This is a genomic window from Azospirillum sp. B21 (assembly GCF_008364825.1).
GTDB lineage: Bacteria > Pseudomonadota > Alphaproteobacteria > Azospirillales > Azospirillaceae > Azospirillum.
Genome location: NZ_VTTO01000012.1, coordinates 56,559 through 114,229 on the forward strand (window position 1 = coordinate 56,559; position 57,671 = coordinate 114,229).

Genomic DNA, 57,671 nt, shown 5'->3' on the forward strand with positions numbered 1-57,671 from the left:
CCTGTCCCGGTTAGATCACCCTGGGCAGCGAGACCTCTGCCCGTAAGCCTGAGTTTGGCAGGTTGATGAGAGTAATTTCACCGCCATGGGCTTTGATGACAGAACGAGCGACGGTCAATCCCAATCCAAAGCCTCCGGTCGCACGGTTGCGCGAGGCTTCGATTCGGTAGAACGGGCCAAAGACTCTCTCAAATTCACCTTCAGGGATGCCTGGTCCCTCGTCTTCTATCCAAATAACCACACGATCTTGGTGCGCCCTCAGCGATACCATGGCCTGACCACCATATTTTACCGCATTGTCGATCAGATTGATCAAAGCGCGCTTCAGCGCAACCGGCCGCCCCTGGAACGTCACATCGGCGGGGCCGTCGTAGCTTACTGGACGTCCGGTGTCCGACAGATCGTTGCAGATCGTTTCAAGCAACGCACCGATGTGCAACACCTTGGCCTCTTCACGCCCCCTGTCATCGCGGAGGAAAGAAAGGGTTGCCGATACCATCTCCTCCATCTCATCCAGCTGAGCCAAAATCCGATCACGTTCCTCTCCCTCCTCAAGGAATTCGGCGCGTAGGCGGATCGTCGTGATCGGCGTGCGCAGGTCGTGAGAAACAGCCGCCAGCATCTGCGTTCGGTCGGTCAGCAGGCTACGAATGCGCTCCTGCATTTCATTGAACGCTTGTGCGGCCTCCCGCACCTCCTCAGGGCCTCGAACCGGCAGCGGCGGTGCGCTGACGTCCACTCCGAGACGCCGGGCCGCCCTGGTCAGTGCCTTGAACTCGGCGGTGCAGACGCGCACCAGGAACACCGACACAGCAAAGATCGCCAGAGCCATGAGGGCGGTCGGCACCAGCAGATGGGAGTCGGCTATGGCTGCAGACCCGAGGGTCGTTACCCGTGCATTGATCCAACTTTCGTCGGGGAGCTGCACTGAGACCTGCATCACATGGTCTGCCCCGTCGTTCTTCGCGCCATAAGCTACGCGCAACCCCTCTTCGTCGAGGTCGGGAACCAACTGCTGCAGCCGGCGTGTCAGCAGGTCCAGCCTCTCATCAGGAGAGCGATCCTGCTGTACCAGTGGAATGGCGCTCCAATGAACGTCAAGGCCCCGCCCGGAGTGAAGATGGGCCGTCTTCTCCCGATCGTCCGGCGGAACCAGAATCACGGTTCGCTTAACCGCAGCGATGCGTTCGGCAGCGATCCGTTCGTCAGCCAAGTCGGCTTGGTCGGACAGCCGTGTCTGGTACCACCACATACTCACCAAGTGCGACAGCGTGAGTGCCACCAGAAGAATGGCGACAGCCCGGCCTGTGATGGTATCCGGCAACATCCGGCGGAATATCGGCCCAAGAGCGCTCATGATCGCTGAACCTCGACGGTGAGGACGTAGCCGGCTCCCCTGACGGTTTTAATCAGAGGATGGGCCGAGACGTCATCCCCCAGCTTGCGCCGCAGGCGACTTACTTGGACGTCGACGCTGCGGTCGTAGGCATGAAGCCGGTTTCGGGCAAGTTCGAGCAGCTTGTCACGGCCAAGAACCTGATTTGGGCGCTCTGCAAAGGTCAATAGCAGGTCATATTCGGCACCGGTGAGGGCGACGATGGCGCCCTCCGGGGACAGCAACTCGCGTCGCGTCAGGTTCAAGGTCCAACCAGCAAAATGTATGGCCTTCGGTGCGGAGACAACATCCACACCCGGTGAGGATGTCCGTCGAAGAACCGCCTTGATCCGCGCAAGCAGCTCGCGGGGATTGAATGGCTTGAGAACATAATCGTCGGCGCCGATTTCCAATCCGGAAATCCTATCGGCGTCATCACTCATGGCTGTGAGCATGATGATTGGCAGGTCACGGTGAACCGAGCCTGGGGCACGAAGCTCACGGCAGAGGGTAAGTCCGTCATCGCCAGGTAGCATCAGGTCGAGAATTATGAGGTCGACGCGGGTACAGCCGATCGTGCGCCGCATCTCCATACCGTCGGCGCACGCCGTCGCCTGGAGCCCGTGACGGAGGAAAAAGCGACTAAGGAGGTCACGGATTTCCTGGTGATCATCGACGATCAGGATATGAGGCGTGGAATTCATAGCAAATCGCGGTCCGGAAGCAGTGGCGGTACAATCTCCCTGGCGCTGACAGATGGCCGACCGGTACGCAGTCTGGCAATCCGGCTTTGCCCGAACCACGTGTGTTGTCCTTGTGTTCAGACAGGGCGACTGGTGGTGCTCGGCCATGGTAACAGATTGTTTTGAGCAATTTCACGTACGGATGACAAGATGCTGAAGCTGGCGCCAGCCCGAAGGAACCGCAGCGACGGCTTTCCGTCGCCGTTGAGAGCAACCACACGTCACTAGTCCAGGTATCGGCACAACCACCATCTCGGGCAGAGATCTTCCTGACGAACGACGATTTGCCGAGACGTCCGATAGTGCCGGTAGAATGGTGGTCCATCCCTGCATGTTTTACAACGGAAGCCCCGGCAGGGCTTGGCTGCCTGGACTTCCGCCGGAAACGGATGACAGCAACAACTTGGCATGCATAACGAGCCCCGGAAGGCAGCGCCGCGCAATGTGCACAGCGCCTGGATAAGCTTCAGGGCGTCTCAGGAGAAAATGTACCAGGATCCTGCATCGCTGACGCCATTTACGAACCCGGGTGCCTCACCAAACATGAAGTCGCTTTGCCGGAGGTCCCCTGCGGCCACCCCGAGGAGAAGGACCGAGCCGTCAGGCCCTGGAGAGTTGTCGACGCTCCAACTAACCAGAGTACCGTCCTCTCGTTCAGCCACGCTCACCTGGTTGGGCATGATGTCTTGGAATGCGATGTGATCGAAAGCCCCCTGCGCGGCGCCGCCAGCCTCAAAATCGGCCACGACATCATTGCCGCTGTCGGCCATCACCATGAACGCGTCAGCTCCGGGGCCACCTACCAGATAGTCGTCGCCCATGCCGCCGTTTAGCATACCGTGACCTGCCCCCTCATCCAGGTAGTCTTTGCCGCTCCCACCAATCAGCTCGTCCATTTCGTTGCCACCGAACAGCGTATCGTTCCCCACACCTCCGTCGAGGCGGTCCATGCCCGAACCACCATCCAGCCGGTCGTTTCCGGCATCTCCGTTCAGGTCGTCATCACCGCCATACCCGATGTACCGATCGTCGCCGTTCCGGCCAAAGATATGATCTGAGGTCTCGCCACCACCGCGATCATCGTCCGTCGGGCGCCCGGCGATCAGCCGGTACGTGGTATCGCCATGGAAATCAAAGGACACGCTGCCGTCCTTCAGAGCTTTATCCGCGGCTCGATCGAACTCACCACCGATCCACGCCCCCTTTCCAGCTTCAGGAAAGGCAGTTGTCACGATGCGCTCGTCGCCAGGGCCATCCGGCCTCCTGGCACCAGGTGGCAAGTCGGGCGCGTCAGCGAACATGAAGTCGTCCTGCGCCAGCTGAGAACGCTGAACGCCCTCCAGCAGAACAGAACCGCCTTCCCAGCGGACAAGGACGCCGCCATCGACGCCCTCGATGGTCAGATCGTCCCATCGCAGATCACGAAGAGCAAGATGATCGAACATTCCGGGGCCGGCGGTGAAATCGCGGATTACATCGTCACCGCTGGTTCGGTCCATGGTGAAAGCGTCGGGGCCGGCACCGCCAATAAGAGTGTCATTGCCCATCCCCCCTGTGACCATGCTGTGTCCTGGCCCTTCGTCAAGAAGGTCGTTTCCGTCTCCCCCGATCAGATTGTCGGCTCCAGCGCCGCCATACAAGCTATCGTCTCCGTGACCGCCGTCCAAGGCATCTGATCCCATACCGCCAAAGAGGACATCATCCCCACGGTCGGCATGCAGGACGTCGTCGCCGGCGCCACCAAGCAATCGGTCGGAGCCCGCCAAGCCCCACAAATAGTCACGATGCTCATCGCCTCTGATCGTGGTCGGTCCGTCCTCTCCGATTGCAATGCGGTACTCGACATCTTGGTCACCGGAAGCAAAGTCGAATGTCAAGCCGCCGCGTTGGAGGTATTTCGCGGCAAGCTCACTGTTTGCAGCAGCGCTGCCATGGCCTTTAGGCGTCCACTCGTCGGGCACGTCGACCTCCTGCGTCTGTGTGTGAACCTGCAAAACATGCGCAGTCTCACTTGATCCCGACGGCGGGAGGACTTGTTACTCTTTGTAACAAAGGAGATGCCCTGTTTCACAATCGGCTTCATGTCAAAAGGAAAATATCTTCTGCTATACAGATGAAGTGCATGCGGCTAACGATATAACAGAAAGGCGGGCTTCGCTTGCTTGAGGCACAAACATAACTGCAGGAGTCGGCAATGCTGCGCAAAAAACCTAATACGTTTGCACGAGTAATCGGCCATGCTTGCTGGCCGATTTGGCATTGCAGGACTTGGAACCTCCCTGACTGTTACAGCGGTAGCCAGGCAACAGCGTCATCCCCTGCTTCGGCAACACATCTGGACAGCTTTGCCGCCGATGTGCCTTTTTCACGCCAGATGGAGCTGCGCGGCGTGTCATTCGGTCGTGGTTCGCTGTAACACTTCGCAACGTGAGTCCGCTTGCTGCCCCCAATCCATGTGACATATGATCGCAGAAATCGGCCTTGGGCTCTACTGTTGGTGGAAGGGAAACGTGGACACCTGCCTCACACGCCTCATAGCGATTGTGCTGGCCAGTCTCCTCCTGATGTGGGGGGCTATCGCCACCCCAGCCGCCGCCAAACAGGCACTGCCCAAGGCTGAATGGACCAGTACCGCCGACGATTGGACGTCTGGTTGCGATGACGCAGCGCTCAACATGGCTCACGGCGACCATCACAACCAGTCCGGACAACCTGGCGGAGACGATGCCGATGATACGGCGCATTCTCAGCGAGGGTGCTGCCTGACGGCCTGCGGAGCCACGGCTATAGAGCCCGTGGCCCCGTTGATGGTCCCGATGGGAGTGACGTCCCTTCGCACATCGACTGTCCTGAACGACCTCCTCCGGGATCGTTCCGTATCTCCCCGGCTACGCCCTCCAAGGTGCCCGGTCTGACTGCGGACCAGCGTCGCTTGCGCGCAAGCGCTCCGGTATGGACCGCATCGCAGCCGGCGACCGAGCCCCGGGCTTGGAGTTGGCGACCACCTCTTCGTTGCTGTCGTCCGGCGCACGCCTAACCGATCGAGCGCTTGCTCCTTCGACATCCACACACTCTGACGCTCGCGCGTGAACTCGGGATTCCCCGAGCAGACCCGTTGTCTTCCCCCGTCTCACTTGTGTCCAGTTTGACCGGCCGCGGCCGCAACCTCGATCACAACTCTCTTCGCCGCTTTGCGAGCGAAAACATAAGGAACTTATAATGCGTCTGCACACCCGTACCCTGAACACCGCCGCCGCCCTGCTGACCGGCGCCACCTTCCTGTCGCTCATTGGCACGGCGTTCGCCGGGGCTGGTGAGCCGGGACATGGCCACACCACCGCGGCAATTGGCGAGCCCGCCAAAGCCTCGGCGGCCAAGCGTACCATTCAGGTCGAGTTGGGCGACAATTACTACAAGCCTGAATCGGTCCAGGTGAAGGCGGGAGAGACGGTCCGCTTTGTCCTCAAGAACAAAGGAGAGTTCTTGCACGAGTTCAACATCGGTACCGCCGACATGCACGCTGCCCATCAGAAGGAAATGGCCATGATGATGGAGCATGGGATGCTGACCGCGACGGGCATCAACAAGAACATGAGCGGCATGGACCACTCCAAGATGGGCATGGCCGAGATGAAGCACGACGATCCCAACAGCGCGCTGGTCGGCCCTGGAGAGACCAAGGAACTGACCTGGAAGTTCACCAAGGACACCGCACTGGAATTCGCCTGCAACATGCCGGGGCATTATGAGTCCGGTATGGTCGGCAAGATCGCTTTCACGCGCTGAGGACGGCCGCATGGACCGCACGTCGAACTTCCTCACACGCCGCGACGCGCTCAAGCTCGCCGCCATGGCCGGCATGGCCGGCGTCGTGACGGCGTATCCAGGTCGTCACTCCTTCGCAGCTGCGGACCAGACGCTCGACCTCGCGGTAGAGCGCACCCGTATCACTGTCGACGGCGTAACAAGCAATGCCATTGCTATCGGCGGCTCGATCCCGGCCCCCACCCTCCGGCTGCGCGAAGGCCAGGAGGTCGTGATCCGTGTGACCAACCGGCTGAATGAGCCGACCTCGATCCACTGGCATGGCCTGTTGCTGCAGGGTGTCATGGACGGCGCTCCCGGCTTCAACGGCTTCGTGCCGATCCGGCCGGGTGAGACCTACACCTACCATTTCAAACTTCGGCAGGCGGGAACTTACTGGTACCACAGCCATTCCGCTGGGCAGGAGCAGGAAGGGATGTACGGCGCCATCGTGATCGAACCGGCGGAACGTGATCCGGTTCGTGCTGATCGCGAATACGTCGTTCTGCTTTCCGATCACACGATCGAATCCCCCAACTCGGTTCTCCGAAATCTCAAGGTCAGCGAAGGATACTACAACAATAAGAAGCGGACACTGGTTGATTTCTTCCGGGATGCTCAGCGCGATGGCTGGAGCACCACGGTGCAGGACCGTCTGGATTGGGCCGAGATGCGGATGGACGCTACGGACCTTGCAGACGTTACCGGCTACCACTTCCTGGTCAATGGCAAAGGCGCCAAGGACAACTGGACTGCCATTTACAAGCCGGGCGAGCGAGTGCGGCTACGGATCATCAATGGTTCCGCCATGACGATCTTTGATGTCCGCATCCCTGGCCTTCCTATGACCGTGGTGGCCGCCGATGGACAGAACGTGGCACCGGTCAAGGTTGACGAATTCCGGTTCGGCGTCGGTGAAACCTACGACGTCATTGTGCTTCCTCAAGGCGACAAACCCTTCACCTTCTTTGCCGAGCCGATCGATCGCACCGGATATGCCCGAGCGACGCTGGCAGTCCGCGATGGGTTGGAGGGCGAGATCCCCGAACGCCGCCCACGTGCCATTCTCACGATGGCCGACATGGGCATGTCCCATGAAGGCATGGATCATGGGGCCATGGCGGGTATGGACCACAGCAAGATGGCCGGCATGGGAGCCGGCGCGATGCCTGGCATGGACCATAGCAACATGCCGGGTATGGATCACAGCAAGATGGCCGGCATGGGAGCCGGCGCGATGCCCGGCATGGATCACAGCAACATGCCGGGTATGGACCACAGCAAGATGGCTGGCATGGGAGCCGGCGCGATGCCCGGCATGGATCACAGCAACATGCCAGGCATGAACAACGGCTCTATGGAGGGCATGGCCAAGGCTGCTGCGTCAAGCAACGACCAGGCGATGGGGTGGGCCGACGCAGGCACTCCGCCGGGCGCAAAAGCCCTTTCCTATGCCGACCTGAAATCGCTGACAAAAGCGAAGGATGTCCGCGAGCCGACCCACGAGATCGAGGTTCGCCTCAGTGGGATGATGTCACGCTACATCTGGACCCTGAATGGAAACAAGTTCGACGAAGGAGAGCCGATCCGGGTCGCTTATGGGGACCGTGTGCGCATCCGCTTCGTGAACGAGACCATGATGGCGCACCCCATGCATTTGCACGGGATGTTCATGGAGCTCGAGAACGGACAGGCGGGCCGGCTGCCCAGAAAGCACGTCGTCCTGGTGCCGCCAGGCAAGACGGTCAGTGTCCAACTGACAGCTGACGAACCGGGTGAATGGCCCTTCCACTGCCACCTGCTCTACCACATGGCCTCCGGCATGATGACGCGGTTCATCGTCGAGCGCCGTTCAGCAAGCCTTTGATCCGGAGCACCAGATGCGACTGATAAAAGCTGGCCAGCATAAGGCCGTGCTCCTCGCCGGCATGCTCACATTGGCAAGCCTCTCCGGCCCTGCCCGCGCGGGTGAGGAGCATGAGGCTCAGCAGTTCCACGAGGAACCTCCTGTCCTGGCGACGCTGCTTGTCGACCAGCTCGAACATCGCTGGAGGGATGGTGAGAACTCTGTCGACTGGGAATTACGCGGCTGGATCGGCGGTGACACACATAAATTCTGGGTGAACGCCCGGGGAAGCAAGCCCGTCGAAGGCGGTGTCGAGAAGGCAGAGTTCCAGTTTCTCTATAGCCGTATGGTTTCCGAGTTCTGGGATGTTCAAGCCGGCATTCGCTATGACGTCCGCCCGCAACCACAGACCACCTATGCTGTGGCTGGCGTCAAGGGAATTGCACCTTACTACTTCGACGTGACTGCTCAGGCATTTCTTAGCGACGAGGGTAATCTGAGCGGCCGGATCGAGGCCGAGTACGATATCCTTATCACGCAAAAGCTGATCCTGCAGCCACTGGCCGAGATCAACCTCTCCGCACAACGCGTGCGCGAGTTGGACCTCGGCCGAGGCATCAGCAACATTGAGCTTGGCCTGCGGCTTCGCTATGAGGTCGTCAAGGAGTTCGCTCCATACGTGGGGGTCAGCTGGGAGCGCAAGCTCGGCGAAACTGCCAATATCGCTCGTCGACACGGGGAAGATCCAAGTGACTTGGCTTTGCTGGCTGGCGTCCGCTTTTGGTTCTAATCCGGAAGGGGTCGATCGCTGAGGTGATCGGCCCCCTCTTCACGGCGGCCTCAACATCGTCAGAATGAGGGTGATCAGGTGACGGCCCACCACCTCATGCCCTCAGCACACCCGATGTCTTGGTACAGAATGAAACATCGACCCACCGATTTCCGGCTCTCGGCCGGATGCGTCCTCCTCCTCGGGCATCAGGGTCAAGCCAGGTCTCACGAGCATGCAACATGTGTTGATTGTTGACGACAATCAGGAGATCCGCGACCTGCTGGGCCGCTTTCTTCGCAAGCAGGGGTACAAGGTCACCACCGCCCGCGATGGTTATGAGTTGCGCGAGTGTATCTGCGGCTCCTCAGTCGATTTGCTCGTGCTCGACCTGATGCTGCCAGGAGATGACGGACTGAAGCTGTGCCGTGAACTGCGTTCGACTTCGGCAATTCCGATCATCATGTTGACCGCAATGGCTGAAGAAACGGACCGGATCGTCGGGTTGGAAATTGGTGCGGACGACTATGTCACCAAGCCGTTCAATCCACGTGAACTGCTCGCTCGCATTCGGGCAGTCTTGCGTCGGACAAACGCTTCTGGGGAGACATTCGACGCCTCGCACAGCGGTGGCCGCATCTTGCGTTTCGCCGGTTGGACTATTGATCTCGTGCGCCGTGAATTGCATTCACCTGACGGGGCGCTGGTTGAACTGACCGGTGGCGAGTATGACTTGCTGGCGGCGTTTGTCGAAAGCCCCCAACGCGTTCTGAGCCGTGATCATCTCCTCGACATCACCCGCAACCGCACAGCATTGGCATTCGATCGCACAATCGACGTCCAGGTCAGCAGATTGCGGCGGAAAATCGATAATGACCCGGAACACAGCATGATCAAAACCGTGCGCGGTGCCGGCTATGTGTTTGTGATTCCGGTGGAACGCCATTGATGAACCTGCGCCTGCTTCCCGATAGCACCGCGGCACGAACCATAGCGGTCATGCTGGTTGGACTGATGCTCTCACACTTTGCCAGTCTGGGCGCCTACCGTATGGATCTCATCGATCAGTTCGACAGTTCCGTCGAACACGAAATGGTCGAGAGAATTGTCGCGGCACGTTCGGCAGTCCAGAAGGCAACCCCGGAGGAACGCGAGCGGGCGGCGCAACTCCTGTCCGGAGCTTGGCTCGACGTGCACTGGAGCAGGGTGCCTCTTGTTTCTGAGGAGAACCTCGTCGACGAGCACCTCGCGTCCTTACGCGACGCACTGCGCCGAGCGATCCCCGATCACCCCGAGCTGCCCTTGAGGCTGGTATCTGCCGAAGAGGCCGAAGGTGCCAAGCACGCAAACCAAGCCATTCATTTCGTGCTCGTTTCAGCTCAATTGCCTGACGGCGACTGGCTGAATCTGAAATGTGTGCTGGTTGAGCCGACGCCTGCCACACCGCACGGTCTGCTCCTCTCCACGGGCTTGATGGCCTTTGCCATTCTCATCCTATCAATCATTCTGATCCGGTATTCGACATCTCCGCTACAAACGATGGCCCGAGCGGCTGAGCGCCTTGGTGTCGATGTTGCTGCGCCACCTCTACCGGAAGTCGGACCAAGCGAGGTACGTCAGGCTGCACGCGCATTCAATGAAATGCAGCGACGTATCGAACGCCTGTTGTCTGATCGAACACAAATGTTCGTTGCTCTTTCCCACGATCTTCGTACTCCGTTGACGGTATTGCGCCTTCGAGCCGAATACATCGAAGACGATGATCAGCATGAAAAGATGCTATCAGACATCGCGGACATGGAAGAGATGATAAATGCGGTTTTGTCGTTCCTGCGTGACGATAACAAGCAGGAAGACACCGCGCTCGCTGACCTGGCAGTTACCCTAGCAACGATATGCGACGCCCTGAATGATGCAGGCGGTGATGCACACTATGTCGGCGTAAGTCATCTCACGGTGAATTGCAGACCGGTAACGCTCAGGCGTGCATTCATGAACCTTATCGACAATGCCATCAAGTACGGCAATGGAGCTCAGGTTTGCGCGAGCGTGACCGCCAGGAATGTCCTGGTGGAGATCATCGACCATGGCCCGGGCATCCCAGAAGCTGAGCTGGATAGAGTATTTCAGCCGTTCTATCGTGTTGAGCGTTCGCGCAGCCGTGAAACAGGAGGATATGGCCTGGGATTGACCATTGCGCGTTCAGCGATCCGTTCACATGGGGGAGATATTGTACTCAGCAATCGCGCAGAGGGTGGATTGCGCGTGACCGTGTTGTTGCCATGGATCGAGTGCTGACCTTGAGCAGTGCAGCGTCTAAAAGGCCAATCAATCCTTCAAAGTATTTTTTGTCTCTGTGCCCAAAACCTGAACAGAAGGCTTCACTGGGGCTTATCGGTAATCAAATGTTCAATTGCCGGTATCAGCGATCGATTGGCTTTAGATTGGAGTTTCGAGCGTTTAATCTGACGCATATCCTGCATGATTAAAGTTGTTCCAGAATTCCTCGGGTGTGTAGAGGTTGCAGATGGAGCCGACAGCCCTCCACAGCTCATCAATAGTGCGGGCGCCGATGCGGCGGAGATGAGCCTTGAGCTTGGCGAAAGCCATCTCGATGGGATTGAGATCGGGGCTGTAGCAACCGTCTTCTTTGACGGAGGCAATGAACCGTGTGTGCTCCCTGTCAAGGCGCGCGCCGAGGCGCGCCCGCCCTTTGGGCGGTTTCGGCCTTGACCGGTTCGCGCCCGCGGTTCGGTGTGCTTGGCATTCGGTCGGCGTCGTCAGGTGGGGTGGGCCTCCCAAGTCTGACCTTTGGCAAGCATGATGTTGAGGTGCACGATCAGTTTGCGCATGCAGGCAGTCAGCGCCTGCCCTCGACGGCTTGCCACGTCATTTCAACTGTAAGTGGGCGTAGACGATTACGCTCTTACTTTGGGTAGCGACGACTTCGGCCGCAATGTAGAGGGCGTGCCGAACGGCGGCACGTCCGCCGGCGATGTGACGCTGGCCGCGCGATTTGCCGCTGTCATAATCGAAGGGAGCAACACCGACCAAGGCGGACATGCGTTCTCCGGTTGTTTTTCCCAACTCCGGCAGCCGGATCGCGGGTGTGGTGGCCACGACCGGCGCGACGCCGGGCGCGGTCTGGAGCGCAGCCACTCGGTCAGCCAGTTCCGGCTGGGCCTCGACCCGGCTGTGGATCTCGGCTTCCAGCGTCGCAATCGCCGCCGTCAGCCCCTCGACGGCCTCTTCCAACACTGCCTGCGCGATCGCCGGCGCGCCGGCCGAAGCGTGACGCAGATCGACGCGCTTGTCGACCAACAGGCGTCGGGCCTTGACCAAGTCCGCCAGTTCCTCACGGGCCGGGTCGCGTGGCGTGGTGGCAGGAGCCACCTGGGAGGCGGTGAACTCAGCAATCAACGCGGCGTCGATCGTGTCGTTCTTGGCTCGCTGACCTTTGGCCCTGGCGAAATAGCGTACGCGAGCCGGATCGAACACGTGTACCGACAGGGCGACAGTCTGTTAGGCATCCCGAACCGGCCGCTCATATCCACCGCTGGCCTCGATTCCGATGCGCTACGACAACCGTCGTACGGTGCTGACGCTAGGCGGCTTAGTCCGGCTTCGGCTGAAGATCCAATGGTGCGAGAACCGGCAGGGCTTGTGTCATCATTGCCCCATCCGCCCCGAGGCGGAAGGGGCGATCGCGCTGCCTTTTCAGGATATTTAACTCCTTTGGCATGCTGAGAAAGGCCTGCATAAGTAATTTTTATTGATCGTTAAGAATCAAGACGAAGCCCAGATAAAAGCAGGGTGTGCCCAACTGTTTGTGTTATTACAGATTCGCGATCCTCTAATCGTAGTCTGTAACCGTAATAAATTGTTACATTTCCGTCCTACTGTAGAAATCAAAGCGTATTAAATATGAACGTAGTGCGCAGGACCAATAGCGGTTCTGCTGTGCCACAAACAAATGCAAGAACCAGACGCGAAGTGGAATCGACCATGATGTTCCGAAAGATGGCAGCGGCCACCATTCTTGCGACACTCGTTCTCGGAACGAATGTCGGCATCGCAGCATCGGTACAAAATACCGCCGATGACTCGTTTTCAACTCAACTTTCTGAGGCGAAGGCTGCATTGCGGGTTAATACTCCGGCTTGGATCGGCCGTAGCGAGCGAATTGTGGCGGAACAACATATTAGGGTTGCTGAATCGCTTTTCAGCCAGGGGCAATCTGCCAAAGCTCAACAGTACTTGAATTTCGCGCGTGGTAAACTTGGGCTCTCCGCAAATGCCCGATGATCAGATAACGTATGAAGAGAATAGCTTGTCTGTTTTCGGTATCGTGTTGATTGGCTCCTTTGAAGCCTGAAAGAAAGCGCCAGAGCTAGCCCGGCTCTGGCGCTTACCGCAATTCTGGCCCTTCCCTGTTTTAAATGGCAGGGGGACAATCGTGTTGCTCGTTAGGCCATCCGCTTAGCTGGATGTATTGTCATAGTTGCAGGACATCACCCTAACCACACTGGACCACGCGTTTCGAAACCCGGGTGAAGGCGGACGCCTCCAGCCGGGAAGTAGGTGGTGGAGACATGATTCGTTATCGTTTCTTCGGGGCAACCTCCCCAGCCGGTCCCGGACCGGCGGAGAGCGTCACCACCCCACTCTCCCGGACAAGCCGCCCCGTACGCTCCAAGACGGCCAAGGCCCGGTTGATGGCCTCGTGCGTCAGTCCGGTATCGGCGGCGATCTCCGTCCATGGCCGGTCGAGCCGCACCATGGGCCGAGCGCCCGACATTTGGAGCCGAAGCCACGCCATAACCCGCTCCGACGCCGACCGGATATTCCGCAATTCCAGCCGGCTGCGCAGGTCGCGGACCTGAGCAGCAAGCCCACGCGCCAGGGCAAGCGCGGCTTGGGGGTTGCCCTCCAGGGCGACGAGCAGGTCCGGCTTGGGGATCACCGTGACCTCGGATGGTACCTCGGTGACACAGTCACAGTGGTAGGCCTCCGCCCATAGGGTGGCCTCGGCAAAGGTCTCGTCGGCGCGGGCAACGTGCAGCGTCACCGATGAACCGCCCTCGAGATGCCGCACGAGGCGCACCCGGCCTCGGTCGACATGGAAGACCGCCACGGTCGCATCCCCTTGCCAGAATAACGCGTCGCCAAGCTTAAGGCGACGACGATGGAGCCGCTGTGGTTCGATGAGCCCGACCCATACGTTTGCTCCCTGCATTCTCAAAGCCGCCTTGCCGCGAAACCACCGCCATATGACTGCAATCATATCGGGGTGCTGGGTGCCCGGCTACCAACCAGGGAGTTCATCCACCAGGAGGATCCCATGCCGATCCGCACCGCAATGACCTTCGCCATCACCCTCGCCCTCGTCACCGCTGTCGGGCTTGGGAGCGCCGCGGCTCAGACCGCCATGCCGATGGACCATGCCGCCCGGCATGCTGACGCACCTGTGTCTCCACCCAGCGCAGTCCCGACTATGGGCGGACACGAAGCCTTCGGCACCATTCAGGAGATCGTCCGCTGGACTTGCCCGGAGAAAGTGGAGAGCCTCCATCTATGGTCTGAGGGACCAGGAGGTTTGGCATGGGTGACGGGCATCGGCGTAAGCTGACGGAAGACTTCAAGCGGGAAGCTGTTCGGCTTATCGCAACGAGCGGCCGGACGGTCGGGGAAGTGGCGGCTGATTTGGGGATCGGCAAATCGACACTGACGCGATGGAGATCGCGGTATCAGGAAGCGGAACTTCTGTCCGGTCCGCATGACGATGTGCAAAAGGAATTGGTCCGTCTGCGTCGTGAGAACGAGATTTTACGCCAGGAGCGTGACTTGTTAAAAAAGGCAGCCGCTTTCTTTGCGAAGGAGACAAGTCGATGAGATTTCAGCTCATCGATGCAGAGAAAGCGGGTGCTCCGGTCTCCCGGCTTTGCCAGCTCTTGGGTGTGAGCGTCAGCGGTTACTATGCGTGGAAGACGCGCAAGGCCAGTGTTCGGCAACGAACCGACCTGGTGCTGTTGGCCCATATCCGCAGCCGGTTCACAGCATCGCGCGAAACGTATGGCAGCCCACGGATGCATGCCGAGTTGAAGGCGGACGGCGTGACGGTCGGTCGCCATCGCGTCGCCCGCCTGATGCGTGACAACCACCTGAAGGCCTATCAAAAGCGCCGGTACAAGCGAACCACAGACAGCCAGCATGGCGGCTTGGTGGCGCCAAACCTGCTCGATCAGGACTTCTCCGCTCCGGCGCCGAACCGAAAATGGGGAACCGACATTTCCTACGTCTGGACCGCTGAAGGCTGGCTTTATCTGGCCATCGTACTGGATCTGCACTCCCGCCGGATCGTGGGATGGGCCACCAGTGACCGGATCACCAAGGAGTTGGCGATCACGGCGTTGAAGCGGGCTATCACCGTTCGGCAGCCACCTCCCGGTCTGATCCATCATTCAGATCGTGGAAGCCAATATTGTTCTGATGATTACCAGAAGGTGTTGCAGGAGAACGGAATGTTGGTTTCGATGAGCGGGCGCGGGAACTGCTACGATAACGCGATGGTGGAGACTGTCTTCAAAACCTTGAAGTCAGAACTGGTATGGCGCACGATCTTTACTTCGCGGCGGCAGGCTGAAATCGCCATTGGCCGCTACATCGACGGCTTCTATAATCCAATCCGGCGACACTCCTCACTCGGCTTCCAAAGCCCCTGTGTCTTTGAGATCGCTGCGTAGGATCAACACACTGGCTCTCCACTTTCTCCGGGCAAGTCCACGCATCCTTGAAGAGGACCCGGCCTCGGATTGGGCCCGGGTGGATATCGAGGCGCTACGCCATCACCTCGTCGACATGAATGAAGTCACGCTCAATGCGAAAGCTGTTGCGACGCTGGTGGACGGCGGAGCCAGCTATACCGTCACCGGTGACGGGCGGACCCTGGAGGCGATCCGCCGGATGGTACCGGCGCATGCTCACGAGATCGATGGTGTGAGCGGCTGGACAGTCAAGGCCGAGCCGGTGGCGACCGGCATCGCGCTGACCGTCACCGCCCTGGACCCCAAGCAGACGGCGCATATCCGGAGGCTTGGGTTCATCGGCATCATGGCCCAGGGCGGCCATCACCAGATGCACCACCTCGCCATGGCGAGGGGTGAGGTTCGCCACTGATGGCAGAACCGCAATCGGTTCAGACCAGAGTGCGGGCGATGGCGTTGATGGCCTTCATGCCGGAGCCGAAGCGGGCGATGGACTCCCGGTGGCTCTCGAGTTCGCCGTATGGCAGGTAGCGCACCTGGAGGTCGGCGACGCGGCTGAAGGCCGGTCGGGTCAATTGGGCACGGACCTCGTCCTCGCGGCCGTTCGGCGCCACCAGGAACATTCCTTCCAGTGCATGTGCCTCGGTGCCGAGTGCCAGATCGAGCATGCGGACGACGCCCGAGTAGATCGAGGTCGAGTGTTCGACTTCGAAGGCGGCGGCAACATGGGCCTTGCCCCGGTCGAGCCAAAGAACGTCGATGAGCCGGATGGCGTCGGCGCCAGGCGCTTTCTCGATCGCCTCCGGCAGCCGCTCAAGGCAGCCCTCACCGAGCTTGCCGCCGTCGTAGGCCCGGCTGCGGTCATTGGCGGCGATCCACACATCGTACCCCAGCGCCTTGCCCAGATCACGCAGCCAGCCCTGGATTTCGGTGTGCGTGCGGTCACCCTCGCGCTCGGCGGCCGCGGCCTTGGAAGCCTTGACGCTCTCCTCACGCAGCTTGGCGAGGTCGGCTTCCCACGCGGAGCGGGCGGCGGCATCGTTGGTGCGCGGCGGCGCTGCGTAGCGTCCGGAGCCGACGTCGAACAGCAGTCCGCCGATGGCCCCAAGATCGTTGGACAAAAGGTCGCGGTATTCGGCGTTCAGCGCCAGGATGCCCTGGCGCATCGCCAGGAACTCATCCCACCGGCCGAGCTTCACCTTTGCGCCGGTCAGAGCGTTGTAGCCGTTGACGATGGCCGTGTTGAACGGCGGCACCAGGGTCGGGTGCAGAAAGTACAGCAGGTTCGCCACCGCCGGCCCAAGTCCCTTGATCTGCCTGGCGTCGATCTGCCGGATGGCGGCGAGGATCTGCGGTTCGGCGTTGCAGCAGACGCAGGCGTCGAGCAGCCGCCCGAAGGCGCGCTGGTTGTCCGGGTTCTCATAGATGTCCGGGATGCGCAGCTTAGGCTTCCACAGGAAAGCGTGGTCGGCTCCCTTGAAGATCTGGCGCTGCTCGGCGATCGAGTGCACCACCGTCTCTAGCGACGAGCCGCGATAGGCGTTGCCGAAGGTGCTGGTCTCGATGTCGGTCACGACCTGTTGGATGCCGCGGCGGATCGACCGGAAGTTCTTCACCCGCTCGTCCCACAGGAACCAAGTCCGGTACGTCGCGCCGGCATCCTCACGCCAGCGTTGGATCAACGCGCGCATCGGGTCGGACAAGGAGGGCTCCTTCTCTCAAGGTGATTGAACCCAGAGTAAAGCAGCGCTCCCTCCATCGCAACTCGGGGGAGACCTCACGACGGGCTCCGAACCGATTGCCGTGCTGACCGCGGCCCTGACCTCCGCCTGCGCGCCGACACAGCAGACCACGGGTCAACCGACGACGACCGGCGTGGCCGCCCAGGAGGGCACGGCCATGCACCAGGGGACGCAGGTACATCAGTGAACCGCATCGGGTTTCCTGGAGGCCCCATCTTCTGAGAGAGTGGGGTCATCATGACGAAACCTGCATCACCCAAATACGCCCCTGAAGTGCGCGAGCGCGCGGTTCGGATGGTGTTCGAGCACGATGGCGAGCATGCCTCGCAGTGGGCGGCGATCAGCTCGATCGCGGCGAAGATCGGCTGCAATCCCGAGACACTGCGGAACTGGGTCCGGCAGGCCGAGCGTGACCAAGGCAAGCGGCCCGGGCCGACGACGGAGGAACAGGAGCGGATCAAGGCGCTGGAACGCGAGGTCCGAGAGTTGCGCCAAGCGAACGAGATCCTACGCAAGGCGTCGGCGTATTTCGCCCAGGCGGAGCTCGACCGCCCGTTCAAGAAATGATCGCCTTCATCGACGCGACGCGATCGACGCGATCGCGTCCCACTGCGTGGTGTCTGAGGCGTGAGGCTGGCCCGCCGGAGCGCTCCCCCATAGCTGGCGCAGGCGGGCCGGCCGTTCGGAAGCGGGCGGTCACCGTGTTCTTCGGCTAAGTTGAGGTTGCTTGACGACCATCAACTGTGACGGAGGCCACGATGACCGAGGATAGGATCGCTCTTCAGGAGCTGATTGGGAAGAGTGCCGATACGGACTTTCTGCGCGAGATGATCAGCATTGCCGCTCAGCGGCTGATGGAACTGGAGGTCGAGGCGTTGACCGGCGCCGGCTATGGCGAGCGCAGTGACGAACGGCAGACCAAACGCAACGGCTATCGGGAGCGAACCTGGGAGACGCGCGCCGGGGCCATCGACCTGCGCATCCCCAAGCTGCGGCGCGGTTCCTACTTTCCGGCCTTCCTGGAACCACGGCGCACAGCAGAGAAGGCGTTGATCGCGGTGATCCAGGAGGCTTATGTGCAGGGCATCTCGACGCGCAACGTCGATGACCTGGTCAAGGCGATGGGCATGACCGGCATCTCGAAAAGCCAGGTCAGCCGCCTGTGCCAGGACATCGACGAGCGCGTGCAGGCGTTCCTGAGCCGGCCGCTGGAGGGTGACTGGCCGTTCGTGTGGCTGGATGCCACTTACGTGAAGGTGCGCCAGGACGGCCGCATCGTGTCGCTGGCCGCCATACTGGCCATCGGCGTCAACAGCGATGGCCGGCGCGAGGTGCTGGGGCTGGGGCTCGGGCTGTCAGAAGCCGAGACCTTCTGGACCGAGTTCCTGCGCTCGCTCACCCGCCGGGGTCTGCGCGGGGTGAAACTGGTGATCGCCGACGCGCATCTCGGGCTGAAGGCCGCCGCTTCCAAGGTGCTGGGGGCGACACTCCAGCGGTGCCGCGTTCACACGATCCGAACACAATCGCCCATTCGGCCCGGCGGCGGGGATGGGTCCCCGTCCGGGTGGCGGGTTGTGTAGCGGAATGACATGGCGGATCTCCAAATGATCGTCGTGGACGATGATGCGCTCGATCACGAGCTGTACGATTGCCTGCTTGTCGGCGAAAGATGCGGTTTCCAAGCGCCCGTGGATGCGTTCGCAGAACGCCGTCAGGTCGGTGAAGATTTCCTGCGCCTTGGTGCGTTGGCGGCGTAGATCGCGCTGCTGCTCAAGTTGATGATCAAGGGCCCTGCGTTGATCGGCCAACTGCTGCCGACGCTCGGTGAGTTCCTCCAGACTGATCACTTCGGCTTGGTAGGCGTCGAGCAGGCGCCGATCGGCTTGGTTCAGCCCGTTCTGGCGCGTCAGGATACGGGCCTCGTCCTTGGCTTCCTGGGCGGCGCTCCGGTCGGCGTCGCCGACAAACTGCTGGAATTGGGCGGCAAGGCGTTCCGGGTTTCCCAGCAGCGTTCGCACGTGATCCCACACCGCTCCATCGAGATCGGCGCCTTTGACGCCAGCACGCGGGCAACGCTGAGCGCGGGCGGTCATCACGCAATCCTTTCCGGCGCAGTAGTAGTAATGACGCTCGATGTTTCCCGCCAAGTGCCGGGTGATGCCGTACATGGCTAAGCCGCAGGCGCTGCAGGTCAGCAGACAACGCAGAAGGTAGTCGTACTTCGTGTTGTTGCGAAACGACAGGGCCGCGTTCCGGGCAAGCTGGGCTTGAGCCCGCTCCCCGGTTTCCTGCTCGATGATGATCGGCACCGCAATTGCTATCCAATCTTCCTTGGGGCGCAAGCGCCGGCAACCCACGCCCCGGTAGCTGGGCTTGCGTGAGCGGGGCTTCTTGGCCGGAACGTATTCGTAGCGGTTCGAGTAGGCAGTGCCGATGTAAACAGGGTCCGACAAGATGTGATGGACGGTCGACGGCGACCATGGCCGCCGTCCGCATCGTGGGAACCACGGTCCGAAGTTTAGGCGCTTGAGGATTTGGCGCAGCGTCATGCGTTCCTCGGTCAACCAGGCGTAGAGCTGGCGAACCGTCTCAACTTCGGTTTCATCGACGATGAGCCGCCCCGCCGACTTCTCCTGCCGGGGCAGATAGCGGTAGCCATACGGCGCATGGACGCCGATGAACTGGCCGGCACGCGCCTTTTGGAGCTTGCCCCGCCGAAATCGCTCGCTCAGCAAGGCCCGCTCATACTCCGCAACCGCTCCTTGGATCTGCAAGAGGAGTTGGTCACCGGGGTCGTCTGAGATCGCATGGTTGAGGAAGGCGACAGCGCAGCCCGCCCGTCGGAATTCCTCCAAGACAAGCACTTGGTAGGCATAGCGCCGGGACAAGCGATCGGGAGCGAGGATGGCGACGACCTCCACCTCGCCATCGCGAACGGCGTCCCGCAAGCCATCCAGGCCCGGGCGGTCAAGCCGGGCGCCGCTGTAGCCTTCGTCACGGAATATGTGACAGTCCCTCAACTCGTGGGCACCGGCGTCCGCCCATGCCCGCAAAGCAGCGAGTTGGCTGTCGATGGTCTGTTGGCGCTCTTGGCGTTCGGTAGAGACGCGGGCGTAGATGGCGGCGCGCATGGTGGCTCTCCTTTGACAGCCGAGGCGGGTTCTGGGGCACCGGCCGGCTGCTCTTCAGGAAGGATACGGGGAGAAACAGCGAGGAGCCGGCGATAGGCATCAGCCAACCGGTCGGGTCCATCCCGAGGCTGGACAAAGACGGAGTGAATCGTCCAGACGGATGGGCCGGCAGACCGGCAGCGGCGCGGCATGGGACAGCACCTCGGTTGTGGTGTTCCTCCAACAGCCTTACCCATTGGTCAAGAGCGTGCACGCCGCGGCTTGGCGAGACTTGGCCAGGCAAACGCCACGGAGACGCTGAAGCGGATTTTGTCGATTGCGTTCGGATCGTGCATTGCATGCGGAACCTGTTGTCCTGCGTGGGCAAGGCGCACCAGACGATGGTCGCCGCCACCATCCGCACCGCATTTGCCCAGGAGACCGCCGAGGCGGCGCACGAGCAGTGGCGCCGGGTTGCCGACAGTCTGCGGCCGCGGTTCTCCAAGCTGGCGGCGCTGATGGACGAGGCGGAGTTCGACGTTCTGGCCTACATGGCCTTTCCCAAGGACCTGCGCACCAAGCTGCACAGCACGAACCCTCTGGAACGCCTGAACGGCGAGATCAAGCGGCGCACCAATGTCGTTGGCATCTTTCCAGGGGAAGGGGCGGTTCGAAGGCTGATCGGCGCTTTGCTGCTGGAGCAGCACGATGAGTGGGCGGTGTGCCGGCGCTACATGACCATGGAAAGCCTGAACGAGCTGTGCCACCCTTCAGCCACTGACCCGCTGTCGATCGCAGCGGAGTAGACCGGCGGCCTCGACCCGCCGAAGAGCACCTACACCCCCTCAGACACCACGCCCAGGGGCACGATCATGGCCGGGAATGGCTTGCCGAAGCTGCCCGGATCGTCCTGGCGTCGAGTGGCGCCAAGACACCGGGCATCGACGGAATGGACAAGCGGCGGATGCAGGCTGAGTTGGCGGAACATCTGGCCAGCCTGCGGACGGACTTGCTGACGGGGAACTACCGCCCGCAGCCGGTCAAGCGCATCTATATCCCCAAAGCCAACGGCAAGAAACGACCACTGGGTATCCCGACCCTGAGAGACCGCATCGTCCAGCGTGCGATGCTGATGGCCATGGAGCCGATTTGGGAAAGCGACTTCCATCGCCTCTCCTACGGCTTCAGACCCGAACGCAGCGTGCATCACGCTGTCCGGACCGTAAAGCTCCAGTTGCAGGATGGTGAGGCCGGAACAAGGGGCCGCTGGGTCGTCGAAGGCGATCTGGCGAGCTACTTCGACACGGTTCACCACCGGCTGCTGGTTCGGTGCGTCCGGCGGCGGATACGGGATGATCGGTTCATGGATCTGCTCTGGCGGCTCCTGAAAGCAGGTCACGTTGATCGTGGCCTGTTCGTGGCGTCGAGCGAAGGGGTTCCGCAAGGCGGCGTCCTGTCGCCGCCACCAGGATATTCACCGAGATCGCTCTGGATGGCATGAGAGGACGAGGCACTGGAAAGCCGGATGAGACCGAAAGACTCACGTCCGGTTTGGAGAGAGGGCGCCGGAAAAGTACCGGATGGCAACTCGCCGACGCCCTACTCTACTGCACGTACGGTTCGGGGAGGGGAAGCGCTTCAGCGCTTCCTACTCCACTATCGAAATGGCAGGGCTTCGTCTACGTGGCCTTCGTCATCGACGCCTTCGCGCGCCGGATCGTGGGCTGGCGGGTGTCCAGCACAGCCCATGCAGGCTTCGTTCTGGATGCGCTCGAACAGGCACTCCACGACCGCCGGCCCGCCAATGGCAGCGGCCTCATCCATCACTCCGACAGGGGATCGCAATACGTTGCGATTCGCTACACCGAGCGTCTCACCGAAGCTGGGGTCGAGCCTTCCGTGGGCAGCGTTGGCGATTCCTACGATAACGCGTTGGCCGAGACCATCAACGGTCTCTACAAGACCGAGGTGATCCGGCGCCGTGGGCCGTGGCGCTCTCTGGAGGCTGTCGAGTTCGCCACCCTGGAGTGGGTCGACTGGTTCAACAACCGACGCCTGCTCGAGCCCATCGGCAACATTCCTCCCGCAGAGGCCGAAGCGCGCTATTATGCCCAAACTGAGGACGTCGCCATGGCGGCGTGACTCAACGCAAATGGCCTCCGACAAACCCGGCGCGGTTCAAGGCGCAGTGACCGCAGGTCATTCCATCGACTTTGAACCTCAGCATGGTGTCCTCCTGGCTAGCGAATACCCCCAGTCTCCGGCTTCCTATCGCTGGAAGGTCAATATCCAACTCACGGCGCTTGAGGGCGACCGAGGGTAAAGGACTTGGAGGTTCAGAGTCTGACCTGGATCGGTACTGCTCGTAACCACCGGTGAGGCGAGCACCGACCCGGAATTGTCCGATCAGGGCTCGGCGGCCGTACCCAGTCAGGCCGCCATCTGGCGGCAGGACTCCGCGCACCTGCGACAGGCCTCGGCGCACCGCTTCATCTGGGCGTCGTCACCGTAACTACTCACGGGGCTGGCTGAGCCTGGGCTTTTGCCCGGGCGCTGCGCGCATTGGGGGTGGTTGGCGATCCGGTGTTGCGTTTGGTGGGCCGGACGTGAGTCAAAGGCGGGATGACGGTTCCGCCGCGCTATCGCCTGAGTGAGGCCGAGAAGGACGCCCTGCTGGCCGAGCAGGCGGCGCTGATCGAGCGCATGGCGGCGCGGATTGCCGAACTGGAAGCGTTGGTCGGCAAGCCGAAGAAGACCTCGGCGAATTCCCACATCCCGCCCTCGCAGGACGGCCCCGGGGGCAAGGCCCGCAAGACGAAGCGGCACCGCAAAGCGCGGCCGTCGCGTCCCGGTGTCGCCCGGCCGCTCGCGTCCGATCCCGATCGTACGGAGCGCTGCTTGGCCGAGAACTGCCCGCATTGCCAAACGGCGCTGTCACCGGCGGCGCAGCGGTGCCGGCACCGCTACGATCACATCGATCTGCCCGAGGTTCGTCCGGTGGTGACGCGGGTCGAGTTGTTCGGCGGCCGCTGTGGGCAGTGCGGGCGGCGCTACCGGGCCGAGCCGCCCGCCGCCATGCTGCCGGGCACGCCGTTCGGGCCCGGCATCCGCTCCCTGCTGGCCTATCTGCACCATAGCCATCATGTCGGCTTCGAGCGCTTAGCGCGGATGCTGAAGGAACTGTTCGGGTTGAGCATCTCCGAGGGTGCCATCGCCAACGCGTTCCACCGCATGGGCCCGGCGTTCGACACGGCCTGCGCGGCGATCAAGGCCAAGCTCCTGACGGCTTCCATCATCGCCTCGGACGAGACCACGACACGGGTGAACGGCGTGACGCAGTGGCAGTGGGTCTTCCATTCCGATGCGGCCGTGTTGCACACCATCGCCCCCAGCCGCGGCCGGGCGGTGGCCGCCGCGGTGCTGGGCGAGCATCGGCCTGAAGTGTGGATCTCGGACCGTTACGCCGGACAGCAGGAACTCGGGCGGGTCCATCAGGTCTGTCTGGCCCACGTGCTGCGCGACGTGCAGTACGCCATCGACTGCGGCGACAGCGTGGTGGCGCCGAAGATCCGCGATCACCTGCGCTGGGCCATTCGGGTTGGCAAACGAAGACCGGACCTGAAGGAGAGCACGCTGGCCGCCTACGCTGCCAAGGCCGAGCGCGGCCTCGACGTTCTGCTCGGTGTCCCCGCCGCCCATCCGGCCGGTCGCGAGCTACAGCGCCAGATCAAGGCGTGGCGTGGCAAGTTCTTCGCCTTCCTCGCCGACCGCCGCGTGCCGCCGACCACGGATGATGTTGAGAAGTGCGAATCGTCGTGCCGACCGATGCGGTCGGCGCATGGCGTCGACCGCATGCTGGCCAGACGCCGGATGACGAAACCGGGGTCAAGGCCGCAGCCGCGCGTCAGCGCGGGGCCGCGGAGCGGCCGCCTTGACGCCGGGGGCGTCATCCGGCACGCCCCGATGGTCGGTCCGTCCAGGCGTCCACCATCCGTTCATAGGCGCGTTCGGCACGCTCGACATACTCCGCCTCGCGCTGCCGGATTTCCTTGATCCAGTAGTCCCGGCTGGGCCCGGCTTTGCCGTATTCCCGCGGGGCGCCGGCCTTCAGGGCAGCCTTGCGCAGCTTCATGGCCGTGAACGCCGGGCGGGCGTAGGCGTAGTCCTTCTCCTCGGTCAGCACATGCCAGATGAGAAACGTCAGTTTGCGGGCGGTGGCCACTGCGGCCGCACCAGCTCCAGCCTTCTTCTGCACTCGGTTGAAGAAGGCCCGCAGCGGCCCCGGCGCCATCTTCGCCGACCACGCGGCCTCAACCAGCATCGCGCGGGCCGCGGCATTGCCCTGTCGCGAGATATGCCCGTGGCGGGCCGGATGGTCGCCGGACTGGTGGGTGGTTGGGGTCAGGCCGAAGTAGCTGCTAAGCTTCTCGGGGGTCGGAAAGCGAGCGATCGTCCCGATCGACGCCAGAACGGTCAGGGCCACCACGGTGCCCACCCCCGGGATGGTCATCAACCGGCGCGCCTGCGGATCGTCCAGCGCCTGCTGGGCGATCCCCTTGTCGAGTTCGGCCAGTTGCGCGCTCACCCGTTCCAGCTCCGCCACCAGCCGGGAGACCAGGGCCTGCTCCTCAGGCGACAGCGGCAGGCCGGCCAGCCAGGTCCGGCCCGCCTTGGTGAACAGGCGGCCTTCGTATTTCGGGATCAAGTTCCCGTGCAGGATGGCATGGATGCGGCTCTTCGTCCGCACCATGTGCTCGACAATTCCCATCCGCTCCGTGACCGTCCGCCGACGGCGGATCGTTTCATCGTCGGGAACCCAAACTTCCGGTAGGAAGCCCGCCGCATGAAGGCGCGCCAGGATCGCCGCGTCGATCTTATCAGTCTTCACGCGGGCAAAGGCGATGGCCCGCACGAGCCGGGGATTGGCCACCGCAACCCGCTTGACGAAGGGCCGCAGGACACGCTCCACGGCCATGCTGTTGCCGGTCGCCTCGATGACCACCTCGTCCGTCTTCTCAAGGGTCCTGGCAAATTTCAGAAAGCGGTCATGGGCGAGATCGACCCTGGTTTCCTTCGTCACTTGGCCGTCCACCAGGAAGGCGACCTGGGCGAAGGAGCGGTGAATATCCATTCCGATAATGCGCATGCTCCCTCCTTACGGTGCTGGTTCGGGAGCTGGCGGGCTTGCACGACATCTACGGATCCGCGCTCGCAGCGCAACCGGGCAAGTCGTAGGGGGCGGCCATGTAACAACGCGAGCTCACAGCTCATGGTCGGGACGGCCTGCCGCCGTTTCATGCTCCCGGCGCCCCTATCCCGGTGGACCATCGATACCGCGACCTCGGTCCGATTGCCAGAACCGGCTGGCGCCGGAAGCAGCATGCCGGTTAACAACGGCAGTGAGCAGGAAATCCGCCCGTCGGTGATCTTCCGCAAAGTCACCAACGGCTTCCGCTCCGACTGGGGGCCAGGCATCCACGCCGGCTATCGCTCCGTGACTGGAACCGCGCGCCGCCAAGGCCAGTCCGCCTGGACCGCCATCCGCGAACTCGTCGGAGGAACCTTCGTCGTCGCTTAACGGCTCAGCTGCTGCCAACCGGGTGAGCAGATACTCGTCACCCCTGTCTTTGCAATCTCGGGCGCAAACCTCGCATATGATCGCGCAGACCCCACAAGTCTTCGCGTGGAAGGACGAATCGCGGATCATGAAATCGGCACTCGTTTGGCAGACCTCGGTACAGTCCAGAAGCAATCTGATATGCGACGCATCGGCGTGGGTTCCGTTGCAAAGTTTGCCGGCGGGCGGAGATCGGGTAAAACCCAGCCCTTTCGACGTTGAGGCGAAACGGTGATGCGCAGCACGAAGAGCCCGTTCAAGGGGCGGCAGTTCACGGCAGCGGTGATCCTTTGGGCGGTGCGCTGGTATCTGCAGTTCCCGATCAGCTATCGCGATCTGGAGGGGATGCTTGCCGACCTGGGTGTACAGGTCGATCACACGACGCTCTATCGCTGGATCCAGGCCTACGCCCCGGAATTGGACAAGCGCAGGGCGCCGGAATGAAGCAGGCGTGCTTCGCCGCCTTCCACGACGGCATCCGGGACCGCTGGGTCGATGCCTTCTTCGTCGCCATCGCCAAGGAGCGGACGGTGGACGAGAAGGGCGCCGCCACGGCGGAGGCCAAGATGCGCTTGGACGAGGCGCTGACGGCAAGAGGGTTGGACCCAGCCTTGGCAACGCCCACCGAGGTGCGACACGTCAAGGTCGCGGTGATGCAAGAGCGCATCCAGGCGGTCGTTGACGCCAGCCCGGAGGAACATGGCAGGCTCGACGGCGTGTGGATCAAGCACCCGTTCCCGACGATGGCCGAGCCGGAGAAGAAGGTCGTGCTGCTCACCGACCTGAACGGCTACGGCGCCGACGCTCTGGACCGCCTGGCCCATCTGTTCAATCGGGCCTCGCTTCACGCCATCGACCGCTTCTTCATGCTGGTCCGGCGCCGCCTGCGGCTTCTGGAGCGCCCGATCTCGCCGACGCGCCGGGCGCGGCGCGTTTGGCACGGCTACGCGCCCTACGATCCGGCGATGGTCGGCAAGTACCTCGACATCTTCCGGGTCTGGTACAACTGGTGCTTCACGGGTGAAGACGGCCTGACCCCGGCGGAGCGCCTGGGCGTTGCCAAGGGCAAGGTCCGAATGGAAGACATCGTCTACTTCGATCCCTACGCCTGATCCGCAGCCCGTCTTACCCAGCCACTCTCATGCTCGCTCTGGCAGAGTTCGTGGAGCGGTGCGCCACGACAATGAAAAGCTGCGCGGGAACAAAAATGATTGGGGTTTTGTTCCCCCCTCATTGGGCAGAATGGGGTAGAGGAAACCGCAATGTCGCACGAGCAAAATCACCATAGGAACATGATGAAAATGGGTTGGGGTCGGTTTGTGGCAATGATCGCAACCTCAACGTTCATCATGTTCTTTTTGATGTACCAGCTTGTTTATTCGCTCGATCACGCGCTTTTCAGCGTAAACCGGCTGGTCTCCTCGCTAGTAATGGGGTGCGTCATGACTATCGTGATGCTGGGCTTCATGTGGTCAATGTACAGGGGGATGGCCATTAAGATCGCCGTACTGGTCGGAGCCGTGCTGGTCGGAGTTGTACTCCTCTACGTGAACCGCAGTCAGGGCCTGATCGGCGATGTCAGCTTCATGAAGTCGATGATCCCGCACCACTCAATCGCCATCAATAACGCAAGCAACGCCAGCATCAGTGACCCCCGCGTGCGCAAGCTCGCAGATAAAATCATCGAATCACAGGTTCGCGAGATCGCTGAGATGAAGCTGCTCATTGACGACATTGGGAACAATGGCAAGCGCGGGAGTCAGCCCCTTCCTGCGCGACCGGCTCAGGTCACGCCCGATATGGAGCAGCAGATACGAGAGGCGGTTCAGTAGCGCCGTCGAGCCCAGCGGACCGTGTCGGTTTCCGACGGAGCACGCCGCTCGTGTTCGGATTTTAAGTAGAAGAGATGATGCCCAGAGTAGTGTTGCAGGCCGCATGGCCTGCAACACCTTTGTGTGCAACGACAATTTCGATGTCCGGCGGACGTCAATTACCTTGTCCTGCTGCATGTGGCTCGGTCAGTCGTAGCGTAAGAGTGTCGCTCGACGTTTTGCGGCTCGAACGGCGGCTCGAACAGCCCGATCGGTTTTGATTAGAGCGGATTGCCGGGCATCTGAATCGGGGATTCCCATGGACGGGCAGTTGTGATTCAAGATTTGGACTGGTTGAAGGAGGGTAAGCGTCGTCTGGCGACTGCGGCGTGAATGGGTTGCCGGCGCCGCTCACCCCTGCTCTGGAATGGTGATGTTCCAAGGCAGGAGATCGGCGATGCGGTTGATCGGGTGATCCGCGATGCAGCCGAGCACATGGCGTAGGTAGGCCTGTGGATCGAGGCTGTTGAGCTTGGCAGATTCCACGATGGTGTAGATCGCCGCGGCGCGCTCCCCGCCAGCATCGGAACCGGCGAACATCCAGTTGCCCTCTGTGCCAACGTCGAGTGAGACAGCCGCCTGCTGAAATGATCGGTAGAGGGCGCTGTTGAGGACCTGATGAGCACACCGACACTCCCCCCCTGTTTCCACCCCTGTGTCCACTCCCGACCCGGAGGTGAGCGAGCGCCCGCAGCGCCGCACCTTCAGCGTCGCCGACAAGCTGCGCGTGCTGGAGGAAATCGACTGGGCCCGCCCGAAGGAGATTGGCGCCATCCTGCGCCGTGAGGGGCTGTATTCCTCGAATGTCACCCGTTGGCGCCGCCAACGCGATGCCGGACAGTTGCGCGGCCTCGCCCCGGCCAAGCCGGGGCCGAAGACCCCGGCAGCCAATCCGCTCAAGACCGATCTGGAGCGCCTGGAGCGGGACAACGCGCGTCTGCGTGATCAGCTCTCCCGCGCCGAGGCGGTCATTGAACTTCAAAAAAAAGTGGCGCAATTGCTGGAGACCTTGCCCGCCTCAGTGGACCGCGGCGAGCGCAAGTGATGTGCATATTTCGGCGGAAAGCACCCAGTAGGAACGGCGGAAAGCGCCCGGGCAGAACGGTGAAAGCGCCCAGCCGTTTCGGTGAATTCGCCCACCCGTAGGGGTGGTGGTGTCGGGGTCCGAACCAGCCTTTGGCATCCCTATGATTCTTCCACGGCACAGGCCAAGGAGGATCGGGATGCCCCGAACGAGGTCGGACATGCGGCGGATCAGAGAAGTCCTTCGTCTGCGGGATGAGTTTGGCGCCAGCCAACGGCAGATTGCCGATGCCTGCCGGCTGCCGCGCAGCACCGTGCGCGATTACCTGGAGCGGTTGCGGGCCTCCGGGCTGCGGTACGCGGATGTGCTGGGCTGGACGGACGTCGAGTTGGAGGAGCGGCTGTTCCCGCCTCCGGTCACGTCGGCGCGCCCGGTACCCGACTGGCGGCACATCAGCCGTGAACTCAGCCGCCGTGGCGTAACGCTGCGGCTGCTGTGGGAGGAATACCTGGAGGTCCATCCCGGCGGCTATCGCTACACCCAATTCGTCCAGCATTTCCGGGCATGGCAGGGTGCCCATGCCGAGCCGCGTCTGCGCCGGGAGCATCGGCCGGGGGCGGCGATCGAGGTCGATTACGCCGGGATGACGCTGAGCGTCGGGCTCGGCGCCGAGGCGCGGCAGGCCCAGGTGTTTGTCGCCTGTCTGCCGTATTCGGGCTACGTCTATGCCGAGGCGACCTGGACCCAGCAGGCGGAGGAGTGGCTGGCCTCCCACGTCCGGCTGTTCGAACATCTGGGCGGCGTGCCGGGCAAGCTGGTGCCGGATAATCTCAAGGTCGGCGTCAGCCACGCCTCCTTCTACGATCCGGCGATCAACCCGGCTTATCACGATCTCGCCCGGCACTACCGCACCGCCGTCCTGCCAGCACGGGTGAGGCGCCCACGCGATAAGCCCAGCGCCGAGAACGGTGTGCAGCAGGTCGAGCGGCGGGTGCTGGCTCCGTTGCGCGATACGCTCTTCGCCACGTTGGACGCCGCCAACGCAGCCTTGCGCGACAAGCTGGCCGCCCTCAACGCCGCTCCCTTGAGCCGCAGGCCACAGGACACGCGCGCCGGCCTGTTCGCCACCGAGGAGAAGCCGACCCTGCGCCCCTTGCCGCCGGAACGTTTTGTGCCCGGCACCTGGGCTCGCCACAAGGTGCCGCCCGACTATCATCTCGCCCTCGACGGCGGCGTCTACTCGGTGCCCCACACGCTGATCGGCAAGATGGTCGACGTGCACAGCACCGCCGGCGTCATCAGCGTCTTCCTGCGCGGCAAGCGGATGGCCTGCCATGTCCGGCGGCAGGATGGCGCCACCGTGACGCTGGACGCCCATCGCCCCGCCAACCACCGGGCCGTCGCCCGCTTCACCCCCGACGCCATCCAGGCCGACTTGGCCGCCATCGGCCCGGCCGCCGCGTTGCTGTTCGCGCGCATCCTGGCCGGCGCCGATCATCCCGAACAGGCGGTGCGGGCCGGGATCGGCCTGATCCGCCTGGCCGCCACCCATGGCACCGACCGGCTGGAGCAAGCCTGCCAGGCGGCCCTGGAGGCCAATGTCGGATCCTACCGCTACGTCCAGCGCTGGTTGGCGGCGCCCCCCGCCACGGCGGCGGACACGGCCGGTGCCGGCGAGCACGCCAATCTGCGCGGCCCTTCCTACTATCACTGATGGAGACACGATGATGAAGCACGTCAACCACGAGCGGTTGCGCCAGTTGCGTCTGTACGGCATGGCCAAGGGGCTGGAGGCGTTGGAGCGTCTGCCCGACCGCGGTCAACTGGCTTTCGACGAGCAGTTGGGCACCTTGATCGAACGCGAGGCGGCGGAGCGGGCCAACACCGCGCTCGCCAGCCGGCTGAAACGCGCCCGGCTGCGCCAGACTGCCTGCCTGGAGGACCTCGACCTGCGCACCCCGCGTGGGCTCGATCGCGGTGTTGTGCGCGAGCTGGCCACCGGGCGTTGGGTGAAGGAGAACCGGCCGGTTCTGATCACCGGCCCGACCGGGATCGGCAAGACCTGGCTGGCCTGTGCACTCGGCAACCAGGCGGCGCGGGAAGGCCACAGCGTACTCTACACCCGGCTGACCCGCCTGCTGGACGATCTGGCCACCGCCCGCCTGGACGGTTCGCTCGCCCGGCTGCTGCGACGGATCGCCCGGCTCGACCTGCTGATCCTGGATGACTGGGCGATGACCGAGCTGACCGCGGCTCAGCGTCTGGACCTGATGGAGGTGATCGACGACCGCCACGACCGGGCCGCAACCATGCTGGCCACCCAAGTTCCCGTGGCCAATTGGCATCGGCTCATCGGCGACCCAACTGTTTCATAATGCCTTCCTCCTGGACGGGGTGGTGCGTCGAACCAGAGTACGGAGTTCCGGAATGCGCTCCTCCTCGAGCATAATCTGCCAGGGCAGGCCCTTGGCGAGCTGATGCCCGGACAGACGGCCACACTTCAGCCACTTCAAGATCGTCTGGGCCGTTACTCCGAGCGCTTTGGCTGCGCCCTGGATTGAGTAGCTGCCATCCGGCCACCGGACCGGATTGGCCTCAGCTCCGTTGATCTTCACCGTCGCGATGCCCCACCGCTTGCGCAGCAGGAAAACGAGCCCATGGTCGAACGTCGTTCCACGGCTCGACAGGAACCCTTCTGCATTCAAGGTCTCGGCGATTTCTCCGTCCATCTTACCCGCGGCGTTCAAAGCGCGCACGCGGCCTTCCAACCCCTCGATCCCGGCATAGCAGTCGTAGGAGTGCACGGTCCGCCGCAGATCATGTTCGCTGACTGCCCCGGTTTGCCACACGAGGCGGATCAATACCCGGCCGGGAACCTGTTTCTGGTCGAGGATGGCTTCCTGGATGATCAAGCGCACGATGCGCTTGCGGTCCGCAGCCGTGGTCGTCTGCGCGTGCCATACGGCCGAGAGGTTCGCCCCGACCGCCAGGATCTCGGTGCGTTCGGCATCGCTCAGGGCCAAGGGTTGCTCCCGGCACCAGTGCTCGTACTCCGTCTCTACCTGCTCGATGGCGCGCAGCCGCTCCTCCCAGGCCCGTTCCAAGGACCGGGCGACCAGCCGGTTTTCCGGTTCGACTGCGTCGTACTGTCGACGAGCACGCTCCGCCTCGTACCGGGACCGTTCACGCCGGAGGGCCCATTGCCGCTCCAATAGACGGGCTTCCTCGTCAAGGGTGCTCAGCGCAGCGATGGCCAGGGCCACCCGGTCGGGCGTGAGCGCTTCCAACACAAGACGTTCGATTTCGGCATCGACCGCCAGGGCGCGGACTTCCTGACACATTGGAGCCCCACTCTGATGTTTGTCGGCGCCGCAGCGATACACCGGATACTCGCCGTGGGGGCCGGAGTATCCCAGACCCATCCGACGCCCACACCGTCCGCACACGGCGATCCCTTGCAGCAGAGCCATGCCCTTACGAGGCACGCCCCGGTGTCCAGCGCTGTAGCGGTTGATGTTGTCCGACAGCCGTTTCTGGTTGGCCATGAACTCCTCCCAACCGATGTAGCCGGGGTGAGCCTCCAACAGGCACACCGGCCATGCGTCCGGCGGCCGCGTCACCGTTCCACTGCGCGGCACTCCGGCCCGACGACGGCCCGGGTCCTGGAAGTGGCGGCCGTAAACGTAGGCGCCGGCGTAAGACGGGTTCTTCAGGATGTTGAGCACCCGGCTGCTGTCTGCTGGCTGCCACACCACCGCGTGCGGTGCGGGGCCCCGCAACGGGCGTACTGGCACCAACAATCCGGCGCGCTGCAGCGCCCGCATAACCGCATGGGCGCTTCCCAGATCACGGAAGAGATGAAACACCAGGTTCAGGCGCGCCTGAACCTCCTCGTCGGGATTGAGGACAATCATGCCGCCGCGGTCCTCGGCCAATCCGGCTGGCAGCGGCTGGCGCAACTCCCCACGTTCCGCCTTCTGGCGTTCACCCTGGTGGAGCCGGATTTTGATCTGGTGCAGTTCCGCCTCGCTCATGATGCCGGACAGGCCCAGCAGCAGCCGGTCGTGGTAGGCGGCCGGGTCGAACAGCCGTTCGCCATCGGCGATCAGCACGCCGAAGAGGCCGCACAGTTCGATGAGCTGGTACCAGTCACGGTTGTTGCGGGCCAAGCGAGAGGCGTCCAGGCTGAGCACGAGGCCGGCATGACCAAGGCCGATCTCGGCGATCAGCTTCTGAAAGCCTTGCCGACCGTCGCTGCTTGCGCCGGAACAGCCGAGATCCTCATCGATGACCTGGACCCGCTCCCGTGGCCAACCGAGATGAAGGGCACGGTCGACCAACCGGTACTGCAGCTCAGTGCTCTCTTGGTGCTGGCGGATCTGCCCGACTGACGACTGCCGCACATAAATGAAGGCCAGCTTGGCACGATGCGCCGTGGTGACCAGATCCTCATGGGGACGCGTCGCGGTCAGCATGATGCACCCTTGGAACGCTGGGAGTATCCGGCCTGTGCATCCGAGCCATCATGCTGGCGTACACCGCGGCGATTGTCCGGCGCGTGTCCGGTGGCAGTGCCGACCACAGCGTCGTGGGTGTCGCCGGTGGCTTCGGCGGCAGATGGGCTTGGGTCCGGGGCGCCGAAGCGATGTGACTCATCGGCGACCTCCTCTCTCGAAACCTTCAACAGCGCCCGCAGGCATTCGGCCAAGGGCAGCAGCGTCCGCACGGTGATGCGTGCATCAACCCGATCGGCCGGCATGCGCTCCACCGCTTCCAAGACCGAGACAAGATCGGTAGCCGCCCGGCGAACGTGTCGGTGTCGCCCGTCGGGGAGAACGACAGTTACCCAGTCCGGACCGCGGGGCGACGGTTCCGCTACGACTTCAAAGCGTTGGCCGTAAAGGGAATGTCGCCGATCCACGATCGTGACCTCAGTCACCAGCCGATCAACAACTGTGGCAACCTGCGATGATTGGGGATGCCACCTACGCCGACGCCATCCTCGACCGCCTCGTGCACCGGGCCTACCGCATCGACCTGCATGGCGACTCCATGCGCCGCACCAAGGCCGATGCCGCCAGCGAAACCCCTGACACCTAAGGCCGGTGCTTGGCAACCAAACCCACAACCTTCATAACGTAAATCCAGGCTTCGGCCCCGGCACCCACCAGCTTGCAATTCGGGTGGGCGGTTTCGCCGAAACGGTGGGCGCTTTCAACCGAAACGCCTGGGCGAATTCGCCGAAATACGCATGATGGATGCCATTGAACAGGCGGCTCCAGGGGTGGATGTTTCTACCGCCTGCCGGGCGCTTGGCGTGCCGCGCGCCAGCTTCTATCGTTATCGCGACCGGCAGCGCCGGGTCGGTCCACCACGCCCTCCCAGTCGTCGGCCCCCTCCACCACGCGCGCTGAGCGGCGGTGAGCGCGATCGCGTGCTTGATCTGCTGCATGGCGACCGCTTCGTCGATGCCGCCCCGGCCCAGGTCTACGCCACCCTGCTCGATGAAGGGCAGTACCTGTGCTCGGTGCGCACCATGTACCGCCTGCTCGCCGCCAACGATGAAGTGCGTGAGCGCCGCCAACAATGCCGGCACCCGACCTACAGCAAGCCCGAACTGCTCGCCACCGGCCCCAACCAGGTGTGGAGCTGGGACATCACCAAGCTGAAGGGCCCGGTCAAGGGCACCTGGTTGTGCCTCTACGTCATCCTCGACATCTACAGCCGCGCCGTGGTGGGCTGGACGGTGGGCTACCGGGAAAGCGCGGCACTGGCCGAGCGGCTGATCCGACAGACGGTGCGCAAGCAGGGCATCCCCCGTGACCGGCTGACGCTGCACGCCGACCGCGGGGCGGCAATGAAGGCCAAGGCTGTGATCGAGCTGCTGGCTGATCTCGGCGTGACACGCAGCCACAGCCGGCCACAGCAATCCAACGACAACCCGTTCTCCGAGGCGCAGTTCAAGACGCTCAAGTACCATCACACCTTCCCGGACCGCTTCGGCTCGATCCAGGATGCCCGGGCGTTCTGCCGCGCCTTCTTCGGCTGGTACAACACCGAACATCGACATTCCGGGCTGGCGCTGATGACCCCGCACCAGGTGCACTATGGCGACACCGCTGCGATCTGCGCCGCGCGTCAGGCGGTGCTCGATGAGGGGCATCGCCGCCATCCCGAGCGTTTCGTCCGCAAGCCGCCTGAAGCGCCGGCACCGCCAGCCGCCGTGTGGATCAACCCGCCGGCCGAGCCAAAGGCGAGCTGATGCTCAGTCCTGTCATCCCGGTGTTCGGCTGGAGATCGGCCATCCCGCCGTCCCGGCCTGCCATCCATCACGCCGGCGTGCGAGGGGGCGGGCAAGGCCCTTCTCGAGGGACCCGCCCTGAGGGGCGGGACGGAAGGGCCTTGCGCGACCTGAGCCCGCCGGCATCCTGCAAGCAGACGGACGCGGCGACCAGCTTGCTGGTGCAGTCAATCACACAAGTGTCCCGAGCTTGAACTCAAATCCCAGCTGTCTCATTCGCGTTGACATGTACCGAGTCGCGCAGTCCGATAGACATGATGGTCCAAGGCTGCTCGACGAGGGCATTCCAGGCAAAGCAGCAGTGGTCGAGAATGTCCTGGTAGGACGCGAAGACGTGGTTGGAGAGCCAGTTGTCGCGCATGAACTGCCAGATGTTCTCCACAGGGTTCAACTCGGGGGACTTCGGTGGCAACGGCAGCAGGGTGATGTTGTTGGGGATCGGCAGCTTGGCCGAAGTGTGCCAACCTGCCTGGTCGAGCAGCACAACGGCATGCGCGCCGGGCGCCACAGCGCGGGCGATCTCCTTCAGATGCAGCGCCATCGCCTCGCTCGTGCAGCGGGGCAGCACCAGAGCCGCCCCCTTGCCCTGGGCCGGGCAGATCGCGCCGAACAGATAGGCCGAGCGCGTGCGTTGATCGTGCGGCGCTGCCGGCCGGGTGCCACGGCGCGCCCAGCGGCGGGTGATCTTGTTCTTTTGACCGATGCGGGCCTCGTCCTGCCACCAGATCTCTATGGGCTTGCCGGCAGCCTCCTGCGCTGCGACCTGCGCCAGCAGGGTGGGGAAGTTTTTTTGAACGCCTCGGCGGCGTCGGGATCCTTGGCATGATGGCGGGGACGGGCCGACAGCTTGCGAAAACCCAGGGCGCGCAGCTCTCGGCTCAGCGTCTGCTTCGAAACCGAGACGCGAAACTCGTCCCAGAGCCACTGCAACAGGTCGATGATCCGCCAGCGCACCACCCCATGCACCGCCGGGATCGGCCCCTCCTCGACGATCTGGCGCAGCGCCACCCGATGATGCTCCGCCAGACGTGGCTGCGGGCCCGGTGCCTTGCCGGTCAACAGGCCCGCCGCTCCCGCGTCGTTGAAGCGCAGCACCCAGTGGCGCACCGTCTGCAAGCTGACCCCACCGATTTCCGCCGCGGTCGATCACGGTTCTCCGTCATAGATCGCTGCCAGGGCGAGGAGCCGGCGGACTTGGCCGGGATCGTGAGAAGAACGAGCAAGCCGCCGCAGGACGGCGGCATCGTAATCGCTGCGCAGCGGGACCGGAGCGGCCATGGCGAACCTCGTCGCTGTGGTCCCTCCGGTGAATCATACCGGTGAGCGGAGCCGCTGACTCACTGAGAGGGATTCCCAAGGCCGGCAATCCGTGATTCGATACCCCATCGCGATGGGGAGGAGCGAATGCCAGCGGCGTTGCCGATCCGGGAAGACCTGAGCGCGAGCGAATTGCGTGCCTTGGCGCGGCGGGAGAACAAAGGGCGGGTGGCGGCCCGGATGTTCGCCATCGCCCATGCGCTCGACGGGGTGAGCCGGGCGGAAGCGGCGCGGTTGGTCGGCATGGACCGCCAAGCCCTGCGCGATGCGGTGGTGCGTTACAACGCCGAAGGCGTCGCCGGGCTCTATGATCGTCCACTGCCCGGCCGGCCGGAATGGCTGAGCGAGGGCGAACAGGCGACGCTCAAGGCCATCATCCTGGCCGGCCCCGATCCGAGACGGCACGGCTGCGTGGAATGGACCCTGCCGATCCTGTGCGAGGTGATCGCCGAACGCTTCGCCAAGACGCTGCATCCGGCCAGTCTGTCGCGCATCGTGCGTCGGCTGAACCTGTCGAAGCAGAAGACGCGGCCCCGCCATCCGCAGTCCAACGCCAAGGCCCAGGCCGCCTTCCAAAAAAGGGGCTGCGCGAAGCGCTGAAGGCCGCGGCCGCTGCGCATCCGGAGCGTCGCCTCCAACTCTGGTTCCAGATGCTATGAGGCGGGGCTCCGTGGATGATGGATCATAGGAGTGTCCCTCATGTGCAAGGAGCCAGCGATGCCGCTTACCAGCCCCGTTGTCGACAGCACGATCTACCTGGCGCTCGAACTCAGCCGCTCCACTTGGCTCGCCGCCATGCGCTTGCCGGGGGCCACCAAGAGTGTTCTGCATCGCATAGCGGCCGGCGACACGGCGGCGCTGCTCGCGTTCATCACGACCCAGCGCGCACGTGTGGAAGCGCGCCTGGGCGCCTCGGTCGCCGTCGTCTCCTGCTTCGAGGCGGGGCGTGACGGCTTCTGGCTGCACCGACTTCTGCTCGACAATGATGTGAACAACCATGTCGTTGAGCCGACTAGCATTTTGGTCAATCGCCGTGCTCGGCGGGCCAAGACGGATCGGCTCGACGCGGAGGGGCTGCTGCGGGTGCTGGCGGCTTATCACCGAGGCGATCATCAGGTGTGCAGTGTGCTCCACGTTCCAAGCCCGGCGGAGGAGGATGCCAAGCGCCCGCACCGAGAGCGCGAACACCTGGTCCAGGAACGGGTCCGGATCGAGAACCGCATCGCGGCGCTTCTGGCCACCCAAGGCATTCAGAAGCGGCCATCGTTGCGCTCCTGGACGGACGATCTCGCCGCCTTACGGACGGGGGACGGGCGGGAACTGCCGCCGCATCTGCGCGCGGAACTCGATCGTCTGCGACGGCGGCTCATCCTCACCATGGAGTTGATCCGGGAGATCGAAGCCGAACGGACAACGGCCCTTGCGGCCTCGCCATCCGACCCGATCCAGCGGAAGATGGCGGCCCTCGCCCGCATCCGCGGGATCGGTGACAACTTCGCCACGGTGCTTACGCGTGAGGTCTTCTACCGCGGCTTCGGCAACCGCCGCCAACTCGCCAGCTACGTCGGCATCGCCCCGATGCCGCACCAAAGTGGAGCCATGGACCGGGATCGGCGGATCGGGCGAGCCGGAAACCCTCGAGCCCGGACAACCCTCATCCAGCTAGCGTGGTTGTGGCTCCGCTACCAGCCGGGGAGCAGGCTGGCGGAATGGTTCCGCAACCGTGTTGGCGATCTCGCCGGACGGACACGGCGGATCGCCATCGTCGCTATGGCGCGCAAGCTTCTGGTCGCGCTCTGGCGCTACGTCGAGACCGGAGTGGTGCCGGAGGGCGTCGAACTCAGGGGATAGCACATTGCCACCGGGCGACATCGACCGGCGGCGATAAGGGAGCGCGACCGTCTTCGTCATTGGCGACCGAGAGTTGCCGCGTTTCAGGTGGGTCGCGTCTCACCGGGGCCACGCCTCGTGCATGAGGCATTCTGGTGCGGGACCGCGGCGCGGGCCCGACCGCATGTAAGGTGATGCAGCCGCGGCTGCGTGATTGATCCGCCCCGGACTTTTGCCATAGCACGACCAGGCCAGTTCATTGGCCAGCGACAGGGAGGAAGGGAATGCGCAAGCCCCGTTGACAGCCGAACCCTCATGTAAGGACGAAGCGCGCATCGGCCAGAAGGGCCGCACCGCGCACCGCTGGTGGGAGCGCGGGCAGCGTCCGGCCGGGCTGTGCGACAAGCGCTTCACCTCGGCCTATCTCTACGCCGCTGTCTGCCCGGCCAGCGGCGCCGACTTCACGCTGGTCATGCCGACCGTCTCCACCACCGCCATGAGCCTGTTCCTGGATGGCTTCTCCCGCAGCCTGGAACCGGACGTCCAGGCGGTGCTCGTGCTCGACCAGGCCGGCTGGCATGGAGCGCGGGCGCTCGTCGTGCCGGGCAACATCACGCTTGTACCGCTGCCGCCCTATAGCCCCGAACTGAACCCGGTCGAGCGCGTCTGGCTGTACCTGCGCGAGCGCTTTCTGTCCCACCGGCTCCTGGACGACTACGGCGCCGTCGTCCAGGCCTGCTGTGATGCCTGGAACGCCCTCACCGCCACACCGGAGCGACTGCGCTCCCTCACAAGTTACCCGTGGCTCCCATGTGTCAATGCTTAGGCGCGGCGGTATAAGTCGGACTTCGACGGCAGGGATGGGGGGAGATTGGCGCTCACAGTATCCTCGTTGGGGGCCGCTCCTTGGCGCCCCGTTGGGGGATGGAAAGGGTGTCGCGTAAAGCCCGATGTCGGCCCCGTGCGGATACCGATTTATCCGGCCAGGGATTCCGATTTGGATCCGGTCACCTGTTCCGATTTGATCCCGGCCACCTGTACCGATCGGAAGTCGGCCAGGTGGGTGACGTCGCTTCAACAGGTCACGTGCTTCATCCCATGACGGGACATTTCTGGTCAAGGTTGTGCCGTTCGCAGCGGTCGTCCCCACTTTCCACGGGAGGGGCCCAGGGGCGCCGCGGAGTGCCCTCCTCAGCTAACGCAGCGGCGCCCCTGGGAGGGGCCTGTGGGAAGTGGGGGCGAGCGCCGGGCGCCTGCGGGATCAGTCGAAGTCCTTCGGCTGCTGGGTTTTCCTCATCGACTCGCCCGTGAGGTCGATGCGATACGCCGCGTGAACGATGCGATCCAATATGGCGTCGCCCAAGGTGGGGCACCCGATGACCTGATGCCAGCGGTCCGTGGGGATTTGGCTGGTGATCAGAAGCGAGCCGCGCCCATGGCGGTCCTCCACGATCTCCAGCAAGTCACGCCGGTGATCCGCCGTCAGGGTCTCCGGCCCCCAGTCGTCGAGGATCAGCAGGTCGGCGCGTGCCAAGCTGGCCAGCAGCTTGGCGTAGCGCCCATCGCCCCGAGCCAGATCGAGGGCGGCGAAGAGCCGGGGAACGCGGTGGTAGAGAACCGAGAAGTCCTCCCGGCAGGCTTTGTGCCCAAGCGCGCAGGCCAGCCAGCTTTTGCCGATGCCCGTCGGCCCACACAGGATCAGATGGCGGTGGTCGCGGATCCACTGGCAGGAGGTCAGCTTCAGGAACAGCGCCCGATCGAGGCCGCGTCCGGCCCGGTACGACGTCCTCCACGGCCGCCTCCTGGCGCAGCTTGGCGCGCTTGGCCCGCGCCTCGAAGCGCTTCTGACGCCGCTGGGTGAGTTCGTGATCGAGCAGCAAACCCAGCCACTCCGCATGTGACAGGGCCGTGGCGGCCGGGTCGGCCTCCAGCGCCTTGAAGCCCTTGACGCAGCCGTGCAGGCCAAGGGCATGGAGGGTGTCCAGGGTGGGATGGTTCAGCATGCCTGATGTCCTCAATGGAAGTAGCCGCCGCCGCGGATGTTGGCGTGCAGCAGGGGCGGAGCATCGGCGGCTTGGCGCCGAGGCTTGCGGTCGAGGTTGTTGTCCAGGATCGAGCCAAGGCTCGTGGCGGACAGCGCGCCGATCTCGACGGCCCGAGCACAGGCCGCCTCGGCGCGGACGGGATCGACACCGCGCAGGCGCTTGAGGATGCCCAGGCAGGAGCGGAAGCCCTGTTCGGGGTGGCGGCGGCTGGCCAGCACAGCCAGGATCAGCGCCTCGGTGTTGGGGCCGATGGCGGCGGCATCCCGCCGGAACCGCGCCTCGCTCCACCCGGCGTAGAACCGGTGGTTGCTCGGCATGTGATCGGGGTGGGTGGCGTGGCGGGCGCCGCCAAAACGCCGGACGTGGACGGCTACCCGCTGGCCAGCATGGAACACCTCCACCGTGTTGGCGGTGACGCGGGCTTCGATCTCCTGGCGGATCAGGGCGTGAGGCACCGAGTAGAGAAAGCCGCAGACCTCGACATGGTAGTCGAGATTGACGCGCGCCCGCTTCCACTCGGCATATTCGTACGGCGTCTCGGGCAGCGCCGTCATCGCCGGAAGCTCGATTTGAAGGAAGAGGTCACGCCGGGTGACGCCGAGCTTGCGCATGACGCGGGTGTTGATCTGCTCCACGGCCTCGGTGACGGCCTTCTGACACTCCGCCAACGAGAAGAAGGGGACGTTACGCAGGCGCCCGAGGATGTAGGACTGGGCCAGGCGAACGCCGCCCTCGACCTTGGCCTTGTCGCGCGGCTTGCGCGGGCGTGCCGGGAGAATGCCGACACGATAATGCTCGGCCATCCGGGCGTAGGTCGGGTTCGCCTCGGGATCGTAGAAGGAGGCGCGCTGGATCCCGGCCTTCAGGTTATCGGGCACCACGAGCCGGGGCACCTTGCCGAAGAAGGTGAACATGCGGACATGCGCGCCGATCCAGTCCGGCAGGCTCTGGCTCCAGGTCGGCTCGGCGTAGGTGTAGTTGGAGGCGCCCAGCACCGCGACGAACAACTCCGCCGTCCGCACCTCGCCCGAGATCGGGTCGATGATGGGAATGGTCTTGCCAGAGTAATCCACGAAGACCCGGTCGCCCGCGACATGATGCTGGCGCATGGTCGGCGCCAGTTTGCGTTCGAACTCGCGGTACAGGTCACAGAACCGGCTGTAGCCGTAGCCGTCGGGGTGGGCTTGGCGATACTCCTCCCAGAGCATGAGGAGATGGCCCCCCGGCCGCTTGAGTTCGCGGGCGACACTCGGCCAATCGGGTTCAACGCGCCGCCGGATCCCGGTCTGGGTGTCGGGGCGCCCGAACAGACGCTCCTCCAGCACGGCGTCGGTGAGATCCTCAGGCAAGGGCCAGTCCAGTCCGGCGCCGGTGATCCGGGCCATGTAGTCCTGGATGGTGCTGCGCGCGACACCGAGTTGAAGGGCGATCGCCCGGTCGCTCAGCTTCCTGGAGTCGTGCTTGAGCCTCAGCAGTTCTCGGATTTGCCTCATCGTCAGCCTCTTCTTTCGCATCGTGCCTTCGTTCCTGCTTGGGACGGAAAGAGCGATGCATCGGTTGATGCTGACCTGTTGGGCAAGCTGTCATCCCAGCCCCTACCCCTCCACAACCAGAGGAGTGGCCGGATCCCAATTGGAACCGGTGGCCGGAAGCCGATCGGAACGGGTGGCCGACTTGATGTCGGAATCAGTGGCCGGGATCAAATCGGAATGGATGGCCGGATGATGTCGGAATTCGCAGCCCCGTGAGACGTCACCGTCCGGGCTTTCCGCCGTCGTCCTGAATGGCGTTCGGATCAATACGCAGGACCCGGCAGGCCAATCGGCGTAGAGCGCTCTTCGGCGACCGATGCGCAGGCTCGTTGAACATCCCGCAGGAGTAGGACCCGTTCGCGTTCTCGCGAATCACGCCAACGCACGCGCGGCCATAGATGATGTGCCAGGAGCGATCTTCCTCTTCGACCATGCGGAAGGCCTGCGCACGCATGATCTGTTGGGACAGTTCGTGCCCTCGCGGCATCCGGCTCCGACGCGTGTGGTTGGCCTGGATCTCGATGTCCTTGTCGGCCGCCCGAAAGCGATCCCGATAGGACGGGTGGTGATGCTCGCCACGCATGGCGTCGTCCTTCTGGCGCAGGGGAGGGGAGGGGAGGGGAGGGGAAGGGACGGCAAGACATGCTCACCGTCCAGACTGCCCAACCGGGAAAAGCTACTCGATGGCCCGCACGCAGGTGTCCACGCACGGCAGATCATGTTCACGCGCGGCGTTGATGAGGCAGCCGAGATCAATGATCTCGGCCATTATGCTGCCTCCCGCTCGAAGCCATCCGTTGCATCGGAGAACAGTGCCCAGGTGGATGTGATGTCGCCACCATCGGGTCCGGTCACGTAGACCGAAACCCCATCATCGGCACGCTTAACGGTCACGGTCAGACGGTCAGCCTGAACTTGGACAGCAGCATCGGGCTCGTTCAGCACGCAATGCCGCCGGGCTTCGTCGTCCACCGGCCCGCGCTTGCCCAGCGTGGCACCGATCATGTCGCGAAATCCGTCCAATAGCTCCCACACCGCCGCAGTGTCCGTGTACTGGACCGCACCGCAGAGATCCGAAAAGGCAGCGATTCGGCCTTCCATTAACAACAGCAGATCCCGCATAGCCGGTGCTTGGGCGAACGTCGTAGCCAAAGCTCTGGGGGACAGGCCGAGGGCCTTCATCACGGTGGCATGGCCGCCCTGCGGCACATAGGCGAAGAGGTTGCCGGGATGGCCTCCCTCCTTGAACATGGCCTCCGACACGTCGCCGACGGCAAGACATGTGGCTTCCGAAGTCGGGTCACCCGCGATAAGGCCGATCGTGGTCATGTGATGAGCGTGCAGCGTCTTCATCGTTCTCTCCCGCTCAAGCAGCCAGCAAGATCGCCTGGGCGCCGACATCGGACGCGGCGGGCGACGGGGCATCGGTAAGCGGCGGCAGACCTTCCTCGACCAACCGAAGTTCCGCCAGCAGCGCCTCGAAGCGCCCTTCGGCAATTGCCTGCTCAATGTCCCGGTAGGCGGCGGTCACCTTGCCGCGCTGGTTCGCCTTGTGGGCGATGATCTTGGCCCCGTCGAATAGGATCGCTTGCCCATCCGCCTCATACTTGGCGTCGGACGTGCGCTTGTAGGCAACGCCGTGCGAGCGCAGGAACGCCTCCAGCGTTTGGAACTCGCCGTTCGCCGCTTCATCGTCACAAAGGCGGAGCGTCTCGCCCAAACGGATCGCCTCGTCAATCAGAGTGAGGACTTCCTCCTGCAGAAGCGGTCCCTCTCCATATTCGAGCCCGACACCCTGCTCGGCGATAATACCAGCAAGAGACGCGCGAAGAGAAAGAGGGAGCGGGCCACCGATCGTAATGGCCGCTGGCATGTAATCAGACATGATGCACCTCTTGAGTGAACCCACCGGGTGGGGAGGCCGATGGGACAGCGCTGCAATCAGCGCCGAACGAGGCAACAATATATGCGCTCTGTACGAGTTTCAAGAATATTTGAACGAGTGGAAGCGGAATTTCCCGTGAGTTCCATGAAGGATGCTATGATGATTTTGTGCGCACATAAATTTTACTTGGCGTCTCAGTGAGACAATGGAGATGGTTCTGTCTTGATGCACGGTCTGCGCGCGGTCACGAAACAAGCCTCCTGCAATGATCAAGACCAAGCTCTTGAACATTGTCGTTCCAGGCTCGCACGCGAAAGACGACCGAAAGCGTTGTCTTTCGCAAGCGCGCGTTACCAACGCCTCTTGGTACGTTGAACAATTCGCTCTGATCGCGTCCGCTGGCGTCGGGAATCGACACCGGTTGGCAAGAGCGTGTTCCAGCCGAGGCGATCGTGATCCCTGCCGACATCCAGACCATGAAGACGAACACAAGCGACGGCCGTGGCTGCTCCCCGTATCGCACGCATCGGGGGCCCTCTCGACTGGAAGGAACGGCAGACCGATGAGGCGCACCCTTCTAAGCCCCAGCGAGCGCTTGGCCCTCACCCACCTGCGGATCGGCCACCGGGTGGAGGTGGCGTGCGCCCGCATCGCCGGTTTCGTTGGCCGCCGGCACGAAGGCGCTGCGCCGACGCACGTCGTCGCTAGGATAAGCGAGATAATCGGCGGGGACATCGCCACGTCGCGGATCCCGGAGAGCCATCCGGGAACCTGTGCGATGTTCTACAGCCGCCAACCTGAAGCCCTTTGCGCCGTGTTCCCGACCTATAGCGAAGCGCTAGTTGCTGCTCGGATGGCGATTGACCCAGCGATCGGTGGCTATGGCGATGTGGTCCTAGACGCGGGGATCACAGCGACGGCGAACGCCACATTCTTCGTATCAGCCGCGCACTGGCTGGACTGACATACTGAGGAGGATATGACGTGACCAATCCCATCCTGCCGCCCCCCTTTCACATCAAGGCACCCGTTGTTCGGATCAAGAGCGGTCCCGATTGGGTCGATGTACGCCTTGACGATGATGGTCGCCTCTTTCTGGTTGCATACAACCTTGGTCCGGACGCCGCCCCCGACGAGGCCCGGATGTTCGCGGATGAAATGCGTCACGGACCCAAGGGAATAATGGCCGGGCTGGACGACGCCGGACCATGGGTGGATGAGCACGGCCACCCTATTCCTGGACAAGCCTGCGATTAGGCTGAAGCAACGAAGCATCGGCGGGCGTGGCTCGTCGACTTCCGCCAGTGGCAGAACGCCGGCACCGGAGTCTTCCCTTTGCCCCGCCCCTGCTTCCGGCATAGACTCCCTAGCTATGCCCCTCCTGGCCTTCTCCACCGACGGCGCTCGCTTCCCTGCCTGGTCCATGACCGAGGCGGAGTGGGATGCGCTGAAAGTCACGTATCGGGACCTGGGCCTGACGGCGAGCTGCTGCTCCACCCCTGTCGTACCAGTGGTCAGCTCGCGCGGCTGGAGGTTTTTTCGTCACGCTCCCGGTACCAACTGCGAACACCGAGAGTCACCTGAGCATATAGTCGCGAAGACGCTGGCCGCACGCGCAGCTGAAGGGCTCGGCTTGACCGTGACGACGGAAGCACGCGGACCTGATGGCCGCTGGCGGGCTGATGTCCTGGTACGACACCCGACACGAGGGTGGGGGGGCGCTATCGAGATCCAGATGTCTCGCTGTGCCTTGGACGAGATCCAGCGCCGGCAAGCAGCCTACGCGGCCGACGGCGTGCGTGGCGCGTGGTTGATCGGCTTCAGCCTGCCCGACTACGAGCCCCATCGTGATCTGCCGCTATTCCAACTGGTTCCGCTGCGCGACGGCGTCCTGGCGCCATGGATTGATCCGGGCGATGGCCGGCAGACCCCCATCAGCGACTTCGTGACGTTGTTGCTGAGCCGTCGGGTGCATCTGCACGAGCCCGCCGCGCACACCCTATCGCTGTCAGCGGTTGCCTCCCCATCAAACTGCTGGAAGTGCTTTCAGAACCAGATGCTGCTGGTGAGCTTTGTGAACGCGCCATTTGGTATGTTTGCCCCCAAGGGATGGCTCCTGGCAAAGGACTTGGCAAAGGTGCCGGAAATCTATGCTGCCTATCGGCGGGCCGTGCCGATGCTGCTGCGGACCGTTCCAGACCTGTCAGTGCTACGGCCGCCAAGGCACGCGGAGGCAAAGCCCGAGCTCCAGGGCTACTGTCCGGCGTGCGACGCGCCGCAATCCCTCCACCGATTGAGCCAGGCTCTGCTGGACCCCGCGCGTCAGCGTTGCTGGTCGTTGTCGGACGGCCGGGAATGGTCCCTGCAGGAGCGGGTTCGGCCGCGGTGGGAATGGCAGAGCGAACCGGAGCCGAAATAGCTGCGGACAGACGCTGGAAGCTGCCCGTGGTGTCCGGCTGCGTACTACCAGCCTCTGTTTCCGTGTCGCAGTCGGACGATGGGGCTGGTGTCGAAGCTGGGGTCGCGACACTGCCCGGCCACTTGCCTTCGGCCACCAGCCGGGCCTTCATCTCGTCAAATCGAGCGATCTCTGCGGCGCGCTCGGCCCGCCGGCGCTCATCCAGAGCGGCGCGCTCTGCAGTCGTCAAACGCCTTGGTGCGGCAATCAGCGACGGCATCTCCAGACAGCGACGCAGCCGGTCGCGCTGCTGACGGGCCTGTACGACCAGCCGTTCGCACATCGCACGGATCTCGCCAGGGTAGGGCGCGCGTCGATTATCAGGGGTGCGACGCCATATGCGGCACGCTTCCTCCACGGCCCACAGGGGATACTCCTCAATGTCCTCGCCCCACTGCCCGGCGATATCTTCCTCCATCTCCAGAGCCCGGTCAGGCTGCCGATAGTAGGAAAGCAGCACGGCAACGGCGCGCATGGCGCGGGCATTGGTCTCCCAATCCTGAGGACGCAGGTATTCGTCGAACGCCGCCATAGCTTCTTCAGCGGCTGCGCGCTCGGCCGCCGGAACCGGGCTGGCTCGCCAAGCCTTCTCAGCGGTCCCGAGAAATTCGATCCGGTGCTGGGCTGCGTCCTTCGGATTTGCCGGTTCAGCTGACGTGAGTGAAACCTGCTCGGCGCGCAAGAGCCGCTCTAGCCCAGGCGTCAAAGCGGGCTTGGCCGGCAGCCGCTGGAATGGCACCACCTCGCCTCGCCGCTGGCCGGCCGGTGTCGTGGACGGACGCGGGGCGGAAGGGAGCTTGATTGGCGGAACGGTCATGGCGCTTGATTTCCTTCCTGATCCAGCAGCGGAAGATGGACGAGGGGTCGGGCAGGGGCTGGCCACGGTAGTGGCCGACGAACTTCCGGGCGACGATTGCCACGTCGTCCGAGGTCAGATCGGGACGGGTTGTGGAGGCAAACGACAGGTCGTCTTGCGATGGCGCCCAGCCGTCGTCGATTGGAGACGGAGGCGTTGCACCGGCCGGGTTCCCAGTGCCGTCGCGGTCAACCCCGGTACCTCCCTCCGGCGCGCTCGCGCGCCCAAGAGAGAGAGATTCTTGATGGAGATGTTCGGGGTGTTCTGTGTCGCCGTCGGCAACAGTGGTTGGCACCTCGTCGACAGCATGGTGCAGGCTGCCCAAAAAGCCGTTCAGCAGGACCTCGTGCCCCGCGAGCTGGTAGGTGCAGACCCGGACCTTCGGATTGGGATGCTGGCCCTTTGCAACCAACCCCAAGCTAACGAGTTTCGCCAGCACGCTGTTCGCCGTCGATCGGTTGATCTTGAGCTTGGTTGCGATCGTCGTCTGCGACGGCCAGGACAGTCCGGTGCGGTCCGCATGGATGGACAGGACCGTCAGGACACCAAGCTCAAGAACCCCAACATCAGGATGGTCGAGGTAACGTGCGGGCACAAGCCCCACCCTCTGCTTGGAAGCGTGTTCCATGCAGTTGCTCCAATTTTATAAAAGTGCGGCAATAGACCATCGTTCCCAAAGTCTCTAAACTTGGGTGGATGGCATCGCCGAGCTTCGAGTTCTGTCTGATACGAAAGGCCCCGCATGGGAGCCCGGCATTACACTGTGACGTTCATGGCGACTTCTTCCTTTCGGACTAAACGGCAATGCTACGATTCACACAGATCGACGTGAGACGGATCCGCCATTATGGCCTCCAATCCGTCACCGTGACGTTGAAGGGGGCATAACGGCTGAGTGCGGCTCGCCATGATGCTCCACGGTCCGTCACCGTGACGCCGCGTGGAGCGTGATGGCGGGAATCTGGCCCCACCAGTATGCTCCACACCGCGTCACCCCCAGCGACTCACACGGAATCGCGGCTGCTGTCCGAGTGGGAGCGAGTAATCCCGCCATTATACCCCATGCTACGTCACCCAGGGCCAGGAGCCACCCGCTCGCTTCCGGAGCCCCGATTGTGGGCGGGGAGCGGGCGCTAGCCTCAGATCCGCATCGTGGTGACGCATAAGAGGCTATGATGGCGGCGCGCCGGACAATCCTGCCTCACGCGACGCCGGGGTGACGAAGTGGGGGCCATAATGGCGGCACGTTCGGCCGCCGTGCGGCAGATCGCGATGTGAATGACTGATTGGAGGCCATAGCGGCGCAGCGGACCAATCCTGGACTTCTCGGCTCCTTCTGGGGCCGTTGCCGCCTTCGGGCGGAGCAGTAGCCAGACACTGCGCGCCGGTTCGGCAAGCCCAACTCTTCCTAAAACCTCCATCACGGTGGCTGGAGAACCCAGCCCGCAACATATTAGGCACCGTTTTGCAAGCGCCGCGACACCCGAGAAAGACGTCGATTTTCGGTGTTTTTACCCCGTATCGCTTAGCGTGTGTCGTGTGTATCGTCTCGGCCACGAAATTCAGCTTTAGAAAGCCGAGCGACGTTCCAATGGAACGTGGTCTACACTGAGGAGGTTTGCTGGGGTCAGGCAGATCGAAGCGCCAACCTGAGGGATGGCAGTAAGGACCGGTGATCAGTCACTAAGCCATCATGGCCTCCAACACGTCACCATGACGTCGTCGGGTCTATAATGGCGTGGCGCCATTGCTGGATATACCTTCATAGCCTTCAACACGTCACTGTGACAAAGCGGAGGCTATGTTGGCGCGACTCACGTCCGCCATCATGACCCCCATTACGTCACTGTGACGTGCTGGGGGCTATCGTGGCGCGTCTGTCTGCGTTCAGCATGGCCAGCATAGCCTCTATCTCGTCACCGCTGGACTGGTGATCGTGGCTGCGCGCCATTATGGCCTCCATTGCGTCACCGTGACATGCTTGGGGCTGTGTTGGCGTCGGCCATTCCACCGGGAAAGCCTCCAACGCGTCACCGTGACGCAACGGAGGCCATGATGGCGTTCCGGAGCATGTTTCACTGGAGCCGCAAGGCCCTTGCCGCCCTCGCACCGTGTGGGCGGCCATTATAGCATCCGCTGTGTCACGGTGACGTGTTGGAGGCTATGAAGGCAGCGCTTGTGCCGCCATTATGCCCCCCGCTGCGTCACCTCGACTTTGTTAGCCCCTGTAAGCCCGTTGCCATCATAGCCTCCGTCGCGTCACTATGGTCCAACCGGCACAATCGAGACATGAAGGCCTATGGAGAGGGGAACCAAGCGTGTGACGCCGGCCGCGGATGCCGAGGACACTTCGGCTGAGCTACGCGTCCAGCAGGCGGCACCAGCGGTCAACGGCCCGAGGCGGAGTCCTCTCGCTGTGTCCAACTGGATGCACGGCGATCCCAGCTTCCTGAAGGTCCGCGAGCTGATCGAGGTCCTGGACCCGGATTTGTCGGTTGTGGATCGAAAGCTCCTCGATGCCATGTTGGCCCACGCTTCCGATACGGTGTTGAGCGACGCTGCGACGGGAGAAGCGGCTCCTGGTACCCGCGTCTATTCGGCGTTGGCTACCGACGTTAAGCGGGCGATGGGATGGGAAAGCCACAAGAGCAACAGCCGAATTCTGGCCGCAGCGAAGAACTTGCAAAGCTCGGTCATCACCATCGGGTATTTCGCTCCGGGAGATAACACCCTTCGGCACAGGAACATCAGCTTGATCACGCTCTCGGAGGTTCCGGAGAGCCATGGTGTCATCTACTGGCGCTTCAGCCCTGAGGTCGAAAAGCTCCTGTCGATGAAGGGGGAGCGGTTCCTTGTTCAGCTCAAGGTGCTTGCGAAACTGACGTCGGGTTACAGCCACCGTCTCTATCAGCTTCTGTGCGCCAACACTGACCGCGAGACCCTGTCTTGGACCGTTCCTGCTGGAGATCTAAGGCAGGTATTGAATGCTGCCGCCGAGAGCTACGACAAATGGGCCGCCTTCGAACGTCGGGTGTTGAAGGTTGCCGTGGATGAAATCAACCAACACGCTGCGTTCAACATCCGGTACGAGTTGGTTTTGCAGGAGCGAACCAAGAAGCGCACGCACATCCGCTTCATTTTCGAAGGCCCGGCTTCCGCATTGCCGCCAGCTGAAACCGGTCCGCTCTTGGAGGAGCCTACAGGCCAGCTTGTGTTTGATCTGCCAGGGGCCACTGAAACGAGCATGCCTCCCCCTTCGGCATTTGCTGGGAAGCTAGGGATTCGGGTGCGGAGCCGATATCGGGAGGAGTTCCCTGGAGCACCGATTGATGACCTGATCGACCTGTGGGCCACCTGGTGCGTCAGGCATCGAATAAAGGCGGAACGACCGCCAAGGGTGTTCGAACGATGGCTGAACAGCCTGTTCGGAGATCTCGTATTGGAGGCCCGGGAGGGCGACGCCTCTGTGTGGTCAACAGCGTTCAGTCGGGACCTGGACCAACCGGTGTATCGTGTCATGTTCGCGCTGGGCGGGATGGTTGCTAGGCAACGCCAGCTTTGGCTGGCCCTTGCCAGAAGCAAGTATGCGGACAAGTACCCACGCACGGCGATGCCGGCGGTGTCGCTGGACTGTGTGGACTTCCACCTCTGGGTTCCACTCATCAAGAACGAGTTTATGAAAGCGAATCCGGTTTGAGCTGACACCGTTTCGCAGGCTGAACTCCCCTAACCTGATCGGGCACCAGGGAGGCCGGCCAGCTGGCTCTCCCCAGTAGGCGGCGCGCCTATTTAGCCTTTGCCCTTCGTCGAGGCCGAACGCTCCGCCGCCGGCAGGAAGTCGTTGCGCAGCGCCGCGCATCCATTGTGGCGCTTCTCTTCCAGAGTGTTCATGGGCGGCCCGGCTGTGTTGTGGATCACGGTCCACTCATCCGCGGTCAGGCGTTGACCGGAGCAGAACTTCGCCCATGCGGAGCGATGCGTGTCGATCGACCGGCTGGCCGGCGGCACCATGCCTGAGCGGCCCGCTGAGAGCTTAATCGGCTTGGACGAAGGCGCCGGCAGTTGTTCACGCTGGATTGCGGTCTTGGCGCCACTCGCCTCGGTGTTGACCGCGTTCAACCGAGCCAGGACACTCTTGATGTCCAGGTCGGACCCAGCGGCGCCTGTGCCACTGCTCAAGTTGGCCCCGAGCGGAGCCACCGTGTAGGCCGCGTCCATCGCAATGACGTGCTCGTAACCCTCACCCCTGACCGCCGCGCCCCCCCGGCGTGCGCCGACCCATCCGACGCGAGCCTCGTAACGGGGGGGCGTGGTTTCGGCCACCTGATGCGCGGTCGCCATCACCAACGGGGCCTGGGCGGTCGTTTCCGCACAACCTGCGAGCACAGTTCCTGCAAGCAGGACGGATGCGTAGATGGTTAGGCGCAAAGGAACCTCTCAGTATTGAATCGCCTTGGGAGCGCCCCGGAGAGTAGCGGGGATCGGCATCTGCGCGCGCCGCCGAAAGGCGACGATTTTCAGCGTCTTTCGGTGGCGAGAAACCAAGATCGACTTTGGTACAGAGATCCCCATGAAGAAGTTAATTTCAGACCTCTCTGACAAAGCGCGTCGCTGGGCCTTCCCCGGCTACTACGCCAATGCGCCGCTCGCGTCGAAGCCGGAAATTGACGTCGACGAGGAAGTGCCGCGCTATCCTCCCTACGAGAAGGGGCTCCCAGTCTACAGCACCGAGCGCCTCATGCGCCGGCAGCCGGAAATGCTCATCAAGATCCGGCAGACGTTTTCATTTCCGGATGAGGACTACAACCGGATCATCCTGCCGGTAATCGAGCGCTTCGCCTCGTATATTCACCTTCTGCCATCCTCGGAGCACCATCATCACAAAGGGGCTGGTGGTGCGTTCCGGCATGGGCTTGAGGTGGCGTTCTCCGCAGGCCGCTCCAGCGGCGCACACATTTTCATGCCGGAGGGCACCCCCCTCGAACGCAAGCGCGTAGAAATCCGCTGGCAGGCTGCGATCTTCTTTGCCGGCCTCCTCCATGACGTCGGCAAGCCGGTCACGGATGTCGAGGTGGTCAATGCCGATGGCTCGCTCATGTGGAGCCCTTACTCGGAGACGATCAGCGAGTGGGCCAATAAGCATGGCGTTGAACGCTACTTCCTGCGTTGGAAGCGCAACCGGGGTAATGAACACCGCATCCTGGGGGGCTCCATTGCCCAAAGTCTGATTCCCAAGCATGTGGTTCACTGGCTTAACGAAGGGGGCTCTGACATAAACCAGACTCTGAACCTTTATCTATCGGGGTCGGAAAAGCTCAAGCACCTCCTCGTCGATCTTGTCACCAAGGCGGACTCCGCCAGTGTTGAGCGCGACCTCGTCGCCACCGGCCATGGGAAGATCCGCGATCCGGGGTTCGGCGTTCCCGTCGAGCAATTTGTGCTCGATGCCATGCGGCGCCTTCTAGCCGACGGCACATGGAAGATCAACGAACCGGGGGCGCGGGTCTGGGTGGTTTCCGATGGCGTGACGGACGGCGTGTTCGTGGTCTGGAAGAAGGCGGTCGAAGACATCATCGAGCTGCTGCAAACCGACCGCATCCAGGGAATTCCGAGAAATCCTGATACGCTTGCAGACGTAATGGTCGAGCGTGATCTGGCGGTGTCCAAGAAGCTTGGAAACCAGGTGTACCGGTACTGGCCGGTTTGTCCGGACGCGCTGACCAACAACGGCAACCCGGTGAGGCTGCTGATGCTGCGCCTCCAAGCGCCCTCGCTGCTATTCTCCGAGCCTCCACCCTACGTTGGCGCGCAGATTGACCCGGCGCCAGCACCTCCGCAACCGTCGGGTTCGACAGGATCGTCCACGAGCTCGCCTGCGGCGGCGTTGCCAGCCGCGGCCGTGCAGACGCAAGGTCAGGTTTCGCCGGCTGCACCCAAGGCCCCGCCGGCTGCTGGCGTCCACTGCGGCTCATGCGGTGTTGTGCACCCTAACCCCGTTTCAGCCGGCGCGGCATGGACCTGTGCCGACTGTGGGGCCGTCCACAACGCGCTGGCCGCGCCAGCCGCTTCAGCCGCCCAGGCAGCGGTGCCCGCGGCTTCCGTGATCCAACCGGTCCAAGGACCTGTGGCGTCGAACAGCACGGTGAGCAAACCCATTGTGCAGGCACCAGGCGGGAAGGCTAACGTCCCTGGCGTGACGGTCAGCAAGCCAGTGGTAGGTGCGCCCCCCAAAAGCACGCCCAAAGTGACAACCGGCAAGGCACCACTCCAGCCCGGTACTCGCAGGTCACCTCAGGACGATGGTTTCTGGCACACGACCGGGGATGAAGAAGCCTCACTTAAACCGAGATCCGGTGCAGCGGATGCCGTGAGCAATGCCGAGCCTCCTCCACCTGCTAAGCCCCCCGCGACGAGTTCCAAAACCGCGGCCGTCGCGCCCACAGCGCGAAGCGAACTGTTCGGCAAGGGCAAAGCTGGTCGGCTCCTGGTCGCGATGGCCGAGGATATCGCCGGCGGACGCGCGAATTGGGGCGAAAGCCTCGCGCAGGTCGACGAGCACCTTATGGCGAAGATGCCGGAGGGGTTTGTCCCTTACCTGCGATTTGAGCTAACGGATGGCGAGCCTGATGCCCAACCTGTCGAACTGGCGAGCCTGCTCAGGGACGCGGGATGGATCGTCAAAGACCATCCGGACGCCGTGACATCGATCAGAGTGATCGCCGGCATCAAAGGCGTCGTGATCCGGAAGGACATTGCTGCACTGGTGGAAGCGGTCGCCGGCGATGGGAGCCGTCCTGAGATTGAGCAACAGCCTGCACCGGCGACTCAACCCTCACAGCAAGGCAGCAGCGTGGATAAGAGCGCTCTGCGTCCGATGCAGACGACGGGGGGACCGGCAAACAACAATCGCGGCGGTTTCGTAGGCGCGGGAACCCGAAAAGACACTACTACACTGGTGGAGGCCATTGCCGGCGATGGAAGCCGTTCTGTGATTGAGCCACAGCCTGAATCGGCGGCTCTATCGTCGCTGCACGGCAGCAAGGACGAACAGAACGCTCCGCGTCCAATGCAGACGACGCGCGGATCGCCGGACATAGAAGCCGGCAGCAAACCCGGCGTCGAGCGAAGCCAAGATAAGCCGCCGCTCTTTCACAAGGCAGAACAAAAAAAAGGGTACACGCAGAGTATCGAAGACAAGCGCACGCTAATAGCAAAGGAGTTCCTCGCGTGGTGCCGGTCAAGCCCGTGCCCTGATTTGGTAACAGATCACGGTGATTGGCGAATAGTGCCGGCGCATGTGCTTGAGGCCGCTGCTAAAAAGCGGCAGATCGGAGTTGGCAATTTCCGACCCGCTTTCGAAAGCCTCGCGGGAGTGCAGCGCACCGACAATGACTACATGATTACAACTCAGGAGCCGAGGGGTGGTTGAGACCTATGAAATGCCGTGGCGCCCAAACTTCGAATTGGCCGCAGCTGCGGGATGGGGTGCGAGTGCATCCCTGTGCCTGACCATTGGCGCTGCTTCTGGTCTTCCACTCTCGCCCTTTGCCTGGATGGCGGCACTCGGCGGGGGCATGGGCGTGCACCGTGCTTACCAGGCGTGGCGCCATCACCAAAGGAAGGCCCGTCTTGCTGGAAAGCGTCTCAAGTTCGCGTCGATCAAGGAACTGCAGGCGCACATGAAACCCGGAGCCATCTGGCTGGGAAACGGTTTCGAATGGGATCAGCCGCACACGCAGTTGTGCTACGAGATCCTGAAGCGCGACAAATCGAAGATCTTGCCGAAGGTCGAGCAGATGGGGGCCCCGTGGATCCACGGCGTCTCCATGTCCGAGGAAGACCTGCAGCTTCCGATCAACGATACGAAGGGACACCTGCTGGTCGTTGGAACGACAGGCTCGGGCAAGACCCGGCTGTTCGACTTGCTCGTCACACAAGCCATTTTGCGCGGTGAATCGGTCATCATCATCGACCCAAAGGGCGATCGGGAACTGCGCGAGAACGCGCAGCGGGCCTGCGCGGCGTTGGGAAAGCCGGAGAAATTCGTCTGGTTCCATCCGGGCTTTCCAGAAAAGAGCGCCCGCATCGACCCGATGAAGAACTTCTCGCGCGCTACAGAACTGGCGAGCCGCATCGCCAACCTGCTGCCCGGCGAGGGGCCGGCGGACCCCTTCAAGTCCTACGCTCAAATGGCGCTCAACAATGTCGTCCAGGGGTTGGTGCTTACCGGGCGCCAGCCGAACCTGGTCAATATACGGTCCCATCTGGAAGGTGGGCTGGACGATCTGGTCATCAGATCTGTTTCGATCTGGTGCGAGAAGCAGATCGAGATGTGGGAAGATGAGGCAAAGCCATTTCTGAGCAACGCAAAGGGAAAGGACGGCAAAGCGCTGGCGTTGATCCGGTATTATCGCGAGAAGGTACACCACCGAGCGCCGAATACAGACCTAGAAGGTCTGCTCAGTATGTTCGAACACGACAGGACCCATTTCGGGAAAATGATTGCCTCTCTTTTGCCTCTTCTTGGGCAGCTTACATCCGGGCACATGGGCGGTTTGCTTTCGCCAAACCGCAACAATGACTTTGATGAGCGACCGATTGTGGATATGGCGAGCGTCATCAATCTGGGACAAGTCTGCTACATCGGCTTGGACAGCTTGACCGACGCGATGGTGGGCTCGGCAATCGGGTCGATCTTGCTCGCCGACCTCGCTAGTGTCGCCGGCGACCGCTACAACTATGGTGTCAACAACACGCCGGTGAACATCTTCGTCGATGAAGCGGCCGAGGTGGTCAACGACCCGCTCATCCAGATCTTGAACAAAGGCCGCGGCGCCGAACTCCGGCTGCTTATCGCCACGCAGACCTTCGCTGATTTCGTGACACGGCTGGGCTCCGAACCCAAGGCCCGCCAGGTGCTCGGCAATGTCAACAACTTGATCTCCCTGCGCGTGACCGACAACGAAACGCAGACCTACATCACCGACGGTCTGCCAACCGTCCGGGTGAAATACGTCATGACCACGCAAGGGTCCTCGATCGGCACCGGCGGTCACGAGACCATGCAGTTTGGCGGCAACGCCGGCGAACGCCTTATGGAGGAGGAAGCGGAGTTGTTCACCCCGGCCCTGCTGGGTCAGCTCCCGAACTTGGAGTTCGTCGCCAAAGTCTCAGGCGGACGCCTGCTCAAGGGCCGCCTGCCGATTCTCAAGGAGTAGCTGGCGCGATGATTGCCATGGAAAGCGCCATGACGATCGGGCTGACATGCCCGTCATCCGATGATCCATGCGAGATGCTTCGGACCTTCCGCGCTGACCGCAAGCGCATCATGGCCGTCATTCGGCGGCTCGAGATGGATTGGCCTTGCAGCGCGGAGATACAGCGGCGGATGGCCGAGTACATCACGGACGCCTTTACGGCGCCCCCGCTCAAGCGGGGCGGCGCGCCACTTCCGTTGCTGCACCGTGCTCTGGACAGGGCCTATGATGCCTACGACGCGGCCATGCTTCAGCGCGATGACCTGCGCCTTCTCGCCTTCACCGACGCCGCATTTTCAGAAGTTGGGCGGGTGCTCGCCGGGATTACTGTGACGGACAGCGGCGACCGGACGTGGGCTCCTGGTCGGGGGGCTCCGATGCTGCTCTGGCTAGGCGCAGCCCACCGGGACGTGGCGCGCTACACCCTACGCTCCGGCGACCGCACCCAAACGGCGGCACAGATCACCGCGGCCGTTGCTGACTTCGCCCTGACGGCGACGCACCGCGACATCCTCAAGGAGGCCAGCCATGGCGGCTGAATCACAGAACACCACCTGGGCACGCTGGCTGCTCTGGCTTATCCTGGGCGAGTTCGTGATGATCGCCGTGCTGACACCGATGCTGGGACGGGACGCCCTGGACTGGCTAACGCGTGTGGAGCGTCAGTGGTCCCTCGCCGAACTCGGCCTCAACGCGACGCTGTGGATCGAGAAGAGCGGCTTCGGTGCCTATGCGACTATCTTCCGTGACACCGGGGTCGAGCGAAATGTCTACGAGTTCTTCCTGCCGACGCAGGACAAGATCGTGGAGAGCCGCGGCCTGGAAGCGCTTGGGGCGAACCTCTACTTTCCGATGATCAAGGCCGGGTTGGATGCTGTGTTCGGATCGCTGCAGCGGCTGTTCGTCCGGCTTGCGGCCGTGGTGCTATGGCTCCCCGTGGTGCCGCTGTTCCTAGTTCCGGCGGTCCTAGACGGCATGATGAGCTGGCGGCGCAAACAGTACACGTTCGATTACCCCTCGCCGCTGGTGCACGGCTATGCGGCGGCGACCGCAAAGTGGCTGCTGGTCGGCTTGCCCATGGCGCTCCTCCTACCGGTGCCGATCCCGCCCCTGCTGGCGCCGTTCTTCTTCATCGCCGTAAGTCTATTGCTGATGTTGGTGGCGTCCCACACGATGAAGCGCATCTGACCGCCCCCGACCTTTGCATCTGGCGCGATGGGTTGAGCGGCTGGGCCGGAGCTTGTCTCCGGCCCTTTGTCATTGGCGGAGCCGCCGGTCCTCGTCGGAGATGGACGAGGTAAGAACGCGCCCTTGCGGAGCACGTCCGATTGGTCCGCGCAACCGAGAAAGGCAGCGTTTTCCAGCGTCTTTCAACGGCGCGAAGCCGCGCCGAAAACGGGCATAAATGCGCCAGACGTGCAAGGGGATTGGCACATGGGTCCGGTACAGCTTCCGAGACAAATCGACGAACCACCAACGGTTCTCCTGTGGAACACCGATGAGCTTGCGCCCATCGTGCTCCTCC

Annotated in this window: 40 protein-coding genes, 17 pseudogenes and 1 other annotated feature (1 of these 58 only partly in view); of the genes and pseudogenes, 37 read left to right on the forward strand and 20 right to left on the reverse strand. The window is 63.0% G+C overall.

The window, feature by feature from the left end; genetic code table 11:
- Positions 1-10: 10 nt before the first annotated feature.
- The 3 genes from FZ983_RS23980 to FZ983_RS23990 form a co-directional block, all read right to left on the reverse strand.
- Positions 11-1,357: an ATP-binding protein gene (locus FZ983_RS23980; protein WP_149226141.1), complete on the reverse strand. Its 1,347-nt coding sequence runs from the start codon at positions 1,355-1,357 to the stop codon at positions 11-13.
- Positions 1,354-2,079 carry a response regulator gene (locus FZ983_RS23985; protein WP_149226143.1) on the reverse strand — a complete coding sequence of 242 codons (726 nt, stop codon included), beginning with the start codon at positions 2,077-2,079 and terminating at the stop codon, positions 1,354-1,356. The genes FZ983_RS23980 and FZ983_RS23985 overlap by 4 nt, the downstream gene beginning before the upstream one ends.
- A gap of 515 nt (positions 2,080-2,594) precedes the next feature.
- Positions 2,595-4,079 carry a calcium-binding protein gene (locus FZ983_RS23990; protein ID WP_149226145.1) on the reverse strand — a complete coding sequence of 495 codons (1,485 nt, stop codon included), beginning with the start codon at positions 4,077-4,079 and terminating at the stop codon, positions 2,595-2,597.
- 1,258 nt (positions 4,080-5,337) lie between these two features.
- Between FZ983_RS23990 and FZ983_RS23995 the strand changes: the two genes are divergently transcribed.
- From FZ983_RS23995 to FZ983_RS24015, 5 genes are all read left to right on the forward strand, one after another.
- The gene (locus FZ983_RS23995; RefSeq protein WP_149226147.1) at positions 5,338-5,904 is read left to right on the forward strand and encodes a plastocyanin/azurin family copper-binding protein; all 567 of its coding nucleotides are present in this window, start codon (positions 5,338-5,340) and stop codon (positions 5,902-5,904) included.
- 10 nt (positions 5,905-5,914) lie between these two features.
- Positions 5,915-7,789, forward strand: a complete 1,875-nt coding sequence (locus tag FZ983_RS24000) for a copper resistance system multicopper oxidase (protein WP_149226149.1) — start codon at positions 5,915-5,917, stop codon at positions 7,787-7,789.
- Positions 7,790-7,802: 13 nt separating this feature from the next.
- The gene (locus FZ983_RS24005; RefSeq protein WP_149226151.1) at positions 7,803-8,558 is read left to right on the forward strand and encodes a copper resistance protein B; all 756 of its coding nucleotides are present in this window, start codon (positions 7,803-7,805) and stop codon (positions 8,556-8,558) included.
- A 214-nt stretch (positions 8,559-8,772) separates the two neighbouring features.
- Positions 8,773-9,486, forward strand: coding sequence for a response regulator (locus FZ983_RS24010; RefSeq protein WP_149226153.1), 714 nt, complete (start codon positions 8,773-8,775; stop codon positions 9,484-9,486).
- Positions 9,486-10,835 (forward strand): ATP-binding protein, encoded by a 1,350-nt coding sequence (locus FZ983_RS24015; RefSeq protein ID WP_149226155.1) that lies wholly within the window; start codon positions 9,486-9,488, stop codon positions 10,833-10,835. Before FZ983_RS24010 ends, FZ983_RS24015 begins: the two co-directional genes overlap by 1 nt.
- Positions 10,836-10,997: 162 nt before the next feature.
- Here the strand turns inward: FZ983_RS24015 and FZ983_RS24020 are convergent.
- Positions 10,998-11,174, reverse strand: a pseudogene (locus tag FZ983_RS24020) (IS630 family transposase); the annotation flags it as partial.
- Between the two features lie 252 nt (positions 11,175-11,426).
- Positions 11,427-12,035 carry a transposase gene (locus tag FZ983_RS24025; protein WP_149226157.1) on the reverse strand — a complete coding sequence of 203 codons (609 nt, stop codon included), beginning with the start codon at positions 12,033-12,035 and terminating at the stop codon, positions 11,427-11,429.
- A 67-nt stretch (positions 12,036-12,102) separates the two neighbouring features.
- Here FZ983_RS24025 and FZ983_RS34865 point away from each other — a divergent pair.
- A pseudogene (locus FZ983_RS34865) lies at positions 12,103-12,252 on the forward strand (ISNCY family transposase); the annotation flags it as partial.
- Between the two features lie 278 nt (positions 12,253-12,530).
- Positions 12,531-12,842 carry a hypothetical protein gene (locus FZ983_RS24030; protein ID WP_211102973.1) on the forward strand — a complete coding sequence of 104 codons (312 nt, stop codon included), beginning with the start codon at positions 12,531-12,533 and terminating at the stop codon, positions 12,840-12,842.
- Between the two features lie 295 nt (positions 12,843-13,137).
- Here FZ983_RS24030 and FZ983_RS24035 read toward each other — a convergent pair whose 3' ends face one another.
- A complete protein-coding gene (locus FZ983_RS24035) occupies positions 13,138-13,821 on the reverse strand; it encodes a Crp/Fnr family transcriptional regulator (RefSeq protein WP_149226161.1) in 684 nt (227 codons plus the stop codon).
- Positions 13,822-13,878: 57 nt separating this feature from the next.
- Between FZ983_RS24035 and FZ983_RS24040 the strand changes: the two genes are divergently transcribed.
- From FZ983_RS24040 to FZ983_RS24050, 3 genes are all read left to right on the forward strand, one after another.
- Entirely contained in the window at positions 13,879-14,166 is a 288-nt protein-coding gene (locus tag FZ983_RS24040) for a hypothetical protein (RefSeq protein ID WP_149226163.1), read from the forward strand.
- A protein-coding gene (locus FZ983_RS24045) for an IS3 family transposase (protein WP_149226165.1) occupies positions 14,139-15,280 on the forward strand; the annotation gives its coding sequence in 2 pieces (ribosomal slippage) (positions 14,139-14,409 and positions 14,409-15,280; 1,143 coding nt in all). Before FZ983_RS24040 ends, FZ983_RS24045 begins: the two co-directional genes overlap by 28 nt.
- A gap of 79 nt (positions 15,281-15,359) precedes the next feature.
- The gene (locus FZ983_RS24050; protein WP_149226167.1) at positions 15,360-15,713 is read left to right on the forward strand and encodes a hypothetical protein; all 354 of its coding nucleotides are present in this window, start codon (positions 15,360-15,362) and stop codon (positions 15,711-15,713) included.
- Between the two features lie 19 nt (positions 15,714-15,732).
- Here FZ983_RS24050 and FZ983_RS24055 read toward each other — a convergent pair whose 3' ends face one another.
- Positions 15,733-17,004 (reverse strand): type II restriction endonuclease, encoded by a 1,272-nt coding sequence (locus tag FZ983_RS24055; protein WP_211102974.1) that lies wholly within the window; start codon positions 17,002-17,004, stop codon positions 15,733-15,735.
- A gap of 276 nt (positions 17,005-17,280) precedes the next feature.
- On the opposite strand from FZ983_RS24055, the pseudogene FZ983_RS24060 reads away from it, so the two are divergent.
- Together FZ983_RS24060 and FZ983_RS34870 are read left to right on the forward strand one after the other, a co-directional pair.
- A pseudogene (locus FZ983_RS24060) lies at positions 17,281-17,624 on the forward strand (transposase); the annotation flags it as partial.
- Positions 17,565-17,647 (forward strand) — a sequence feature (AL1L pseudoknot). (Overlaps the previous pseudogene by 60 nt.)
- Before the next feature lie 154 nt (positions 17,648-17,801).
- Positions 17,802-18,560: pseudogene (locus tag FZ983_RS34870) on the forward strand (IS256 family transposase); the annotation flags it as partial.
- Positions 18,561-19,067: 507 nt separating this feature from the next.
- Here FZ983_RS34870 and FZ983_RS34875 read toward each other — a convergent pair.
- Positions 19,068-20,174 (reverse strand): annotated as a pseudogene (locus FZ983_RS34875) (recombinase family protein); the annotation flags it as partial.
- Between the two features lie 329 nt (positions 20,175-20,503).
- Here FZ983_RS34875 and FZ983_RS24075 point away from each other — a divergent pair.
- The 4 pseudogenes from FZ983_RS24075 to FZ983_RS24095 all read left to right on the forward strand — a co-directional run.
- A pseudogene (locus tag FZ983_RS24075) lies at positions 20,504-20,959 on the forward strand (transposase); the annotation flags it as partial.
- Positions 20,960-21,033: 74 nt separating this feature from the next.
- Positions 21,034-21,615: pseudogene (locus tag FZ983_RS24080) on the forward strand (reverse transcriptase domain-containing protein); the annotation flags it as partial.
- A gap of 188 nt (positions 21,616-21,803) precedes the next feature.
- Positions 21,804-22,295, forward strand: a pseudogene (locus FZ983_RS24085) (IS3 family transposase); the annotation flags it as partial.
- Positions 22,296-22,775: 480 nt separating this feature from the next.
- Positions 22,776-23,945 (forward strand): annotated as a pseudogene (locus tag FZ983_RS24095) (IS66 family transposase); the annotation flags it as partial.
- A gap of 154 nt (positions 23,946-24,099) precedes the next feature.
- On the opposite strand, the gene FZ983_RS24100 reads toward FZ983_RS24095, so the two are convergent.
- Positions 24,100-25,284, reverse strand: a complete 1,185-nt coding sequence (locus FZ983_RS24100; protein ID WP_149226325.1) for an IS110 family transposase — start codon at positions 25,282-25,284, stop codon at positions 24,100-24,102.
- A 258-nt stretch (positions 25,285-25,542) separates the two neighbouring features.
- On the opposite strand from FZ983_RS24100, the pseudogene FZ983_RS24105 reads away from it, so the two are divergent.
- The 4 genes and pseudogenes from FZ983_RS24105 to FZ983_RS24120 form a co-directional block, all read left to right on the forward strand.
- Positions 25,543-25,731: pseudogene (locus FZ983_RS24105) on the forward strand (IS66 family transposase); the annotation flags it as partial.
- A 273-nt stretch (positions 25,732-26,004) separates the two neighbouring features.
- A pseudogene (locus FZ983_RS24110) lies at positions 26,005-26,196 on the forward strand (IS6 family transposase); the annotation flags it as partial.
- A gap of 14 nt (positions 26,197-26,210) precedes the next feature.
- Positions 26,211-26,882, forward strand: coding sequence for a hypothetical protein (locus tag FZ983_RS24115; RefSeq protein WP_149226172.1), 672 nt, complete (start codon positions 26,211-26,213; stop codon positions 26,880-26,882).
- Between the two features lie 150 nt (positions 26,883-27,032).
- Positions 27,033-27,602, forward strand: a complete 570-nt coding sequence (locus tag FZ983_RS24120) for a DUF305 domain-containing protein (RefSeq protein WP_149226174.1) — start codon at positions 27,033-27,035, stop codon at positions 27,600-27,602.
- A 390-nt stretch (positions 27,603-27,992) separates the two neighbouring features.
- Here FZ983_RS24120 and FZ983_RS24125 read toward each other — a convergent pair.
- Positions 27,993-28,187, reverse strand: a pseudogene (locus FZ983_RS24125) (transposase domain-containing protein); the annotation flags it as partial.
- 130 nt (positions 28,188-28,317) lie between these two features.
- On the opposite strand from FZ983_RS24125, the gene FZ983_RS24130 reads away from it, so the two are divergent.
- The 3 genes and pseudogenes from FZ983_RS24130 to istB (FZ983_RS24145) form a co-directional block, all read left to right on the forward strand.
- Positions 28,318-28,686, forward strand: coding sequence for a hypothetical protein (locus FZ983_RS24130; protein ID WP_149226176.1), 369 nt, complete (start codon positions 28,318-28,320; stop codon positions 28,684-28,686).
- A gap of 178 nt (positions 28,687-28,864) precedes the next feature.
- Positions 28,865-30,379, forward strand: coding sequence for an IS21 family transposase (gene istA, locus FZ983_RS24140; RefSeq protein ID WP_149226178.1), 1,515 nt, complete (start codon positions 28,865-28,867; stop codon positions 30,377-30,379).
- A 10-nt stretch (positions 30,380-30,389) separates the two neighbouring features.
- Positions 30,390-31,025, forward strand: a pseudogene (gene istB / locus FZ983_RS24145) (IS21-like element ISAzs2 family helper ATPase IstB); the annotation flags it as partial.
- Between the two features lie 9 nt (positions 31,026-31,034).
- On the opposite strand, the gene FZ983_RS24150 reads toward istB (FZ983_RS24145), so the two are convergent.
- Positions 31,035-33,140 carry a recombinase family protein gene (locus FZ983_RS24150; RefSeq protein ID WP_149226180.1) on the reverse strand — a complete coding sequence of 702 codons (2,106 nt, stop codon included), beginning with the start codon at positions 33,138-33,140 and terminating at the stop codon, positions 31,035-31,037.
- Positions 33,134-33,424, reverse strand: coding sequence for a hypothetical protein (locus tag FZ983_RS24155; protein WP_149226182.1), 291 nt, complete (start codon positions 33,422-33,424; stop codon positions 33,134-33,136). The genes FZ983_RS24150 and FZ983_RS24155 overlap by 7 nt, the downstream gene beginning before the upstream one ends.
- 209 nt (positions 33,425-33,633) lie before the next feature.
- Between FZ983_RS24155 and FZ983_RS24160 the strand changes: the two are divergent.
- Positions 33,634-33,765, forward strand: a pseudogene (locus tag FZ983_RS24160) (ATP-binding protein); the annotation flags it as partial.
- 190 nt (positions 33,766-33,955) lie between these two features.
- Positions 33,956-34,927 (forward strand): annotated as a pseudogene (locus tag FZ983_RS24165) (IS3 family transposase); the annotation flags it as partial.
- A gap of 235 nt (positions 34,928-35,162) precedes the next feature.
- On the opposite strand, the pseudogene FZ983_RS24170 reads toward FZ983_RS24165, so the two are convergent.
- Positions 35,163-36,244, reverse strand: a pseudogene (locus tag FZ983_RS24170) (IS630 family transposase).
- Positions 36,245-36,370: 126 nt separating this feature from the next.
- On the opposite strand from FZ983_RS24170, the gene FZ983_RS24175 reads away from it, so the two are divergent.
- The 3 genes from FZ983_RS24175 (at position 36,371) to FZ983_RS24185 (ending at position 38,939) form a co-directional block, all read left to right on the forward strand.
- A complete protein-coding gene (locus tag FZ983_RS24175) occupies positions 36,371-36,883 on the forward strand; it encodes a winged helix-turn-helix domain-containing protein (protein ID WP_149226185.1) in 513 nt (170 codons plus the stop codon).
- A 117-nt stretch (positions 36,884-37,000) separates the two neighbouring features.
- Positions 37,001-38,134: an IS110 family transposase gene (locus FZ983_RS24180; protein WP_149226187.1), complete on the forward strand. Its 1,134-nt coding sequence runs from the start codon at positions 37,001-37,003 to the stop codon at positions 38,132-38,134.
- Between the two features lie 277 nt (positions 38,135-38,411).
- The gene (locus FZ983_RS24185; protein WP_188092487.1) at positions 38,412-38,939 is read left to right on the forward strand and encodes an IS630 family transposase; all 528 of its coding nucleotides are present in this window, start codon (positions 38,412-38,414) and stop codon (positions 38,937-38,939) included.
- Between the two features lie 435 nt (positions 38,940-39,374).
- Here the strand turns inward: FZ983_RS24185 and istB (FZ983_RS24190) are convergent.
- The 5 genes and pseudogenes from istB (FZ983_RS24190) to FZ983_RS24210 all read right to left on the reverse strand — a co-directional run bounded on the left by istB (FZ983_RS24190) (position 39,375) and on the right by FZ983_RS24210 (position 43,575).
- Positions 39,375-40,116: pseudogene (gene istB / locus FZ983_RS24190) on the reverse strand (IS21-like element helper ATPase IstB).
- Positions 40,117-40,127: 11 nt separating this feature from the next.
- The gene (gene istA, locus FZ983_RS24195; protein WP_149226192.1) at positions 40,128-41,651 is read right to left on the reverse strand and encodes an IS21 family transposase; all 1,524 of its coding nucleotides are present in this window, start codon (positions 41,649-41,651) and stop codon (positions 40,128-40,130) included.
- Positions 41,652-41,910: 259 nt separating this feature from the next.
- The gene (locus FZ983_RS24200; RefSeq protein ID WP_149226194.1) at positions 41,911-42,273 is read right to left on the reverse strand and encodes a hypothetical protein; all 363 of its coding nucleotides are present in this window, start codon (positions 42,271-42,273) and stop codon (positions 41,911-41,913) included.
- Between the two features lie 185 nt (positions 42,274-42,458).
- Positions 42,459-43,043 (reverse strand): hypothetical protein, encoded by a 585-nt coding sequence (locus tag FZ983_RS24205; protein WP_149226196.1) that lies wholly within the window; start codon positions 43,041-43,043, stop codon positions 42,459-42,461.
- A 13-nt stretch (positions 43,044-43,056) separates the two neighbouring features.
- The gene (locus FZ983_RS24210; RefSeq protein ID WP_149226198.1) at positions 43,057-43,575 is read right to left on the reverse strand and encodes a hypothetical protein; all 519 of its coding nucleotides are present in this window, start codon (positions 43,573-43,575) and stop codon (positions 43,057-43,059) included.
- A gap of 562 nt (positions 43,576-44,137) precedes the next feature.
- Here FZ983_RS24210 and FZ983_RS24215 point away from each other — a divergent pair.
- The 3 genes from FZ983_RS24215 (at position 44,138) to FZ983_RS24225 (ending at position 45,994) form a co-directional block, all read left to right on the forward strand.
- Positions 44,138-44,539 carry a hypothetical protein gene (locus FZ983_RS24215; protein WP_149226200.1) on the forward strand — a complete coding sequence of 134 codons (402 nt, stop codon included), beginning with the start codon at positions 44,138-44,140 and terminating at the stop codon, positions 44,537-44,539.
- A gap of 20 nt (positions 44,540-44,559) precedes the next feature.
- Entirely contained in the window at positions 44,560-44,832 is a 273-nt protein-coding gene (locus tag FZ983_RS24220) for a hypothetical protein (protein ID WP_149226202.1), read from the forward strand.
- A gap of 166 nt (positions 44,833-44,998) precedes the next feature.
- Complete coding sequence (locus tag FZ983_RS24225; protein WP_247883956.1) at positions 44,999-45,994, forward strand: competence protein CoiA family protein; 996 nt, start codon at positions 44,999-45,001, stop codon at positions 45,992-45,994.
- Positions 45,995-46,680: 686 nt separating this feature from the next.
- Here FZ983_RS24225 and FZ983_RS24230 read toward each other — a convergent pair.
- Positions 46,681-47,517 carry a helix-turn-helix domain-containing protein gene (locus tag FZ983_RS24230; RefSeq protein ID WP_149226206.1) on the reverse strand — a complete coding sequence of 279 codons (837 nt, stop codon included), beginning with the start codon at positions 47,515-47,517 and terminating at the stop codon, positions 46,681-46,683.
- A 1,788-nt stretch (positions 47,518-49,305) separates the two neighbouring features.
- On the opposite strand from FZ983_RS24230, the gene FZ983_RS24235 reads away from it, so the two are divergent.
- Complete coding sequence (locus FZ983_RS24235) at positions 49,306-50,586, forward strand: replication initiation protein (RefSeq protein ID WP_188092489.1); 1,281 nt, start codon at positions 49,306-49,308, stop codon at positions 50,584-50,586.
- Positions 50,587-50,678: 92 nt separating this feature from the next.
- Here the strand turns inward: FZ983_RS24235 and FZ983_RS24240 are convergent, their stop codons facing one another.
- Positions 50,679-51,230 (reverse strand): hypothetical protein, encoded by a 552-nt coding sequence (locus FZ983_RS24240; RefSeq protein ID WP_149226210.1) that lies wholly within the window; start codon positions 51,228-51,230, stop codon positions 50,679-50,681.
- A gap of 229 nt (positions 51,231-51,459) precedes the next feature.
- On the opposite strand from FZ983_RS24240, the gene mobH reads away from it, so the two are divergent.
- The 5 genes from mobH to traL form a co-directional block, all read left to right on the forward strand.
- Positions 51,460-54,318 (forward strand): MobH family relaxase, encoded by a 2,859-nt coding sequence (gene mobH / locus FZ983_RS24245; RefSeq protein ID WP_149226212.1) that lies wholly within the window; start codon positions 51,460-51,462, stop codon positions 54,316-54,318.
- A gap of 10 nt (positions 54,319-54,328) precedes the next feature.
- Complete coding sequence (traD, locus tag FZ983_RS24250) at positions 54,329-56,107, forward strand: conjugative transfer system coupling protein TraD (protein WP_149226327.1); 1,779 nt, start codon at positions 54,329-54,331, stop codon at positions 56,105-56,107.
- Positions 56,108-56,115: 8 nt separating this feature from the next.
- Positions 56,116-56,685 (forward strand): hypothetical protein, encoded by a 570-nt coding sequence (locus FZ983_RS24255; RefSeq protein ID WP_149226214.1) that lies wholly within the window; start codon positions 56,116-56,118, stop codon positions 56,683-56,685.
- Positions 56,675-57,334, forward strand: coding sequence for a DUF4400 domain-containing protein (locus FZ983_RS24260; RefSeq protein WP_149226216.1), 660 nt, complete (start codon positions 56,675-56,677; stop codon positions 57,332-57,334). Before FZ983_RS24255 ends, FZ983_RS24260 begins: the two co-directional genes overlap by 11 nt.
- Positions 57,335-57,580: 246 nt before the next feature.
- Positions 57,581-57,671: the 5' portion of a type IV conjugative transfer system protein TraL gene (gene traL / locus FZ983_RS24265; protein WP_149226218.1), read on the forward strand. The gene runs 191 nt beyond the window's last position; the window shows 91 of its 282 coding nt (coding positions 1-91); it begins with the start codon at positions 57,581-57,583; its stop codon lies off the right edge, out of view.

Excerpts from the sequence above, each read along its gene's own strand:
- FZ983_RS24120 (WP_149226174.1), top strand. The coding sequence starts at position 27,033 with ATGTCGCACGAGCAAAATCACCATAGGAACATGATGAAAATGGGTTGG.
- FZ983_RS24205 (WP_149226196.1), bottom strand. The coding sequence starts at position 43,043 with ATGAAGACGCTGCACGCTCATCACATGACCACGATCGGCCTTATCGCG.
- FZ983_RS24230 (WP_149226206.1), bottom strand. The coding sequence starts at position 47,517 with ATGGAACACGCTTCCAAGCAGAGGGTGGGGCTTGTGCCCGCACGTTAC.
- FZ983_RS23980 (WP_149226141.1), bottom strand. The coding sequence starts at position 1,357 with ATGAGCGCTCTTGGGCCGATATTCCGCCGGATGTTGCCGGATACCATC.
- FZ983_RS24010 (WP_149226153.1), top strand. The coding sequence starts at position 8,773 with ATGCAACATGTGTTGATTGTTGACGACAATCAGGAGATCCGCGACCTG.
- traD (WP_149226327.1), top strand. The coding sequence starts at position 54,329 with ATGCCGTGGCGCCCAAACTTCGAATTGGCCGCAGCTGCGGGATGGGGT.
- FZ983_RS24180 (WP_149226187.1), top strand. The coding sequence starts at position 37,001 with ATGCCGCTTACCAGCCCCGTTGTCGACAGCACGATCTACCTGGCGCTC.
- FZ983_RS24150 (WP_149226180.1), bottom strand. The coding sequence starts at position 33,140 with ATGCTGACCGCGACGCGTCCCCATGAGGATCTGGTCACCACGGCGCAT.
- FZ983_RS24255 (WP_149226214.1), top strand. The coding sequence starts at position 56,116 with ATGATTGCCATGGAAAGCGCCATGACGATCGGGCTGACATGCCCGTCA.
- FZ983_RS24000 (WP_149226149.1), top strand. The coding sequence starts at position 5,915 with ATGGACCGCACGTCGAACTTCCTCACACGCCGCGACGCGCTCAAGCTC.
- FZ983_RS24005 (WP_149226151.1), top strand. The coding sequence starts at position 7,803 with ATGCGACTGATAAAAGCTGGCCAGCATAAGGCCGTGCTCCTCGCCGGC.
- istA (WP_149226192.1), bottom strand. The coding sequence starts at position 41,651 with ATGAGGCAAATCCGAGAACTGCTGAGGCTCAAGCACGACTCCAGGAAG.
- FZ983_RS24035 (WP_149226161.1), bottom strand. The coding sequence starts at position 13,821 with ATGATTGCAGTCATATGGCGGTGGTTTCGCGGCAAGGCGGCTTTGAGA.
- FZ983_RS23985 (WP_149226143.1), bottom strand. The coding sequence starts at position 2,079 with ATGAATTCCACGCCTCATATCCTGATCGTCGATGATCACCAGGAAATC.
- FZ983_RS23995 (WP_149226147.1), top strand. The coding sequence starts at position 5,338 with ATGCGTCTGCACACCCGTACCCTGAACACCGCCGCCGCCCTGCTGACC.
- FZ983_RS24240 (WP_149226210.1), bottom strand. The coding sequence starts at position 51,230 with ATGGCGACCGCGCATCAGGTGGCCGAAACCACGCCCCCCCGTTACGAG.
- FZ983_RS24210 (WP_149226198.1), bottom strand. The coding sequence starts at position 43,575 with ATGTCTGATTACATGCCAGCGGCCATTACGATCGGTGGCCCGCTCCCT.
- FZ983_RS24225 (WP_247883956.1), top strand. The coding sequence starts at position 44,999 with ATGACCGAGGCGGAGTGGGATGCGCTGAAAGTCACGTATCGGGACCTG.
- FZ983_RS24115 (WP_149226172.1), top strand. The coding sequence starts at position 26,211 with ATGAAGCAGGCGTGCTTCGCCGCCTTCCACGACGGCATCCGGGACCGC.
- FZ983_RS24100 (WP_149226325.1), bottom strand. The coding sequence starts at position 25,284 with ATGGATATTCACCGCTCCTTCGCCCAGGTCGCCTTCCTGGTGGACGGC.
- mobH (WP_149226212.1), top strand. The coding sequence starts at position 51,460 with ATGAAGAAGTTAATTTCAGACCTCTCTGACAAAGCGCGTCGCTGGGCC.
- istA (WP_149226178.1), top strand. The coding sequence starts at position 28,865 with ATGCCCCGAACGAGGTCGGACATGCGGCGGATCAGAGAAGTCCTTCGT.
- FZ983_RS24015 (WP_149226155.1), top strand. The coding sequence starts at position 9,486 with ATGAACCTGCGCCTGCTTCCCGATAGCACCGCGGCACGAACCATAGCG.
- FZ983_RS24200 (WP_149226194.1), bottom strand. The coding sequence starts at position 42,273 with ATGCGTGGCGAGCATCACCACCCGTCCTATCGGGATCGCTTTCGGGCG.
- FZ983_RS24175 (WP_149226185.1), top strand. The coding sequence starts at position 36,371 with ATGCCAGCGGCGTTGCCGATCCGGGAAGACCTGAGCGCGAGCGAATTG.
- FZ983_RS24260 (WP_149226216.1), top strand. The coding sequence starts at position 56,675 with ATGGCGGCTGAATCACAGAACACCACCTGGGCACGCTGGCTGCTCTGG.
- FZ983_RS24040 (WP_149226163.1), top strand. The coding sequence starts at position 13,879 with ATGCCGATCCGCACCGCAATGACCTTCGCCATCACCCTCGCCCTCGTC.
- FZ983_RS24215 (WP_149226200.1), top strand. The coding sequence starts at position 44,138 with ATGAGGCGCACCCTTCTAAGCCCCAGCGAGCGCTTGGCCCTCACCCAC.
- FZ983_RS24155 (WP_149226182.1), bottom strand. The coding sequence starts at position 33,424 with ATGCCGGCCGATCGGGTTGATGCACGCATCACCGTGCGGACGCTGCTG.